The 54,804-nt window shown below is 70.9% G+C and carries 53 protein-coding genes and 2 pseudogenes (1 of these 55 only partly in view); 31 read left to right on the top strand and 24 right to left on the bottom strand.

What is annotated here, in order from left to right:
- The 4 genes from KLK06_RS57335 to KLK06_RS57320 all read left to right on the top strand — a co-directional run.
- Positions 1–1,058, top strand: the 3' portion of a protein-coding gene (locus KLK06_RS57335; protein WP_214644335.1) for an aspartate aminotransferase family protein. It extends 220 nt beyond the left edge of the window; only the last 1,058 of its 1,278 coding nucleotides appear in the window; the start codon falls outside the window, past its left edge; its stop codon occupies positions 1,056–1,058.
- Positions 1,055–2,560 carry a CoA-acylating methylmalonate-semialdehyde dehydrogenase gene (locus KLK06_RS57330; RefSeq protein ID WP_214644334.1) on the top strand — a complete coding sequence of 502 codons (1,506 nt, stop codon included), beginning with the start codon at positions 1,055–1,057 and terminating at the stop codon, positions 2,558–2,560. Before KLK06_RS57335 ends, KLK06_RS57330 begins: the two co-directional genes overlap by 4 nt.
- A gap of 93 nt (positions 2,561–2,653) precedes the next feature.
- Positions 2,654–3,781: an extracellular solute-binding protein gene (locus tag KLK06_RS57325; RefSeq protein WP_214644333.1), complete on the top strand. Its 1,128-nt coding sequence runs from the start codon at positions 2,654–2,656 to the stop codon at positions 3,779–3,781.
- 196 nt (positions 3,782–3,977) lie between these two features.
- Positions 3,978–5,186 (top strand): saccharopine dehydrogenase family protein, encoded by a 1,209-nt coding sequence (locus tag KLK06_RS57320; protein WP_214644332.1) that lies wholly within the window; start codon positions 3,978–3,980, stop codon positions 5,184–5,186.
- 48 nt (positions 5,187–5,234) lie between these two features.
- On the opposite strand, the gene KLK06_RS57315 is transcribed toward KLK06_RS57320, so the two are convergent.
- Both KLK06_RS57315 and gabT read right to left on the bottom strand, forming a co-directional pair.
- Positions 5,235–5,411 carry a hypothetical protein gene (locus tag KLK06_RS57315; protein ID WP_308169013.1) on the bottom strand — a complete coding sequence of 59 codons (177 nt, stop codon included), beginning with the start codon at positions 5,409–5,411 and terminating at the stop codon, positions 5,235–5,237.
- A gap of 233 nt (positions 5,412–5,644) precedes the next feature.
- Positions 5,645–6,973, bottom strand: a complete 1,329-nt coding sequence (gene gabT, locus KLK06_RS57310; RefSeq protein WP_214644330.1) for a 4-aminobutyrate--2-oxoglutarate transaminase — start codon at positions 6,971–6,973, stop codon at positions 5,645–5,647.
- Positions 6,974–7,084: 111 nt separating this feature from the next.
- Between gabT and KLK06_RS57305 the strand changes: the two genes are divergently transcribed.
- A complete protein-coding gene (locus KLK06_RS57305) occupies positions 7,085–8,698 on the top strand; it encodes a PucR family transcriptional regulator (RefSeq protein ID WP_374197211.1) in 1,614 nt (537 codons plus the stop codon).
- On the opposite strand, the gene KLK06_RS57300 is transcribed toward KLK06_RS57305, so the two are convergent.
- Positions 8,649–9,281 carry a TetR/AcrR family transcriptional regulator gene (locus tag KLK06_RS57300; RefSeq protein ID WP_214644328.1) on the bottom strand — a complete coding sequence of 211 codons (633 nt, stop codon included), beginning with the start codon at positions 9,279–9,281 and terminating at the stop codon, positions 8,649–8,651. The genes KLK06_RS57305 and KLK06_RS57300 overlap by 50 nt on opposite strands.
- A gap of 232 nt (positions 9,282–9,513) precedes the next feature.
- Between KLK06_RS57300 and KLK06_RS57295 the strand changes: the two genes are divergently transcribed.
- Positions 9,514–10,941: an aldehyde dehydrogenase family protein gene (locus KLK06_RS57295; protein WP_214644327.1), complete on the top strand. Its 1,428-nt coding sequence runs from the start codon at positions 9,514–9,516 to the stop codon at positions 10,939–10,941.
- Between the two features lie 2 nt (positions 10,942–10,943).
- Here the strand turns inward: KLK06_RS57295 and KLK06_RS57290 are convergent, their stop codons facing one another.
- Both KLK06_RS57290 and KLK06_RS57285 read right to left on the bottom strand, forming a co-directional pair.
- Positions 10,944–12,011, bottom strand: a complete 1,068-nt coding sequence (locus tag KLK06_RS57290; RefSeq protein ID WP_250907646.1) for a serine protease — start codon at positions 12,009–12,011, stop codon at positions 10,944–10,946.
- Between the two features lie 56 nt (positions 12,012–12,067).
- Positions 12,068–13,057: a serine protease gene (locus KLK06_RS57285; RefSeq protein ID WP_214644326.1), complete on the bottom strand. Its 990-nt coding sequence runs from the start codon at positions 13,055–13,057 to the stop codon at positions 12,068–12,070.
- A gap of 197 nt (positions 13,058–13,254) precedes the next feature.
- Here KLK06_RS57285 and dxr point away from each other — a divergent pair, with 197 nt between their 5' ends.
- The 5 genes from dxr to KLK06_RS57260 all read left to right on the top strand — a co-directional run bounded on the left by dxr (position 13,255) and on the right by KLK06_RS57260 (position 19,259).
- A complete protein-coding gene (dxr, locus tag KLK06_RS57280; RefSeq protein ID WP_214644325.1) occupies positions 13,255–14,448 on the top strand; it encodes a 1-deoxy-D-xylulose-5-phosphate reductoisomerase in 1,194 nt (397 codons plus the stop codon).
- A gap of 78 nt (positions 14,449–14,526) precedes the next feature.
- A complete protein-coding gene (gene ispG / locus KLK06_RS57275; RefSeq protein ID WP_214644324.1) occupies positions 14,527–15,678 on the top strand; it encodes a flavodoxin-dependent (E)-4-hydroxy-3-methylbut-2-enyl-diphosphate synthase in 1,152 nt (383 codons plus the stop codon).
- Positions 15,679–15,936: 258 nt separating this feature from the next.
- A complete protein-coding gene (locus tag KLK06_RS57270) occupies positions 15,937–17,559 on the top strand; it encodes an alpha/beta hydrolase (protein ID WP_308169012.1) in 1,623 nt (540 codons plus the stop codon).
- A gap of 36 nt (positions 17,560–17,595) precedes the next feature.
- Positions 17,596–18,438: a GNAT family N-acetyltransferase gene (locus KLK06_RS57265; RefSeq protein ID WP_214644347.1), complete on the top strand. Its 843-nt coding sequence runs from the start codon at positions 17,596–17,598 to the stop codon at positions 18,436–18,438.
- Positions 18,439–18,440: 2 nt separating this feature from the next.
- Complete coding sequence (locus KLK06_RS57260) at positions 18,441–19,259, top strand: NAD(P)H-binding protein (RefSeq protein ID WP_214644323.1); 819 nt, start codon at positions 18,441–18,443, stop codon at positions 19,257–19,259.
- Between the two features lie 87 nt (positions 19,260–19,346).
- Here the strand turns inward: KLK06_RS57260 and KLK06_RS57255 are convergent, their stop codons facing one another.
- The 3 genes from KLK06_RS57255 to KLK06_RS57245 all read right to left on the bottom strand — a co-directional run bounded on the left by KLK06_RS57255 (position 19,347) and on the right by KLK06_RS57245 (position 21,155).
- The gene (locus KLK06_RS57255; protein WP_214644322.1) at positions 19,347–19,724 is read right to left on the bottom strand and encodes a DUF3037 domain-containing protein; all 378 of its coding nucleotides are present in this window, start codon (positions 19,722–19,724) and stop codon (positions 19,347–19,349) included.
- Entirely contained in the window at positions 19,721–20,533 is an 813-nt protein-coding gene (locus KLK06_RS57250; RefSeq protein WP_214644321.1) for a HipA family kinase, read from the bottom strand. The genes KLK06_RS57255 and KLK06_RS57250 overlap by 4 nt, the downstream gene beginning before the upstream one ends.
- A 91-nt stretch (positions 20,534–20,624) precedes the next feature.
- On the bottom strand, positions 20,625–21,155 hold the full coding sequence (locus KLK06_RS57245) for a hypothetical protein (protein WP_214644320.1): 531 nt from the start codon (positions 21,153–21,155) through the stop codon (positions 20,625–20,627).
- Between the two features lie 351 nt (positions 21,156–21,506).
- Between KLK06_RS57245 and KLK06_RS62875 the strand changes: the two genes are divergently transcribed.
- Positions 21,507–22,064: a TetR/AcrR family transcriptional regulator gene (locus tag KLK06_RS62875; RefSeq protein WP_214644319.1), complete on the top strand. Its 558-nt coding sequence runs from the start codon at positions 21,507–21,509 to the stop codon at positions 22,062–22,064.
- An 87-nt stretch (positions 22,065–22,151) separates the two neighbouring features.
- Here the strand turns inward: KLK06_RS62875 and KLK06_RS57235 are convergent, their stop codons facing one another.
- Together KLK06_RS57235 and KLK06_RS57230 are read right to left on the bottom strand one after the other, a co-directional pair.
- Positions 22,152–23,021 (bottom strand): TIGR03619 family F420-dependent LLM class oxidoreductase, encoded by an 870-nt coding sequence (locus KLK06_RS57235; RefSeq protein ID WP_214644318.1) that lies wholly within the window; start codon positions 23,019–23,021, stop codon positions 22,152–22,154.
- Complete coding sequence (locus KLK06_RS57230; protein WP_214644317.1) at positions 23,018–24,265, bottom strand: LLM class flavin-dependent oxidoreductase; 1,248 nt, start codon at positions 24,263–24,265, stop codon at positions 23,018–23,020. Before KLK06_RS57230 ends, KLK06_RS57235 begins: the two co-directional genes overlap by 4 nt.
- Positions 24,266–24,360: 95 nt before the next feature.
- Between KLK06_RS57230 and KLK06_RS57225 the strand changes: the two genes are divergently transcribed.
- The 3 genes from KLK06_RS57225 to KLK06_RS57215 all read left to right on the top strand — a co-directional run bounded on the left by KLK06_RS57225 (position 24,361) and on the right by KLK06_RS57215 (position 27,772).
- On the top strand, positions 24,361–25,170 hold the full coding sequence (locus tag KLK06_RS57225; protein ID WP_214644316.1) for a TIGR03619 family F420-dependent LLM class oxidoreductase: 810 nt from the start codon (positions 24,361–24,363) through the stop codon (positions 25,168–25,170).
- A gap of 42 nt (positions 25,171–25,212) precedes the next feature.
- On the top strand, positions 25,213–25,635 hold the full coding sequence (locus KLK06_RS57220) for a hypothetical protein (protein ID WP_214644315.1): 423 nt from the start codon (positions 25,213–25,215) through the stop codon (positions 25,633–25,635).
- Between the two features lie 109 nt (positions 25,636–25,744).
- Positions 25,745–27,772 (top strand): PASTA domain-containing protein, encoded by a 2,028-nt coding sequence (locus KLK06_RS57215; RefSeq protein ID WP_308169011.1) that lies wholly within the window; start codon positions 25,745–25,747, stop codon positions 27,770–27,772.
- Between the two features lie 15 nt (positions 27,773–27,787).
- Here KLK06_RS57215 and KLK06_RS57210 read toward each other — a convergent pair whose 3' ends face one another.
- The gene (locus KLK06_RS57210) at positions 27,788–29,014 is read right to left on the bottom strand and encodes a Gfo/Idh/MocA family protein (protein WP_214644313.1); all 1,227 of its coding nucleotides are present in this window, start codon (positions 29,012–29,014) and stop codon (positions 27,788–27,790) included.
- Positions 29,015–29,115: 101 nt separating this feature from the next.
- On the opposite strand from KLK06_RS57210, the gene KLK06_RS57205 reads away from it, so the two are divergent.
- Positions 29,116–30,213: an ROK family transcriptional regulator gene (locus KLK06_RS57205; protein ID WP_214644312.1), complete on the top strand. Its 1,098-nt coding sequence runs from the start codon at positions 29,116–29,118 to the stop codon at positions 30,211–30,213.
- Here the strand turns inward: KLK06_RS57205 and KLK06_RS57200 are convergent.
- Positions 30,210–30,737 (bottom strand): TetR/AcrR family transcriptional regulator, encoded by a 528-nt coding sequence (locus tag KLK06_RS57200; RefSeq protein ID WP_250907644.1) that lies wholly within the window; start codon positions 30,735–30,737, stop codon positions 30,210–30,212. The genes KLK06_RS57205 and KLK06_RS57200 overlap by 4 nt on opposite strands.
- Positions 30,738–30,834: 97 nt before the next feature.
- Between KLK06_RS57200 and KLK06_RS57195 the strand changes: the two genes are divergently transcribed.
- Positions 30,835–33,045, top strand: coding sequence for an MMPL family transporter (locus KLK06_RS57195; RefSeq protein WP_214644311.1), 2,211 nt, complete (start codon positions 30,835–30,837; stop codon positions 33,043–33,045).
- On the opposite strand, the gene KLK06_RS57190 is transcribed toward KLK06_RS57195, so the two are convergent.
- From KLK06_RS57190 to KLK06_RS57180, 3 genes are read right to left on the bottom strand one after another with little or no spacing between them, the layout of a single operon-like run.
- Entirely contained in the window at positions 33,042–33,416 is a 375-nt protein-coding gene (locus KLK06_RS57190) for a VOC family protein (RefSeq protein ID WP_214644310.1), read from the bottom strand. The two genes, KLK06_RS57195 and KLK06_RS57190, sit on opposite strands and share 4 nt — an antisense overlap.
- Complete coding sequence (locus KLK06_RS57185; RefSeq protein WP_214644309.1) at positions 33,413–33,925, bottom strand: cupin domain-containing protein; 513 nt, start codon at positions 33,923–33,925, stop codon at positions 33,413–33,415. The genes KLK06_RS57190 and KLK06_RS57185 overlap by 4 nt, the downstream gene beginning before the upstream one ends.
- A 36-nt stretch (positions 33,926–33,961) precedes the next feature.
- A complete protein-coding gene (locus tag KLK06_RS57180) occupies positions 33,962–35,050 on the bottom strand; it encodes an alcohol dehydrogenase catalytic domain-containing protein (RefSeq protein ID WP_214644308.1) in 1,089 nt (362 codons plus the stop codon).
- A 146-nt stretch (positions 35,051–35,196) separates the two neighbouring features.
- Between KLK06_RS57180 and KLK06_RS57175 the strand changes: the two genes are divergently transcribed.
- The 3 genes from KLK06_RS57175 to KLK06_RS57165 are packed head-to-tail and all read left to right on the top strand — an operon-like array spanning position 35,197 to position 39,841.
- Positions 35,197–36,456 carry an ABC transporter substrate-binding protein gene (locus tag KLK06_RS57175; RefSeq protein ID WP_214644307.1) on the top strand — a complete coding sequence of 420 codons (1,260 nt, stop codon included), beginning with the start codon at positions 35,197–35,199 and terminating at the stop codon, positions 36,454–36,456.
- On the top strand, positions 36,453–39,101 hold the full coding sequence (locus KLK06_RS57170) for an ATP-binding cassette domain-containing protein (protein ID WP_214644306.1): 2,649 nt from the start codon (positions 36,453–36,455) through the stop codon (positions 39,099–39,101). The genes KLK06_RS57175 and KLK06_RS57170 overlap by 4 nt, the downstream gene beginning before the upstream one ends.
- Positions 39,101–39,841 carry an ABC transporter ATP-binding protein gene (locus KLK06_RS57165; RefSeq protein ID WP_214644305.1) on the top strand — a complete coding sequence of 247 codons (741 nt, stop codon included), beginning with the start codon at positions 39,101–39,103 and terminating at the stop codon, positions 39,839–39,841. The genes KLK06_RS57170 and KLK06_RS57165 overlap by 1 nt, the downstream gene beginning before the upstream one ends.
- A 58-nt stretch (positions 39,842–39,899) precedes the next feature.
- Here the strand turns inward: KLK06_RS57165 and KLK06_RS57160 are convergent, their stop codons facing one another.
- Positions 39,900–40,436, bottom strand: a complete 537-nt coding sequence (locus KLK06_RS57160) for a TetR family transcriptional regulator C-terminal domain-containing protein (RefSeq protein WP_308169010.1) — start codon at positions 40,434–40,436, stop codon at positions 39,900–39,902.
- Positions 40,437–40,568: 132 nt separating this feature from the next.
- Between KLK06_RS57160 and KLK06_RS57155 the strand changes: the two genes are divergently transcribed.
- The 3 genes from KLK06_RS57155 (at position 40,569) to KLK06_RS57145 (ending at position 42,270) form a co-directional block, all read left to right on the top strand.
- Positions 40,569–41,267 (top strand): MBL fold metallo-hydrolase, encoded by a 699-nt coding sequence (locus KLK06_RS57155; RefSeq protein ID WP_214644303.1) that lies wholly within the window; start codon positions 40,569–40,571, stop codon positions 41,265–41,267.
- Positions 41,224–41,364 carry a hypothetical protein gene (locus KLK06_RS57150; RefSeq protein WP_214644302.1) on the top strand — a complete coding sequence of 47 codons (141 nt, stop codon included), beginning with the start codon at positions 41,224–41,226 and terminating at the stop codon, positions 41,362–41,364. The genes KLK06_RS57155 and KLK06_RS57150 overlap by 44 nt, the downstream gene beginning before the upstream one ends.
- Before the next feature lie 378 nt (positions 41,365–41,742).
- Entirely contained in the window at positions 41,743–42,270 is a 528-nt protein-coding gene (locus tag KLK06_RS57145) for a pyridoxamine 5'-phosphate oxidase family protein (protein ID WP_214644301.1), read from the top strand.
- On the opposite strand, the gene KLK06_RS57140 is transcribed toward KLK06_RS57145, so the two are convergent.
- Together KLK06_RS57140 and KLK06_RS57135 are read right to left on the bottom strand one after the other, a co-directional pair.
- Positions 42,248–42,706: a dienelactone hydrolase family protein gene (locus KLK06_RS57140; protein ID WP_214644300.1), complete on the bottom strand. Its 459-nt coding sequence runs from the start codon at positions 42,704–42,706 to the stop codon at positions 42,248–42,250. The two genes, KLK06_RS57145 and KLK06_RS57140, sit on opposite strands and share 23 nt — an antisense overlap.
- An 87-nt stretch (positions 42,707–42,793) precedes the next feature.
- On the bottom strand, positions 42,794–43,660 hold the full coding sequence (locus tag KLK06_RS57135) for a LysR family transcriptional regulator (protein WP_214644299.1): 867 nt from the start codon (positions 43,658–43,660) through the stop codon (positions 42,794–42,796).
- 72 nt (positions 43,661–43,732) lie between these two features.
- On the opposite strand from KLK06_RS57135, the gene KLK06_RS57130 reads away from it, so the two are divergent.
- Positions 43,733–44,389, top strand: a complete 657-nt coding sequence (locus KLK06_RS57130) for a type 1 glutamine amidotransferase domain-containing protein (protein WP_250907643.1) — start codon at positions 43,733–43,735, stop codon at positions 44,387–44,389.
- Positions 44,390–44,500: 111 nt separating this feature from the next.
- Positions 44,501–45,460 (top strand): alpha/beta hydrolase, encoded by a 960-nt coding sequence (locus KLK06_RS57125; RefSeq protein ID WP_214644297.1) that lies wholly within the window; start codon positions 44,501–44,503, stop codon positions 45,458–45,460.
- Between the two features lie 8 nt (positions 45,461–45,468).
- Here KLK06_RS57125 and KLK06_RS57120 read toward each other — a convergent pair whose 3' ends face one another.
- On the bottom strand, positions 45,469–46,620 hold the full coding sequence (locus KLK06_RS57120; RefSeq protein WP_214644296.1) for a helix-turn-helix domain-containing protein: 1,152 nt from the start codon (positions 46,618–46,620) through the stop codon (positions 45,469–45,471).
- A gap of 65 nt (positions 46,621–46,685) precedes the next feature.
- Between KLK06_RS57120 and KLK06_RS57115 the strand changes: the two genes are divergently transcribed.
- From KLK06_RS57115 to KLK06_RS57105, 3 genes are read left to right on the top strand one after another with little or no spacing between them, the layout of a single operon-like run.
- Positions 46,686–47,789: an acyl-CoA dehydrogenase family protein gene (locus KLK06_RS57115; RefSeq protein ID WP_214644295.1), complete on the top strand. Its 1,104-nt coding sequence runs from the start codon at positions 46,686–46,688 to the stop codon at positions 47,787–47,789.
- Positions 47,786–48,748 carry an acyl-CoA dehydrogenase family protein gene (locus tag KLK06_RS57110; RefSeq protein WP_214644294.1) on the top strand — a complete coding sequence of 321 codons (963 nt, stop codon included), beginning with the start codon at positions 47,786–47,788 and terminating at the stop codon, positions 48,746–48,748. Before KLK06_RS57115 ends, KLK06_RS57110 begins: the two co-directional genes overlap by 4 nt.
- Positions 48,745–49,578 carry a TIGR03619 family F420-dependent LLM class oxidoreductase gene (locus KLK06_RS57105; RefSeq protein WP_214644293.1) on the top strand — a complete coding sequence of 278 codons (834 nt, stop codon included), beginning with the start codon at positions 48,745–48,747 and terminating at the stop codon, positions 49,576–49,578. Before KLK06_RS57110 ends, KLK06_RS57105 begins: the two co-directional genes overlap by 4 nt.
- A gap of 111 nt (positions 49,579–49,689) precedes the next feature.
- Here the strand turns inward: KLK06_RS57105 and KLK06_RS57100 are convergent, their stop codons facing one another.
- A complete protein-coding gene (locus tag KLK06_RS57100) occupies positions 49,690–50,589 on the bottom strand; it encodes a LysR family transcriptional regulator (RefSeq protein ID WP_214644292.1) in 900 nt (299 codons plus the stop codon).
- 95 nt (positions 50,590–50,684) lie between these two features.
- Here KLK06_RS57100 and KLK06_RS57095 point away from each other — a divergent pair, with 95 nt between their 5' ends.
- Complete coding sequence (locus tag KLK06_RS57095; RefSeq protein WP_214644291.1) at positions 50,685–51,647, top strand: DMT family transporter; 963 nt, start codon at positions 50,685–50,687, stop codon at positions 51,645–51,647.
- Here KLK06_RS57095 and KLK06_RS57090 read toward each other — a convergent pair.
- The 4 genes and pseudogenes from KLK06_RS57090 to KLK06_RS57080 form a co-directional block, all read right to left on the bottom strand.
- Entirely contained in the window at positions 51,642–51,929 is a 288-nt protein-coding gene (locus tag KLK06_RS57090; RefSeq protein WP_214644290.1) for a hypothetical protein, read from the bottom strand. The two genes, KLK06_RS57095 and KLK06_RS57090, sit on opposite strands and share 6 nt — an antisense overlap.
- A pseudogene (locus KLK06_RS61180) lies at positions 51,926–52,423 on the bottom strand (zinc-binding dehydrogenase); the annotation flags it as partial. The pseudogene KLK06_RS61180 and the gene KLK06_RS57090, both read right to left, overlap by 4 nt.
- Positions 52,424–52,440: 17 nt before the next feature.
- Positions 52,441–52,683, bottom strand: a pseudogene (locus tag KLK06_RS63420) (alcohol dehydrogenase catalytic domain-containing protein); the annotation flags it as partial.
- Positions 52,684–53,345: 662 nt separating this feature from the next.
- Positions 53,346–53,498, bottom strand: coding sequence for a hypothetical protein (locus KLK06_RS57080; RefSeq protein ID WP_214644288.1), 153 nt, complete (start codon positions 53,496–53,498; stop codon positions 53,346–53,348).
- Between KLK06_RS57080 and KLK06_RS57075 the strand changes: the two genes are divergently transcribed.
- On the top strand, positions 53,486–54,244 hold the full coding sequence (locus KLK06_RS57075) for a cell wall metabolism sensor histidine kinase WalK (protein WP_214644287.1): 759 nt from the start codon (positions 53,486–53,488) through the stop codon (positions 54,242–54,244). The two genes, KLK06_RS57080 and KLK06_RS57075, sit on opposite strands and share 13 nt — an antisense overlap.
- A gap of 17 nt (positions 54,245–54,261) precedes the next feature.
- A complete protein-coding gene (locus KLK06_RS57070; protein ID WP_214644286.1) occupies positions 54,262–54,468 on the top strand; it encodes a hypothetical protein in 207 nt (68 codons plus the stop codon).
- Positions 54,469–54,804: the final 336 nt, after the last annotated feature.

Below are 54,804 nucleotides of genomic sequence, written 5' to 3'. Positions count from 1 at the left end.
TCCACACCAGCACGGTCTACCTGCTGCGCGGCCAGATCGAGCTGGCCGAGAAGATCGCCAGGCTCTCCGGCATCCCCGATGCCAAGGTCTTCTTCACCAACTCCGGCACCGAGGCGAACGAGACCGCGCTGCTGCTGGCCACGTACGCGCGCAAGAGCGACCAGGTGCTCGCCATGCGGCAGAGCTACCACGGCCGCAGCTTCGGCGCGATGAGCGTCACGTCCAACCGGTCGTGGAAGAACAACTCGCTCTCCCCGCTGAACGTGCACTTCCTGCACGGCGCCGACCGGCAGCTCGCCCAGTTCAAGGGGCTTTCGGACGCCGACTACATCGCGGCCTGCGTCGACGACCTGCGCCACGTGCTGGCCACGGCCGTCTCCAACGACGTGGCGGCGCTGATCGCCGAGCCGATCCAGGGCGTGGGCGGGTTCACGATGGCCCCCGACGGGCTGTTCGCCGCCTACAAGGAGGTCCTCGACGAGCAGGGCATCCTGTTCATCTCCGACGAGGTGCAGACCGGCTGGGGCCGCACCGGCAGCGCGTTCTTCGGCATCCAGAACCACGGCGTGACGCCCGACATGATGACGTTCGCCAAGGGGCTGGGCAACGGGTTCGCGGTGGGCGGCGTCGTGGCCCGCGGCGACCTCATGGACAGCCTGCCCGCCGTGGGTCTGGCCACGTTCGGCGGCAACCCGATCTCCATGGCCGCCGCCAACGCCACGCTCGACTACGTGCTCGACCACGATCTCCAGGCCAACGCCGCCAGGACCGGCAAGATCATCATCGACGGCCTGCGCGCGGCGGCCGAACGGCTGCCGATCATGCGGGACGTACGCGGCAAGGGCCTGATGTTCGCCGTCGAGCTGGAGAGCCCCGCGCAGGCCGCGCGGTTCATGGAGGAGAGCAAGAAGGCGGGCCTGCTCGCGGGCAAGGGCGGCCTGTACGGCACCGCCATCCGCATGGCCCCGCCGCTCACCCTCACGGTGGACGAGGCCACTGAGGGCTTGGGCATCATCGTTCACGCACTCGAAGTCATCAACGCAGAGGCAACGCAGTGAAGTCTGTCAAGCACTGGATCAACGGAGCTCTCGCGGACGGCGACAGCCGGACACAGGAGATCTTCGACCCGGCGACCGGCGAGGTCAGCGGGCACGTCGCGCTGGCGTCGGCCGCCGACGTCGACGCGGCCGTGGCCGCCGCCGTGGCGGCCTTCCCCACCTGGCGTGACGCGTCGCTGACCAAGCGGGCGCAGGTGCTGTTCCGCTTCCGCGAGCTGATGTACGCCCACCGCGACGAGGTGGCCGCGCTCATCTCGGCCGAGCACGGCAAGGTGCACTCCGACGCGCTCGGGGAGGTCGCCCGCGGCCTGGAGGTCGTGGAGTTCGCCTGCGGGATCCCGCACCTGCTCAAGGGCGGCTACTCCGAGGGTGTCTCGACCCGGGTCGACTCCTACTCGCTGCGCCAGCCGCTCGGAGTGGTGGCCGGCATCACGCCGTTCAACTTCCCGGCCATGGTGCCGATGTGGATGTACCCGATCGCGATCGCCTGCGGCAACGCGTTCGTGCTCAAGCCGTCGGAGAAGGACCCGTCCGCGTCGCTGCTCATGGCGCGGCTCTGGCAGGAGGCCGGGCTGCCCGACGGCGTCTTCAACGTCGTACAGGGCGACAAGGTCGCCGTCGACCGGCTGCTGGAGCACCCCGACGTGCGCGGCGTCTCCTTCGTCGGCTCGACCCCCATCGCCAGGTACGTCTACGAGACCGGCACGAGCCACGGCAAGCGGGTGCAGGCGCTCGGCGGAGCCAAGAACCACATGCTCGTGCTGCCCGACGCCGACCTCGACCTGGTCGCCGACTCGGCCGTGTCGGCGGGCTTCGGCTCGGCCGGCGAGCGGTGCATGGCGATCTCCGTCGTGCTGGCCGTCGATCCGGTGGGCGACGAGCTCGTCCAGAAGATCGTCGAGCGCGTCGACAAACTGGTGATCGGCCCTGGTGACGACCCCAAGTCCGAGATGGGGCCGCTCGTCACCAAGGCGCACCGCGACAAGGTCGCCTCCTACCTCGACGTCGGCGTCGAGGAGGGCGCCAAGCTCGTCGTGGACGGGCGCGAGACGACCCTGCTCGGCGGCGGCAAGGCACTGGAGTCGCCCGGCTTCTGGCTCGGCCCGACCGTGCTCGACCACGTGCCCGCGGGCTCGCGGGTGCACACCGAGGAGATCTTCGGCCCGGTCCTGACGATCGTCCGCGTCGGCTCGTACGAGGAGGGCCTGGAGCTCATCAACGGCGGCGCGTACGGCAACGGCACCGCGATCTTCACCAACGACGGCGGCGCGGCCCGGCGCTTCCAGAACGAGGTCGAGGTCGGCATGATCGGCATCAACGTGCCGATCCCGGTGCCGATGGCGTTCTACAGCTTCGGCGGCTGGAAGGCGTCGCTGTTCGGCGACACGCACGTGCACGGCACCGAGGGCGTCCACTTCTACACCCGGGGCAAGGTCGTCACCTCACGCTGGCTCGACCCGTCGCACGGCGGCGTGAACCTGGGCTTCCCCACGAACGGGTAACCGATCTCCACCAGGGAGGGATGCGGGCGGCGGCCAGGCATCCCTCCCTCTGTGTGCCCGATAAACTCCAGCACACGGATGAGAGGTGGCATCGTGGATCGCCGTATACCTGCCATGGCGCTGGCCATGACGGCTCTGGTCGCCAGCATGGGCGCGGCGGGCCCGACACCGAAGAAGACACCCAGCCCGAGCCCTACTCCCACCCCTTCGGCGAGTCCGACGCAGGGCGACGGCACGCTGCAGATCCTCACCTACCGCGGCTACGCCGAATACGGCGGCACCAGCCCGAGGGTCAACTGGGTGGGCGACTTCGAGAAGACGACCGGCTGCCGCATCGCCCGCCTCGACACCGTGCAGACCGCCGACGACATGGCCCGCGCTGTCGCCGCGCGCCCCTACGACGTGGTCTCGGCGGGTCCGGTGCTGGCGGCCGCGATGATCAAGGCCAAGCAGGTGCAGCCCATCGACCCGGCCAAGGTCACCGGTTACGACGACCTCACCAAGCGCTTCCGCGACATGACCAAGGTGTCGGGCAAGGTCTACGGCGTGCCGTACCTCTGGGGGTTCCACGAGTTCCTCTACGACTCGACCAGGGTCAAGGGCGGTGACCTCAAGAAGGTCTTCGAGTCGGACCACGTGTCGCTCAAGGACAGCCCGCTGACCATCGCCGACGCGGCGCTCACCGACAGCAGCGTGGACGACCCCTTCGAGCTGACCGAGAGCCAGCTCGACCGGGCGGTGGCGCTGCTGGGCGAGCACAAGGACCGCACCTACTGGAAGAACCCGCTCGACCTGGTCAAGGGCTTCGCCACGGGCTCGCTCGACTACGCCCAGGCCACGCCCTACTATCGCCTGCTCCTGCAGAAGGCGGGCAAGCCGATCAAGGCGGTCACCACGCGCAAGACGACCGGGTGGCTCGACTCCTGGATGCTCGGCGCGAACATCCCCAACACCGACTGCGCCTACCGCTGGCTGAGCTGGATGGCGGCGGCGCCGGCCCAGCGTGACGCGGCCGCCTGGGTCGGGCTCGCGCCGGCCAACCTCAAGGCATGCAAGGGGCGGGCCAAGCAGATGTGCGAGGCGTACGGCGCCGACAAGTCGAAGTGGCTCGAGCGGGTCGCCTTCGCCGTCCGGCCGCCGGGGGATTGCGAGGGTTCTGAGGGGGAATGCACTGATTACGACCTCACATGGACCAAGCGGTGGGGTGCACTGGTGAGCTGAGCGGGGGATGTCAACCCATACGTGACCTTGTGCCGCGGGCGCGCCCCGTCCCCCCGCTGGGCCGCGCCTGCAGAGACGCCCCGGGCCTTCCCCCCGCTCCGGGGCGTCTCGCTGTTCCCGGCCGGTCGCGAGTTCGACTGAATGGCCAGTCAGCTTAAATTCGACTGAATGACCAGTCAGTGAGTATGTTCGGGCCATGAGAATCCTTCTGGTCGGGGCCGGCGGCGTCGGCTCCGCTGTCGTGTCCATCGCCGCGCGCCGAGATTTCTTCGAACACATCGTGGTCGCCGACTCCCAACAGAGCCGGGCGGCGCGGGCCGTCAACGGCGTGGACGATCCGCGGTTCAGCGCCATCAGGCTCGACGCCGCCGATCGGGCGGGGGTCGAGGCGGCGCTGCGGGAGCACCGGTGCGACGTGCTCTTCAACGCCGTGGATCCGCGGTTCACGATGCCGCTGTTCGAGGCGGCCCTGGCGGCCGGGGCCGACTACCTGGACATGGCGATGTCACTGTCCAGGCCGCACGCCAGCCGGCCGTACGAGCAGCCGGGGGTGAAGCTGGGCGACGAGCAGTTCGCGCGCGACGGCGACTGGCAGGCGCGGGACCGGCTCGCGCTCGTCGGGATGGGCGTGGAGCCGGGGCTGGCCGACGTCTTCGCCCGCTACGCCGCCGACCACCTGTTCGACGGCATCGACGAGATCGGCGTCAGGGACGGCTCGAACCTGGTCGTGGACGGCTACGACTTCGCGCCGACGTTCTCCATCTGGACGACGATCGAGGAGTGCCTGAACCCGCCCGTCGTCTGGGAGGACGGGGGGTGGCACACGACCGAGCCGTTCAGCGAGCCCGAGGTGTTCGACTTCCCCGAGGGCATCGGGCCCGTGGAGTGCGTGAACGTCGAGCACGAGGAGGTGCTGCTCGTGCCCCGCTGGATCTCGGCCAGGCGGGTGACGTTCAAGTACGGGCTCGGCGAGGAGTTCATCGGCGTGCTCAAGACCCTGCGCAAGCTCGGGCTGGACAGCGCCGACAAGATCAGGGTGGGCGGTGCCGACGTGTCGCCCCGGGACATGGTGGCGGCGAGCCTGCCCGACCCGGCCACCCTCGGCGACCGGATGCACGGCAAGACGTGCGCGGGCACGTGGGTGAAGGGCACCGGCAAGGACGGCGCTCCCCGCGAGGTCTACCTCTATCACGTGGTCGACAACGCCTGGTCGATGCGCGAGTACGGCTCGCAGGCCGTCGTCTGGCAGACCGCCGTGCACCCCGTCGTCGCGCTGGAGCTGCTGGCGAGCGGCGTCTGGAAGGGCACGGGCGTGCTCGGGCCCGAGGCGTTCGACGCGGTCCCGTTCCTCGACCTGCTGACCGAGTACGGCTCGCCCTGGCGGATCCGCGAGGCCGCCGCCTAGGACTAGCGGCCCCGCGCTTTAATCCGCGAGTGTTATATATGCGAGCGCTCAGCGCGCGGGGAAGGCAACCACCGTGGCCATGGGCGTGGGAGTGAGCGCTTCGGCGCAGTCGGCGCAGGCCATCACGGGCGCGTCGTCGGGGAAGCGCCCGACGCGCACCCGCGGCCTCGGCCACCTCTTGTGGCAGACGACGCACGCGTCACCGTCGAGCTGCGCGCAGCTCATGCCATCAGGGTCGAACGTCAACATGTCCCGTGCCGTTCTTGTCGGACCCCAGTTCATCACGCTCCCAGCTGCGGTGGGCCAGTCGTCTACCGGATCCGTTATAACCCCGGTCGCGCTCCTGATCGCCTAGTGGAGCGTCAAGCCCGGGTGAATTCTCTACCCGCTCCACGCCCCGTACACCTACAAAAACGGGCATCCAGCCGCAAGCTGGATGCCCGGTTCGTACGCTTTTCCTACAGGCTGGCGAACGCCTTCTCCAGGATGCCGAGACCTTCCTCAAGCAGGTGCTCGGGCATGACCAGCGGCGGCAGGAAACGCAGCACGTTGCCGTACGTGCCCGCGGTCAGCACCAGCAGGCCCTCCGCGTGACAGCGCCGGACGACCTCGGCGAGCGCGGCCGGGTTCGGCTCCTTCGTGCCCGGCAGGACCAGTTCGACGGCGATCATCGCGCCACGGCCGCGCACGTCGCCGATCACGTCGAAGCGCTCGCGCATCGCGTGGAGGCGGGGGAGCATGATCTCGCCGATGCGGCGGGCCTTGGCGACCAGGTCCTCCTCGGCGATGGTCTCCAGCACGCCCAGCGCGGCCGCGCAGGCGACCGGGTTGCCGCCGTACGTGCCGCCGAGGCCGCCGGGGTGCACCTTGTCCATGATCTCCGCGCGGCCGGTGACGGCGGCGAGCGGAAGGCCGCCCGCGATGCCCTTGGCGGTGGTGATGAGGTCGGGCACGACGCCCTCGTCCTCACAGGCGAACAGATGGCCGGTGCGGGCGAAACCGGTCTGCACCTCGTCGGCGACGAACACGATGCCGTTGTCCCGGCAGAACTCGGCGATCCTCGGCAGGAAGCCCTTGGCCGGCTCGATGAACCCGCCCTCGCCGGCGATCGGCTCGATCACCACGGCGGCGACGTTCTCCGCGCCGATTTGCTTGTTGATCATGTCGATGGCCTGTGCGGCGGCCTCCTCCGCGCAGTTCTCCGGGCCCGTCGGCCAGCGGTACGGGTAGGCCAGCGGCACCCGGTACACCTCCGGCGCGAACGGGCCGAAGCCCTGCTTGTAGGGCATGTTCTTGGCCGTCAGCGTCATGGTCAGCAACGTGCGGCCGTGGTAGCCGTGGTCGAACACGACGACCGCCGGGCGGCCCGTGGCGTGCCTGGCGATCTTGACGGCGTTCTCGACGGCCTCGGCGCCGGTGTTCAGCAAGACCGTGCGCTTCTCGTGGTCGCCGGGGGTCAGCTCGTTGAGCTTCTCGCAGACCTGCACGTACGACTCGTACGGGGCGACCATGAAACAGGTGTGGGTGAAGTCGGCGACCTGCTTCTGGACCCGCTCGACCACCTTGGGGGCGGCGTTGCCGACACTGGTCACGGCGATGCCGGAGCCGAAGTCGATCAGCGAGTTGCCGTCGGCGTCCTCGATGACGCCACCGCCGGCGCGGGTCACGAACACCGGCAGCACGGTGCCGATGCCCGGCGGCACGGCGGCCTGCTTACGGGCCAGCAACTCCTGCGATTTCGGGCCTGGGATCGCGGTGACGAGACGACGCTCCTGCGGAATGCTCATACCTCTGACGCTACGCCGGGCACCGACCTGGCCCGATGTGTCGATATGGCACACTGGGGGTGCCCATCTTTGCCGGAATGGACAACTCGTATGGCGCCTTCGCTGCGGACCGTGGTGCGACGGACAGGGCTGCGGCCGCTGGTCGGGACCTTGGACTCGGTCGTGCGCTGGGTGGCCGTCAGCGAGCTGGAGGATCCCACGCCCTATCTGGAGGGCGACGAGCTGCTGCTGACCACCGGTATGCGGCTGGAAGGCGACTTTTCCCAGTATGTCGCCCGCCTCGTGGCGCGTGGTGTGGCCGGGCTCGCCCTCGGCGTCGGGCTCTCGCACGAAGAGGTGCCGCCCGCCCTGCTGCAGGCGGCCGCCGCGGCCGGGCTGCCGCTGCTGGAGGTGCCGCGCGAGACGCCGTTCATCGCGGTCGGCAAGGCGGTCAGCGAGCTGCTCGCCGCCGAGCAGTACGAGGAGATCACCCGCGCCTTCGCCGCGCAGGGGCGCCTCACGCGGGCCGCGCTGCGGCCCGAGGGCCCGTACGCGGTCATCGACCGGCTGGCCAAGGAGGTCGGCGGCTGGGCCGCGCTGCTGGACGAGAACGCCGAGGTACGGCACGCCACCCACGGCTCCAAGGCCGAGGCGGCGGCCCGCGAGCTGACCCGCCTGCGCGGCGAGCACGGTGTCTGGCGGAAGGGCGCTTGGAGCGGGCGGCAGGGGGCTTCGAGTGGGCGGCTGCCCGCGAGCCTGGCGCTTTCCGGGCCGGACGAGCACGTCGTCGTGCAGCCGCTGGGTGGGGGGCCGCGGCCACGTGGGTTCTTCGCCGTCGGGGCGTCTCGGGCGTTCTCGCCCGTCACGCATACGGTCATCAACGCGGCCGGGTCGCTGCTCACGCTGGCCGTCGAGCAGGGCGGCGCCCAGCGGGAGGCCGAGCGACGGGTGCGCTCGGCCGTCCTGGGACTGCTGCTGGCCGGTGCGAAGGAGCCGGCAGGTGAGGAGCGGGCACGCGCGGTGCTGGCGCCGCTCGGCGAGCGGCTGCCGGAGGAGCCGGTGGTGGTGCTGGCGATGGCGGCCGACACGCTCGAATCGGTGGAGCCCCACGCCTTCACCGCCCGCCTCACCGAAGGCGGCCAGCACGCGTTGACCGCCCGCTTCGCCGAAGCCGACTCGCGCGGTCCCGCCGACTTGCGCAGCGGTGCCGACCGGCGGGGTGCCGCTGAGCGGTCGAAAGGGCCTGGAGCGGCCGTGGTGGTGCTTGTGGGTACGGAGGGGGCCGAAAAGGTGGCGGCGCTCGTCGGGGGGACCGTCGGGATGAGCTCGCCCGGTGCGTACGGCGAGCTGCCTGGCGCGCTCGACCAGGCCCGGCGGGCGTTCGAGAGCGGGCATGACGGCCTGGTCAGGTTCGCCGACCTCGCCGGGCAGGGGCTGCTGGGCCTGCTCGACCCGGCCACCGCCCAGGCGTTCGCGTCGGCGCTGCTCGCGCCCCTCACCAGGTACGGCTCGCGGGCCGACCTGATCGAGTCGCTGCGCGCCTATCTCGGCAGCAACGGCCACTGGGACGCGGCGGCCCAGCGGCTCGGCATCCACCGCCACACGCTCCGTTACCGCATGAAGCGGGTCACCGAGCTGCTGGGTCGTGATCTGGACGACCCCGGAGTGCGCGCCGAACTCTGGATCGCGCTGGCGGCTACGGCTTCGGCTTGTGCACCAGATAGCAGCAGATCGTCGCCATCGTGACCGCCTCGTAGGTGCGGCCGTCACGCAGGTGACCGGCCCGCTCCAGGCTGATCGCGCCCTGGGCGGCGGCCCACAGCGCGTCGGCGATCTTGCGGGGCTGGGTCGGGATGAGGTACCCGGCCGAGATGCAGTCGGCGATCACCCGGTCGAGGATGTTGAGCGCCGCGCGGGCCAAGGTCCTGGCCCGCTCGCTGGGTTCGAAACCGGGGATCGCCCGCTCGAACATCAAGCTGTAGTAGCCGGGCTCGGCCAGGCACGCCTGCCGGTAGGCGGGGCCGAGCGCGGTGAGGTTCTCGAGCGCGTCCCGCCGATGTGGCACCGCGTCCAGAAACCGCCGAAAGCGCTCGAATCCCTCCAGATAGAGGGCCTCCGCCAGCCCTTCCCGGTTGCCGAACATCGTGTAGATGACGGTGGTCGTGCAGCCGGCCTCCGTGGCGATTCTGCGCATGGTGAGGCTCTCTGGACCATCGCTGAGCAGGAGGTTCACCGCGACGTCGAGGAGCCGGGAACGCAGTTCGTCGTGGGTGGCCCGCTCACCGAGCAAGTAGGCCCCTTGGAGCCCGAGCGGCGCCGAGGAGGTCATGGGGCCACGCCTTTCTGCTCGGGGGCCCGCCGCGCTGAGGGACCCGCACACGATGACTTAGCCAGACGGGAGAATGTTCAAACCGCTCTGCATGGTAAACATCCCGAATTAGGTCTACTTCTGTTACATCCTGGGTAGGCAAGGGAGGTTGTACTTAACGGTGAGGTCTGGTGGGAGTCTTGTGCACGGTGGTGTACGTCCCCGATCTCCGCCGTGGCATAACGTCGTGAACATGGACGTGCGTACCTTCTGGCTCGCGGGCCGACCCGCCACCGGCGACTCCGAGCTCACCGTGACCAATCCCCACGACGGTCGCGAGGTCGGCCGCTGTTCCGTGCCGACCGACGGCCAGATCGAGGAGGCCGTCGCGGCCGCTCACACGGTCGCCGGGCAGGCCGCCGCGCTCCCCGTGCACGTGCGCGCCGAAGCGCTGGCCCACGTCTCGCGCCGCCTCTCGGAGCGGGCCGACGAGATCGCCCACCTGATCACCGCCGAGAACGGCAAGCCGATCTTCTGGGCGCGCGGTGAGGTCTCGCGGGCGATCGCCACGTTCCGCTTCGCCGCCGAGGAGACCCGCCGCTGGTCCGGCGACGTGCAGCGGCTGGACACCGAGCCCGCCGCCGCCGGCCGCCTGGCGTACGTCTCCCGCGTGCCGTACGGTCCGGTGCTCGCGATCACGCCGTTCAACTTCCCGCTGAACCTGGTGGCCCACAAGGTGGCGCCCGCCATCGCGGTGGGCGCGCCCGTCATCGTCAAGCCCGCGCCCGCCACGCCGCTCACCTCGCTCCTGCTCGGCGAGATCCTGGCCGAGACGGACCTGCCCGCCGGGATGTTCTCCGTGCTGCCGGTCGAGAACGAGCGCGCCTCCGGCCTGGTGCTCGACCCGAGGCTGCCGGTGGTGTCGTTCACCGGCTCCGCGCCGGTCGGCTACGCGATCGCCGACCAGATCCCGCGCAAGCACGTGACGCTGGAGCTGGGCGGCAACGCCGCGGCGGTGGTGCTGGCCGACGCCGATCTCGACTGGGCGGCCAAGAGGGTGGCCCTGTTCGCCAACTACCAGGCCGGTCAGAGCTGCATCGCCGTGCAGCGGGTGATCGTCGAGCGGCCCGTCTACGACGCGTTCGTCGAGCGCCTGCTCCCGGCCGTCGACGGGCTCGTGACCGGGGACCCGGCCGACGAGAAGACGCAGGTCGGGCCGCTGGTCTCGGTGCACGCCGCCGAACGCGTCGAGCAGTGGGTCCGGGAGGCGGTGGACGCGGGCGCCCGCGTGCTGACGGGCGGCACCCGCGAGGGCGCCACGGTCGCGCCGACCGTGCTGGCCGACGTGCCCCACGACGCGAAGGTCCTCCGCGAGGAGGTCTTCGGGCCCGTCGTGGTCCTGCAGCCCGCCGCGTCGATCGACGAGGCGTACGCGATGGTCAACGACTCCAAGTACGGGCTGCAGGCCGGGGTGTTCACGCGGTCACTGGACGCGGCCTTCCGGGCCAACCGGGAACTGGAGGTGGGCGGCGTGATCATCGGCGACGTCCCGTCGTACCGGGCCGACCAGATGCCGTACGGCGGCGTCAAGGACTCCGGCATCGGCCGCGAGGGTCTTCACTCGGCGATGACGGACTTCACGTACGAGAAGGTCATGGTGTTGACCGGACTGTCGCTCTAGCTCTATGCCCGCTGGGCGGTGTCGAAGAGGGCCTTGGCGGCGTCACCGAAGTACGGGCCGTACATGGTGCGCTGGTCGTCGCTGTACTTGAAGCTGCTCAACGACGTGATCTCGCCGATGCCCGTGGCCGGGTCGAAGCCGGACAGCCACGGGCCGCCGCTGGAGCCCGCCGTCATGTCGCAGCCCAGGCCCTGGTCGCGGGTCTGCTTGTAGGGGTCGCCGTGCAGGCGGCCCGCGCAGTAGACCAGGTGCTCGCCGTTGTACGGCGGGTCGGCCGGGTAGCCGAAGCCGAACGTCTGGCCGCCACGCGGGGCGTTGAAGGCGATCCGTTGCGCGCCCACCACATCGGTGACGTGCTGGCTGTCCGCGGTCGTCAGGGCCACCATGCCCATGTCGTAGCTGTCGTCGGCGGCGTGCGCCCACGGGCCGGTGACGAACATGCGGCGGGCCGCGTACTGGCCGTACGGGTGCCCGCCGCCCGTGCGATAGCCGGGCACGAACTGCCAGTTGGCCGCCCACTCGCCGGTGCCGTCCTTGACGCAGTGGCCGGCCGTGACCACGAGGTCCCTGCTGGCGCTCTGCACCGTGCTCGCGGAGCAGACGAAGTCGATCCCGCCGACGGTCAGGAAGACGCGGCCGGTGGTGCGGGTCACCGCGCCGCCGGTCAGCCAGCGGGAGCCGGACGTGGTGGTCTGGGGCCTGGCCGACTGGAGGCGCGGGGTGGGGATCTTGGCCTTGCCGCCGGTCAGGCCGGGTGCCGCGGTGATCCCCGTCTTGTCGGCGAGCTTGTTCAGCAGGCCGTTGCCCTTGGTGACGATGCCGAGCATGTCGATCGGCAGGGCGTCGGCCATCCGGGCCGGTGTCCAGTAGTCGAGCACGCGCCGCTGCTCGGCGGGGGTGCGGGCGGCCACGTGCTCGACCACCTCCATCCGCTTGGCCGTGTGCACGACCGGCTTGGTGATGGCAGGGGCAGAGTGGTGGTGCTGGACGGGCATGGCGCCGATGAGCGCGGGGCCCATCAGTCCCGCGACGAGCGGCACACCTGTCAGCAAGGGGGTGCTCAGGGTCATGACCCCCGAGTGTGCACCACAAGATGTGTCCTTGTGACTACTTTCGGTGAATACCCTCAGAGGGCGTTGGTGCTCTGGGCGGCTTGGTAGACGGCTTGGGCCTCTGACCCGAAATAGGGGCCGAACATCAAGTTCGGGGCGAAGTTGTATTTAAAACTGTTGACGGAGTTCTGGATACCGAGGCCGGTCGACTCGGTGAAATTCTGGAACCATGGACCACCACTCGAACCACCGGTCATATCGCAGGTCAGACCCTGGTCTTCGGACAACAGGAAATCGTCGAACGTACGGCCGCTGCAATAGATCAGCTTGGCGCCGTCGTACGGGGCCGCCGCCGGGTAGCCGAACGCGTACATCCGCTGCCGCCTGGCCTGGTTGAACGCCACGCCCTGGCCGCCCACGGCGTCGGTCAGCGTCTTGCCCTGCAGCGGCGCCACGACGGCGGCGGCGACGTCGAAGTCGATGTCCTCGCTCGCGTTCCACTGCGGGGTGGTCAGCAGCCTGGTGGCCGCCCAGGTGCCGCTCGGGCGGTTGCCGTTCTCGTAGCCGGGGACGAACACCCAGTTCGTGTGGAAGGTGCCGCCCAGTTTGACGCAGTGGCCCGCGGTGAGGACCACGCTCTTGTTGGCGCTGGTCACGGCCGAGCCCGAGCAGGAGGCGTTGCGCCCCTGGTAGGTGAAGAAGACGCGGCCCGTCGTCTTCGTGATCGCGCCGCCGCCGGTCCAGGGGGCGCCGCCGCTGCCGGCGAGCTGCTGCTGCGCTCCGCTGGTGGGCGGGGCCGTCCAGGGGGTGCCGGTGGTGGGCTCGCCGGGGCTGCTCATGGCCGGCTTGGCCCCTTTCTTGGGCGCGGGGGCGGTGAGCGGCTGGGCGGTCTCCATCTTCTGCGGGGTCCAGTACCGCAGGACGGCCTGCTGTTCGGAGGTGGAGTCGGCGGCCGCCTTCTGGGCGGGCTTGGGCCCCGGCCGCGCCTGCGCCGGCCCCGCCGGGAACAGGGCGCCCCCGGCGGCGAGGGTGAGGATGGAAAGCAGAACGACTCTGCGGTGCATTACGTACCTCCCGAAATCCCGGATCTGAGCCTGGAAGGTAGCGGCCTCAATATCCCCATTTCTCAGGATTTGCGAATACGGATATGGTGATATTTGGGCATTGATGTACTCGAATAGCTGGCGTCACATTCGTTGCCGTATTTAGGGACGGCGGAGCCGCGTGCCCGGTCGCTTCCCGCAGCGGGGACAATGGACGGGTGCATGCAGACACCCTCCGCTCCGTCGTCGTCCTCGGCTCCACCGGCTCGATCGGCACCCAGGCGCTCGACGTCATCGGCGCCGACCCGGGCAGGTTCAGGGTCGCCGGGCTCGCGGCCGGTGGCGGGAAGGCCGAGCTGCTGGCCGAGCAGGCGGCCTCCTACGGCGCCGAGGTGGTGGCCGTGGCCGATGCCGCCGCCGTACCCACGCTGAAAGAGGCGCTCGCGGCGCGCGGCGCGAGCCCGGTGGTGCTCGCGGGCCCCGAAGGGGTCGCGGAGGTGGCGGCGTGGCCGTGCGACACGGTGCTCAACGGCATCACCGGCGCGCTCGGCCTGACCTCCACGCTGGTCGCGCTGGAGGCGGGCAGGACGCTCGCCCTGGCCAACAAGGAGTCGCTGATCATCGGCGGGCCGCTGGTCAAGCGGCTGGCCGCGCCGGGGCAGATCCTGCCCGTCGACTCCGAGCACTCGGCCGTGCAGCAGTGCCTGTGGGCCGCCGGGCCAGACGGGCACCGTCCCGAGGCGGTCAGGCGGCTGGTCATCACCGCGAGCGGCGGGCCGTTCAGGGGGCGCAAGCGCGCCGACCTGCTGGACGTCACGCCCGAGATGGCCCTGGCGCACCCCACCTGGTCGATGGGGCCCATGATCACCATCAACTCGGCCACCCTGGTCAACAAGGGGCTGGAGGTGATCGAGGCGCACCTGCTGTTCGACATCGGCTTCGACAGGATCGAGGTCGTGGTGCATCCTCAGTCGATCATCCACTCCATGGTCGAGTACATCGACGGCTCCACCATCGCCCAGGCCAGCCCGCCCGACATGCGGCTGCCCATCGCGCTCGCGCTCGGCCACCCCGGGCGGATCGCGGGCGCCGCCCGTGCCATCGACTGGACGCGGGCCCACACCTGGACCTTCGAGCCGCTCGACGACGAGGCGTTCCCCTCCGTCGCGCTGGCCAGGCACGTCGGCACCGAGGGCGGCACCGCGCCGGCCGTCTACAACGCGGCCAACGAGGCGTGCCTGGAGGCGTTCATCGGGGGCAGGCTGCGGTTCCCCGCGATCGTCGACACGGTCGCCAAGGTCGTCGAGGAGCACCGGGTGACCCCCGCGGACTCGGTCGAGGAGGTGCTGGCCGCCGACGCCTGGGCACGTGCCCGCGCGACGGAGCTCGTACGGAGCGTGGCCGCCGGATGAGACCTGGGACGGAGCTCACAGCCCGGCAGTCCCACGGGCTACCTACACTGGATACCGTTACCAAACTCAAGGGTTGAAATGTCTCCTGTAGCACTCGGCATCCCCGCGGTCCGCCCCAAGCCCCTCGCCGAACGCCGACACTCCCGCCAGATCATGGTCGGCAGTGTCCCGGTCGGCGGCGACGCGCCGGTCTCCGTGCAGTCGATGACCACCACGGTGACCGCCGACATCAACTCCACCTTGCAGCAGATCGCCGAGCTGACCGCCGCCGGGTGCCAGATCGTCCGGGTGGCCGTGCCGTCTCAGGACGACGCCGACGCGCTGCCGGCGATCGCCCGCAAGTCGCAGATCCCGGTCATCGCCGACATTCACTTCCAGCCGAAGTACGTGTTCGCCGCCATCGAGGCGGGCTGCGCGGCCGTGCGCGTCAACCCCGGCAACATCAAGAAATTTGATGACAAGGTGGGCGAGATCGCGCGGGCCGCGGCCGATCACGGCGTGCCGATCCGCATCGGCGTCAACGCCGGCTCGCTCGACCCCCGGCTGCTGCAGAAGTACGGCAAGGCGACCCCCGAAGCGCTGGCGGAGTCGGCGCTGTGGGAGTGCTCGCTGTTCGAGGAGCACGGCTTCCGCGACATCAAGATCTCGGTCAAGCACAACGACCCGGTCGTCATGATCAACGCCTACCGGCTGCTGGCCGGAAAGTGCGACTACCCGCTGCACCTGGGCGTCACCGAGGCCGGGCCGGCCTTCCAGGGCACGATCAAGTCGGCGGTCGCGTTCGGGGCACTGCTGGCGGAGGGCATCGGCGACACCATCCGCGTCTCGCTGTCGGCGCCGCCGGTCGAGGAGGTCAAGGTCGGCACGCAGATCCTGGAGTCGCTGGGGCTGCGGGAGCGGGGGCTGGAGATCGTCTCGTGCCCGTCGTGCGGCCGGGCGCAGGTGGACGTCTACACGCTGGCGGAGCAGGTGCAGGCGGGCCTCGAAGGGCTGAAGGTGCCGCTGCGGGTGGCCGTGATGGGCTGCGTGGTGAACGGCCCCGGCGAGGCTCGCGAGGCGGACCTGGGCGTCGCGTCGGGCAACGGCAAGGGGCAGATCTTCGTGAAGGGGGAGGTCGTGAAGACGGTCCCCGAGTCACAGATCGTCGAGACACTGATCGACGAGGCCCTGCGCATCGCCGACGAGATGGGCATCGCCCTCGACGGCGATCCTGAGGTCGTCGTCGGCTAATTTACGGGCATATTTTATGGCTCAGCCCGGTTGGCCCCAGACGCCGACCGGGCTGAGCCCTGTCCAGGGACACGCTCCTCTGGTGGAGGTGGTGCGGCGCCGTGACGTGCGCATGCTTGGCCAGTGGCGTGGAAAACCTCGGTCGTGCGTTACGGCGTGCAATTGGGTGATTACATAATGGTAAGCATTTAGCCATACCCAGCGTCACGACTCGGTTACGTGCGGGAGCATCGGTCCTCCTACTGAAGGGGAGGCCGTGTGAAGCGGGTCGTAAGGGTTGTCGTCGGGTTGGCGATGCTGGTGCCGGCGCTGGGAGCCGGTGGGGCCATGGCCGGGACCGCCGGAGCCACCGGGAGTTCGGTCGGGTCGCCGTTGGACTGGGGAGCCTGCCCGGTGTCGGCGAAGGCGGAGGCGGCCGGTTCCGGGGCGGTCATCAGCAGGTCCGCGCCCGCGGTGAGCGGCGTCGAGTGCGCCACCGTACGGGTGCCGCTCGACTACCATGAGCCGTTGGGGCAGTCGATCACGCTGGCGCTCAACCGGATCAAGGCCAAGGTGCCGCGCGACGGCAACCACCTGGGCAGCCTGCTGGTGAACCCGGGCGGCCCGGGCGCCTCTGGGCGGTCGCTGGCCGAGTACGTGTCGGCGGCGCTCTCGCAGAAGGTCGCCGACCGCTACGACATCATCGGCTTCGACCCGCGCGGCGTGGGCAACAGCGAGCCCTCGATGCACTGCGTCGACGCCGCCACCTACTACGCCCCGCCCAGGCCCGACGCGGTGCCGCGCGGCCAGGAAGACGAGAAGGTGCTGCTCGGCCGGGCCACCGACTACGCCAACCGGTGCGGTGACCTGTGGGCGTGGCTGCTGCCCCACCTGACCACCGAGAACACCGCCAGGGACATGGACGCCATCCGCGCGGCACTCGGCGAGCCGCAGATCAGCTTCCTCGGCTACTCCTACGGCACCTACATCGGCGCCGTCTACGCCACGCTCTTCCCCGACCGGGTCAAGCACCTCGTCATGGACAGCACGGTCGACCCGGAGGGCGTCTGGTACAAAGCCAACCTGGCCCAGGACAAGGCCTTCGAGCGCAGGCACCACGAGTTCCTCGCCTGGACCGCCAAGAACAACAACGTCTACAAGCTCGGCGGCTCGGCCACACAGACCACGTTCGCCTGGTACGCGATGCGCTCCCGGCTGCACGACCGCCCGGCCGGCGGGGTGGTCGGCCCGAGCGAGCTCGACGACACCTTCACCGTGGGCGGCTACACCGACCGGATCTGGCCCGACCTCGCCGCCGCCTGGTCGAAGTACGTGCGGCAGGGCGACGCGAAAGGGCTGGTCGACGTCTTCAACAAGTACGGCAAGCAGGACGCCGACGACGAGAACGGCTACGCCATCTACCTGAGCGTGCAGTGCCGCGACGTCCAATGGCCAAAGTCCTGGACCAAGTGGCGGACGGACATGACGCGCATGCACAAGCAGGCGCCGTTCCTGACCTGGCCCAACGCCTGGTACAACGCGCCGTGCGCGTTCTGGAGCGTGCCCGGCGGTACCCCGGTCAAGATCCATGCGTCCCGGCGGCTGCCCTCGATCCTGATGATCCAGTCGAAGGACGACGCCGCGACGCCGTACCAAGGCGCCCTGAACATGCGCAAACTGTTCCCGAGCGCCCGCATGATCGTCGACGGGGGCGGCAACCACGGCGCCTCGCTGGCCGGGAACCAGTGCGTGGACCGCCACCTGGTCGCCTACCTGCTCGATGGCACGGTGCCGCGGCACGGAGCCGAGTGTCAGAGACTGCCGGCGCCCAAGCCCATGGCCCATATGGCGGCCTCTGGTCCACTAGGTCACGAAAGGCTCACCGAGCTCCTGTCCAGATGAGCTATTCGGTGGTCGTTCGCGTAGTCTGACCATGTGATGCTGCGTACATCGGCGTCGCGTGTGCTCGATGACAGCGACCGGGACGAGGCTCTCGCCTTGCTCGACCTCGACCCGGTCGCCAACGTCTTCGTCTCCTCCCGGGTGCGGACCGTCGGACTCAATCCGGCGCGCCTGGGCGGGCAGATGTGGGGGTTCGGACCGCGCGGCGGGCTCGTCTCGCTCTGCTACGCCGGGGCAAACATGGTGCCGGTCAACGCCGGTCCCGAAGCCGTGCACGCGTTCGCCGACCGCGCTCGCAAGCAGGGCCGCCGCTGCTCGTCCATCGTGGGTCCCGCCGACGCGGTCTCGCTGCTGTGGGAGCGGCTGGAGCCGTACTGGGGCCGGGCGCGGACGATCCGCTGGGCACAGCCGGTCATGGCCACCTCGCGCAGGTCGCCCGTCCCCGCCGATCCGCTGGTCCGGCGGGTGCGCCCGGACCAGTTCGAGACCCTGCTGCCGGCCTGCGTCGCGATGTTCACCGAGGAGGTGGGGGTCTCGCCCAACCTCGGCGACGGCGGCGCCCTCTACCGGACCAGGGTGGCCGAGCTGATCCGCATCGGCAGGTCGTACGCGCGCATCGACAACGGGCGCGTGGTGTTCAAGGCGGAGGTCGGCGCGGTCACCCCGCACGCCTGCCAGATCCAGGGCGTATGGGTCGATCCCGCGCTGCGCGGACAGGGGCACGCGGTGGCCGGCATGGCCGCGGTCGTGGACGCCGCCCTGGACTGCTTCGCTCCCGTGGTCTCGCTGTACGTCAACGACTTCAACCAGTCGGCGCGGGCGGTCTACCGGAAGGTGGGTTTCCACGAGGTCGACACGTTCATGTCTGTACTGTTCTAGCCATGATCTTGGTGACTGGAGCCACGGGCAACGCCGGTGGGGCGCTGGTGCGCACGCTGGCAGAGCAGGGCGCCGAGGTGCGGGCGCTGGTGCGGCACGAGGTCGAGCTGCCCGCCGAACTGGCTCTCGGCGATCTCAACGATCCTGAGTCGGTGGCGGCGGCGCTGTCCGGGGTGCGCGGGGTGTTCCTGCTCAGCGGTTACGACCGCATGGACGAGACGCTCGCCGCCCTCAAGGCGGCCGGAGTGGAGCACGTGGTGCTGCTGTCGGCCAGCGCCGCGGAGGCCCGCGACCTGGACAACCCGATCTCGGGCTACCACGTACGGTCCGAGGCGCTGGTGCGCGAGTCGGGCGTGCCGTGGACGGTGCTGCGGCCGCGTACGTTCATGTCCAACACGCTGCAGTGGGCCGATCAGGTCCGGTCCGGGGACGTCGTGCGGGCCGCCTTCCCCGAGGTGGCGGTCGCGACCGTGGATCCGCTCGACATCGCGGCCGTGGCCGCCGCCGCGCTGCTCGGCGAGGGGCACGACCAGCGGGTCTACCCGCTGACCGGGCCCGAGTCCCTGCGGCCCGCCGACCGGGTGCGGATCCTGGGCGAGGCGCTGGGCCGGGAGCTGCGCTTCGAGGGGCTGACGGATGAGCAGGCGCGGGCCGAGATGAGCGCGGGCATGCCTGAGGCGTACGTGGACGCGTTCTTCGGGTTCTTCGTGCGGGGCGAGCTGGACGAGTCGGCCGTGCTGCCCACGGTGGCCGAGGTCACCGGGCGCCCGCCGCGCGGCTTCGCGGACTGGGCGGCGGCCAACGCGGACGCGTTCCGCTAAAGCCGGGTTGGCGGCGGCTGCCGTTCGCGCGTCCGACTGGCGGTGACCTAGTGACGGCCGCTGTCGGCTGGTGGCCGGTGCCTTCGGTTAGAGCAGGACCAGTTTGTCGAACAGTCTGGCCAGCTCGGTGCCGGGGTCGGCGGTGAGACCGGCGTGGACCGGGCCGGTCTGCACGATCGTGCTGCGCGGCGCCGTCAGCCAGCGGAACCTGCCGCCGAGCGACTCCCCGGTCAGCGGTCCCGCCTCGTCGCCGCAGGCCAGTTCGTACGCGCCGAGCGCCTGTCGTACACCGTCGACGTCCGCGGCCGGGTCGAGCGCGCGCAGCCGGGCCGCGTCGAGGGCGACCCGTGCGCAGAGGTAGCCGCGCGGCTGGCAGTAGAGCAGCACGCCCACGTTGATCAGCTCGCCGCGCTCGACCCGTGGCACCACGCGGATCACCGCGTACTCGTAGACATCCCGGCTCATCGGTCGCCTCCGCGCCAGAACTCGCCGACGGACCCAGGCCCCGAGGGTCTGCCGGTCGGTGCTTCGGGCCGTTTCAGCCACTCGTGCGGTCCCTGCGCGCGCCTGAGCAGGTGGTCGACATAGGCATCGCGTACGGCCTGCGCCGAGTCGAAGCCCGGCTCGTCGTCGAGCCATTCGTCGGGCACCAGGGCGGTCACGGTTTCGAGGAGCTCAGGAGTGATCTTCGCGGACAGATCTGCCGCCGCGCCTTCGAGGTCGGTGGCGAACGGCGCCAGCACATGATCCCCCACGTCGAACGGCCGTCGCGGGTCCGCCGTCGGCCAGTTGTGGTGGAACCAGAGCGCCGCGCCGTGGTCGATCAGCCACATCTCGCGGTGCCAGATGAGCAGGTTGGGGTTGCGCCAACTGCGGTCGACGTTGTGGATCAGGCCGTCGAACCAGACCACCCGCGAGGCGAACATCCAGTCGGGCGTCCACGCCAGCGGCTCGAACCCCAGGGCGCCGGGCAGGAAGTCGATCGCCAGATTGAGGCCGGTGCTGGCCTTGAGCAGGTCCTGCACCTCTTCGTCAGGCTCCCGGATGCCGATCTGCGGGTCGAGGTCGATCAGCTTGAGCTCGGGAGTGCGGAGTCCGAGCCGCCTGGCCAGCTCACCCGAGATGATCTCCGCCACCAGGACCCTGCGGCCCTGGCCCGCGCCCCGGAACTTCACCACGTACGTGCCGAGATCATCAGCCTCGACGACGCCCGGTAGTGATCCGCCTTCGCGCAGCGGCGTCACATAGCGGGTCGCCGCGATCTCATCCAGCACCACACGAGGTTATCGCCCGTTGAGAGCACTTTCGCTCCCGCCGCCGCCCCGACCGGCGCGAACAGCGTTGCGCGGGTCCTCGGAGGATGGGTCAGGAGCGGGCCCGGACGGCGGCCAGGATGATGCGCCGGATCAGGCCGCTGCCCAGGCGGATGAAGATCCAGTAGCGACGGAAGGCGCGGCGGGCGTCGGGGCTGGTGGCGAGCACCCTGGTCTCGGTGACCAGGCGGATGCGCCCCGGCCCCGCGTCGTCCAGCAGGAAGCTGAACGTCCCCTTCGCGTAACCGGGCCGGTCGAAGGCTCGAAAGTCGTCCGCGTCGCCGATCGCCGGGGTGTGCTCGGCGCGGCCCAGACGCCACCACTGCCCGATCGTGCCCAGGACGATCTCCCGCATCGGGTCTACGGCCAGCGGCGTGAAGGTGGGTGCGTCCTGCTTCTGCCGATCGCCGGAGGAGCGGGAGAACAGGCGCCGGACGGCGAACAGCGGCTTGGCCAGGCGGATGTCCTGCGGGTTGAGGTGGGTGAGCGCCTGCCAGACGCGGTCGCGGGAGGCGTTGATCACGATCGAGTGCCGCTCCGCCGCATGCGGGCGGGGGATGAAGTCGTCGACCAGCGTCGGCATGGGGGGCTCCTCGGTCTCTCGTCGGCCTCTTCGCGGCTTCCATACGGCTGCGTATGGAAGCGACTATACGCCGCCGTATGGCAGGCTGTTGGTGCGGGGCGAAGTTCCGTGCGGGGCGAAGTTCCGTGCGGGGCGAAGTTCCGTGCGGGGCGGAGGTTTCGTGCGGGCGGAGGTTTCGTGCGGGGCAAGGGTCTTGCGGGGCGAAGGCCCCGTGCAGGGCAAGGGGTCGTGCGGGCAAGGGGTCGTGCGGGCAAGGGGTCGTGCGGGCAAGGGGTCGCGCGAGGCAAGGGGTGTGCGGCGCGGTGCACGGCCGGCCTGGGTGGGGCGCGGTCGGGTGAGGGAGGGTGTGGGGTGGTGGAGCGGTTGGGGCCGGACGACTGGGCGCGGGCCGCGTTGAAGGCGCTCGCGGAGGGTGGGCTGGGCGCCGTGGCGGTGGAGCCGGTCGCGGTGCGGCTCGGCGTCTCCAAGGGCAGCTTCTACTGGCACTTCGCCAACCGCCGGTCGCTGGTCGAGGCGGCGCTGGCGCGCTGGGAGGACGAGACCGAGCAGGTCATCGCCCGGCTGGAGGTGCTCGACGACCCGGTGGCGCGGATGCGGGCCCTGCTGGACCTGGCCTTCGGTGACGAGCAGGATGCGGCGATCTCGTTCCGGCTGATCAGCGAGGCGGACGATCCGCTGGTCGGCGAGGTGGTGCGGCGGGTGAGCGACCGCCGCTTGAGGTACATGCAGAACGTCCTGCACGAGCTCGGCCAGCCGGAGGAGGAAGCGCGCAGGCGAGTGCTGGCGGCCTACGGCACCTACCTCGGCCTGGCCGCCCTGATGCGCATCGGAGCGGTGGCCGAGATGCCGGGCGCCCTGGTCGACCTGGCGATGGCCGAGCTGGGCCTACCCGCGACCGCCCCCTCATGACGACGGCGCCTCATGACGACGGCGCCTCTCCCAGAGGCCGGCCTCGCCTGTGGCGATCGCGGCCCCGACCCCTCGTCGCGGCCGGGGTCACATCTTCGCGATGACCTCCCCCGCGAACCGTTCCATGGTGGCGACCTTGAGTTCCAGGCTGCCTTCGCCGTACCGCGCCTTCTCCTCGGCGCTGGCGAGCCACCACGGGGCGGCCATCGTCCCGGTGACGCCCTTGGCGGCGAAGCGCCGGAAGGTGTCGGCGTCCGGCAGCACGGCCAGTGGAGCGATGATCTCGAACGGCCCCGTCCTGCCGTACTCGTCCAGCAACTGCCGCAACGAGCCGAGGACGGTGTCGAGCTGCTCCTCCGTGTAGATGCGGTTGCCGATCCAGCCGTCACCCAGCCGGGCCGCCCGGCGCAGCGCCGCCTCGCTGTCGCCGCCCACCAGGACCGGGATCGGCTCGGCAGGCGTGGGCGAGATGGACAGCTCGGGCAGCCCGTCGATCGTGACGGTCCGCCCGCTCCAGAGGTCGCGTAGCGCCGGGATCATCTCGTTGAGCCGCCGCCCGCGGGTGTGGAAGTCCTGGCCGGTGGCCGCGAACTCCTCCGCGCACCACCCGACGCCCACCCCGAACGTGACGCGGTCCCGCGACAGCACCGCCGCCGTGGACACCTGCTTGGCCACGGTGAACAGATCGCGGGCCGGGGCGATGTAGACGTTCGGGGCGAAGCGCAGCGTGTTGGTCACCGCGGACATCGCGCCGATCGTCACCCACACGTCCGGCCAGTGCGTTTCGGCGGTCCAGCGTGGCTTGCCCGACTTCGAATAGGGGTAGGGCGTCGCGAAGTCGGCGTAGAAGAGGTGGTCCGACAGCGTGAGCGTGTCGAACCCGCACTTCTCAGCCGCCCTGGCCAGATCGACGAACTGATCGGTGTCCGCGAACGAGGCCCCCAGCCAGAATTTCACTGGAACTCCGGGATGACCTTGGTGGCGAACAGTTCCAGGTTCCGCTTGACCGTGTCGAGCGGCAGCACGCCCTGCTGTCCCTGCATGTAGAGGCCGAACCACTCCAGGTCGGGCATTCGGTCGAGCATCCGCTGGATGCCGCGCTTGACGTCGTCGGGGGTGCCGAACAGCGCCATCTCCACGTCGTTCATCCGCTTGGCGTCGCCCTTCTCGGGGGAGATGGGCTTGTGTTTCTCGTCTTCCTTCTTCCGCAGCACTTCCAGGTAGCCGAACGGGCCGAAGAAGGCGGCGAAGTCCTTGGGGATGCTGCGGCCGAAGGTGTTGATCGCCTCCTCGGTCGTCTCCGCGATGCCGACGATCTTGAGGATGCCGGTGTGCTCGCCCAGCTTGTAGTCGCGGCCCTGCCTGGCGGACTCCTCCTGGTAGAGCTTGGCCTTGGCGGCGTGGTCGTCGGGGTTCGGGGTGAACATCCACGGCAGGATGTTCTCCTGCGCGGCCCTGATGACCGAGCGGTCGGAGATCGTGAACGGCTGCCACAGCTCCGGATGCGGGTTCTGGTACGGCCTCGGGCAGACCGAGATGGCCTGCACCTTGTCGTCGTCCGAGATCTCACCGGGGGCGCCGAACGTCTTCGTCCACTCCAGGGCCGGCCAGCCCTCGATGCCGTCGAACGGGTAGGGGATCTCGTAGTCCAGTACGTCGGACTTGTAGCGGAGCGTCTCCTGGGTCCAGGCCATCTTCATGATCTTCAGGACCTCGCCGAAGACGTCGAAGTTCCGGGTGTCGGAGGCCGAGCCGTCGGAGCGGGCGGCCGCCGCGTGCCAGCGCTGGCCCAGCACGTTCATCCACCGGTTCTGGTAGCCCCTGGCCACGCCCAGCCGGAGCCGCCCCTTGCAGAACTGGTCGAGGAGCGCCACGTCCTCCGCCGCCCGGATGGGGTCCCAGGCGGGCAGCACCATGCCGAGCGGCGCGAGCAGGATGCGTTCGGTCCTGGCCGCGAGGTCGGTGAGGAACATCAGTGGGTTGACCGAGAACTCCATGCCTTCCGAGTGGAAGTGGTGCTCGGTCATCATCAGCGCGTCGAAGCCGATCTGGTCGGCGTGGACGGCGATCTCCCGCACCTCGTGCAGCAGCTTCTGGTACGACTCCGTGTCACGCCCGATGGGACGCTTGGCCTTGGCGTTCTCCTCGGCCGCGTATCCGGAGCCTGGAATCTGCGGATTCAGGAAGATGGAAAACTTCACCAGGAGACCTCTTTCCGCGGGGCGCTTCTCTGTCCGGCAAGCTACTCTAGAAATCTTAGCCGAGCAATCGCTTGGTTGACGTCAAGGAGAGTCGTATGCGGCTTGGTGTCACCATGTTCACCACGGATCTGGGCATGCCGGTCGTGGACCTGGCCAAGGCTGCCGAGGAGCGCGGATTCCACTCCCTCTACGTGCCGGAGCACACCCACATCCCGGTCTCGCGGCGCACGCCGCACCCGATGGGGCTGGGCGAGCTGCCCGAGGAGTACAAACGGACGCTGGACCCGCTCGTCGCGCTCTCGTTCGCCGCCGCCGTCACCGAGCGGCTGGTCGTCGGCACCGGCATCCTGCTCCCCGCCCAGCGCGACCCCATCGTGACCGCCAAGGCGATCGCCACCCTCGACCACCTCTCCGGCGGGCGCGTGGTGGTCGGCGTCGGCTTCGGCTGGAACGTGGAGGAGATCGAGAACCACGGCGTGGAGTACGGCAGGCGGCGCGCGGTCGCGCGGGCCAACGTCCTGGCCATGCGGAAGTTATGGCGGGACGAGGTGGCCGGTTTCGAGGGGTTCGAGCCGTCATGGTCGTGGCCCAAGCCGATCTCCGCACCGCCCGTCTACATCGGCGGCGCGGCGGGCCCGAAGCTGTTCGCGCACGTCGCCGAGTACGCCGACGGCTGGATCCCGATCGGCGGCAAAGGCATCAAGGCCGCGCTGCCCGCCCTGCGCGAAGCCTGCGAGAAGGCGGAGCGGCCGATGGCGAAGGTCATCCCGTTCGGGACGCTGCCGACCAGGGAGAAGCTCGACTACTACGCCGAGCTGGGCATCGAGGAGTCGGTGGCCAACCTGCCCAGCGGCTCGGCCGACGAGATCCTGCCGCTGCTCGACGAGTACGCCCGGCTCATCTGAGACTGCCGTAATCTCGGAGGCCTCCCAGGCAAGGTCGAGGCGATGCGGCGGGCGCGGGTGTGGCAGGTGGTCGTGGCCGGTGCCGGGCTGGTCATGGGGGTGGCCGGGTTCGTGCTCTGGCTGCGTGGGGCGCAGAGCCCCGGGCTGGCGGGTGAGTGGACGGGGTCGGTCGGCACGTCAGTCCGCGCGGGGACGGCCGGGACGGGGCCGGTCTTCCCGGTGGTGATGGAGCTGGCCGACGGTGGCTCGGCCCTGCGGTGGGATGTGGGGCTGCGTTGTTCGGGGCGGCTCAAGCCGACCAGGAGCCGGCTCGTGTTCACGCTCGACCGGGTCAAGGGCGAGGGGTGCGTTCCGGGGATGCTGCGGGTGTTCCCGACGCCGGAGCTCGACCAAGTAGCCATCAAGATGACACGTCAGGGTGACACGGACATCACCTATTCAGGCACGCTCTCGCGACATTCTTGACGGGATGTGTCACGGTCAGGCGGCATTGCGCCGATCACCGTTGACTCTCCAGCGTCCGTTCCCTTCAGTGGATGGGGAAAGGCGGGTGGCGGCGAGGGGAGGCAACCCCGTGCCAACGGCACAGCCACTCAGAACGGGGGATCCGCGGCGGCTCGGCGCCTACGAGCTGTCCGGGCGTCTGGGTGAGGGCGGCCAGGGCGTGGTGTACCTCGGGACGAGGGACGAGGACGTCTACGCGGTCAAGCTGCTGCACGGACCCGTGGGGGACGAGAAGCTGGCGTTCCTGCGGGAGGTGGAGCTGGCCAAGCATGTGGCGCGGTTCTGCACGGCCCAGGTGATGGACGCCGGGTTCGACGAGGGCCGGCCGTACATCGTGAGCGAGTACGTCGACGGGCCGTCGCTGCAGCGCGAGGTGGCGATCACCGGGCCGCGCCGGGGCGCGGCGCTCGAACGGCTCGCCGTGAGCACGGTCACCGCGCTGGCGGCGATCCACCGCGCGGGCATCGTGCACCGCGACTTCAAGCCGCAGAACGTGCTGCTCGGCCCGGACGGGCCACGGGTGATCGACTTCGGGCTGGCCAGGGCGCTGGACGCGGCGGCCACGGTGAGCGGGCGAGGAGTCGGCACGCCCGCGTACATGGCGCCGGAGCAGATCACCGCGTCGGCTCTCACGGGGGCGGCGGACGTCTTCTCGTGGGGCGCCACGATGTGCTTCGCGGCCAACGCGTCGGCGCCGTTCGGGCAGGACTCGGTGGCGCCGGTGCTGCACCGCATCCTGACCGCGCCGCCGGAGCTGGGACGGCTGGACGGGCGGTTGCGGGAGCTGGTGATCGCGTGCCTGGACAAGGACGCCAGGAACCGGCCCGCCAGCCGGGAGTTGCTGCTCGCGTTGCTGGGCGACTCCGACTTCGTGCCGCCGGAGGTGCTGCGCTCGCCGCCGCCGCACATCCTGCGGGTGATGCCGGCTCCGTCGGTGGCGCACGGGGGGTCGAACCGCCCTCCGGCGTACCCGATGGCCGAGCCCGAGGCGACGGGGGCGCCGGCCGGTTACCGGCTGCGCGGCGCCTCGTCGGACGACGGCACGTCCTGGCCGCCGATGGTCCCGCCGCAGGGCTCCGGGGAGCCGGGCGTGCGACAGGACGTCGGGCCGCCAAACGATGGCGGCGGCTCCTCTGACGGCGGCGCTCCGGGGCTCTCGGGTGAGCCGGGGAAGCGCACGCGCCAGGCCGTGGGCCGGGCGGCTCTCGCGGTCACCGCCGCGCTTCTGGTGAGTGGCACCGTGCTGGTCGCCGTACTGCTGCCGACGGTCAGGGACGGCGCTCAGGTGCGTCCGCAGGCGATCGAGCGGCCGTCCGTCGTGACGACCGGGCCGCCCTCGACCGCGACCGCGCCCGAACTCGGCCGGCCGGCGACCAGGCGGGGAGAGCGGGCGCTGGGCAGCCATCCGCCGACCACGCAGTCTCCGCCGGCCGGGCTCGCGGGGGTGCGGGTGCCGGTGGTGGCCGGGATGGACCGGTCGACGGCGATCAAGGCGATCAAGCGGGCCGGGTTCGCGGTGGGGGCGGTCACGCAGGTCGACTCGCGGCAGAAGATCGGTCAGGTGTTGAGCAGCAGTCCCGCCGGTGGGGTCACGGTGGCGCGGGGGAGTACGATCTCGCTTCAGGTGTCGGCGGGGCTGGCCGTTCCGGCGGTCGTCGGGCGGGGGAGTAAGCAGGCGGAGGCGGCGCTGGTCGGTGCCGGGCTGGTGGTGGGCGAGACCACGAGCACCTGTTCCGATCGGCCGGACGGACAGGTGATGTCCAGCCGGCCGGGGGCGGGCAGCCGGGTCTCCGGTGGTACGAAAGTGGCGCTGGTCGTCGCCCGCCACGGGGCCGCGGTGCCAGCCGTCGTCGGGGAGTCCAAGGCGGCGGCTCGGGCCGCGCTCCAGGCGGCCGGGATGGCCGTGAGTTTCAAGACGCAGGTGGTCACGGACGAGGCGCAGGTGGACGTGGTGCTGGCGCAGGGTGTGGCGGCCGGGAGCTGCGCCAAGCCGGGCGCCACCGTGGTCGTGACCGTCGGCGTCGCGGGCCAGGGCGACCCCGATCCCACCGAGCCCACACCGACGCCCACCTCGGAAACCCCTCCGGCCCCGGAGTGACAGCCCCCGGAGTGGCTAGCTCTCTCCAGCGGGGGTGACGATCACGCCCTCCAGGCGGGATCTCTCGGCCGCCCAGGCGATGAGATGGCTGTGCAGGCTCTCGCTCGGCGAGGAGAGGATCGGCGCGCGGTCGCGGGTGCGTACCGCGGTCAGGAAGGCGTCGACCAGCGCCTTGTCGCCGCCCCCGTGCCCGCCGGCGGCCGTCCCGTCACCGGTCGGCCGGGTGTCGACGGTCTCCTGCCCGCCGGTGCGGAAGTCGGTGACGTCGAGCCGCTCGCCGTCGCCCTCGATCGAGCCGTGGGTGCCGAAGATCCGGGTCTGCCGGCGCAGGGCGGGGGTGAAGGCGGTCATGGTGAAGGAGACGGTGACGCCGCCCTCGAACTCCAGGTTCACCACCTGGTGGTCGACCACGTCGTTGTCGCAGGCGTACACGCACCTGCCGTACGGGCCGGTCCGGAGCGCTTCGAGGATGCCGCGCTCGGAGAGGTCGTCGGTGACCACGTTCAGCGGCCACACGTCCCTGCCGGCCAGCGGCAGGTAGACGCGCTTGGCCGAGTAGGGGCAGGTGTCCTCGACGGCGCAGTCGAGGCAGCGGTCGGCCGCGCCCTCGGGCCGGTGCTCCGGCCTGAAGTGCTTGAGGCCGCCGAACGACGACACCTTGGCGACCCGCCTGCCGGTGAGGTGCACGAGCCAGTCGAGGTCGTGGCAGGACTTGGCGAGCAGCATGAACGTCGACTCGTCGGACCTGCGCCAGTTGCCGCGTACGTAGGAGTGCGCCTGGTGCCACCAGCCGACCGGCTCCAGGTGCTGGATGCTGACGATCTCGCCGATCCGGCCGGAGTCGAGCAGCGCCTTCAGCGTGCGGGTGTACGGGGTGTAGCGCAGCACGTGGCAGACGGCGAAGATCGCGTCGGAGCGCTCGGCGGCGGCCACGATCGTCCGGCAGTCGTCCTCGGAGACGGCCATCGGCTTCTCCAGCAGGATGTCGTAGCCCAGCTCGGCGAACCGCACCGCGGGCTCGACGTGATCGGCGTCCTGCGTCGCGATGATCACGGCGTCCGCCTGCCGGGGGAGCGCCGCCAGCTCGCGCCAGTCCGCGTATTGGGCCGCGCCGGGATGCCTGGACCTGCGGCTTTCGACCGGATCGGCCACCGCCACCACCCGCGCCCCGCCGGACTCGACGGCATGGCGAGCGTAGGAGGTCCCCCGAGAACCCGCGCCGACGACGGCCAGCGTCACCATTCCGCCTCCACTTATGTAACCAGATACCGTATGTCCGGGCCGATGCTAGGATCCGGGCAGTTGGTCGTCAATAGCGAAGTTATGGGAAAGGGTCGCGAAAGTTGACCGAGCTCCGGCCGGGCGACGCTTCACTGTTGCGCAAGGTGAACACCCAGGCCACGCTCAGGGCCCTGCGGCGCGAGGGCGTGTCCACGCTGACCCGGCTCGGCCGGATCACCGGGCTGTCCAGGCAGACCGTCGAGACGGTGCTCGACGAGCTGAAGGACCGGGGCTGGGTCAGGGAGGTCCCTCCTGACGAGGGTGTCATGGGACGGCCCGCCCGGCGGTTCGGGTTCCGGGCGGACGCCGGATACGTGGTGGGCGCCGAGGTGGGCGGCGAGAAGATCGTCGTGTCGGTGGCCGACCTCAACGGTGAGGTCGTGGCCCGCGAACGGGTCGCCGTCTCCGAGGACGCCGCCGCGCCCGAGCGGCTGGAGGCCGCCCGCAGCGCCGCGCTGGCCTGCGTCGACGGCGCGGGCCTCTCGCGGGCGCGGGTGCTGGCCGTGTCGGCGGGCACCCCGGGCATCGTCGACCGCTCGGGACGGGTGTCGCTGTCGCTCACGCTGCCGGGGTGGACGGGCGTGGACCTGGCGGGGCTGGCCGGACGGTGGTTCGACTGCCCGGCGCTGGCCGCCAACGACGCGAACCTCGCGGCGCTCGCCGAGCACTGGCGGGGCAGCGCCCAGCACGCCTCCGACGTCGTCTACATCCTGGTCGGCCACCGGCCGGGCGCCGGCATCCTCATCGGCGGGCGCCTGCACGCCGGGCGGTCGGGAGCGGCGGGCGAGATCGGCACGCTGCGCCAGGTCGGCTGGGAGGACGCCGCGAAGGAGCTGGTCAAGGAGGGCGGCGCGGCCGAGGTGTTCGCGGCGGCGGAGGCGGGTGACGCGCTCGCCTCGCGCCGGGTGGACCACTACGCCGAGAACCTGGCGATCGGCGCCTCGGCTCTGGTGCTGAGCCTCGACCCCGAGCTGCTGGTGATCGGCGGCGGCTACTCGCGGGCGGGCGACGTGCTGCTCGGCCCGTTCCGCCGCCACCTGGCCGAGCTCTGCGTGAGCGCGCCGGAGGTGGTCGCGTCCACGTTCGGTGCGGAGTCGGTCGCCTTGGGCGGGGTACGGCTGGCGCTCGACCACGTCGAACGCGAGGTGCTCGGCCTCTAGACGGCCAGGGCGGTGCGGACCAGCAGCTCGCGCACCGTCTCCTCCGGCAGGTCCATCGTCTGCACGACGCCCCACTGCAGCGCGCCGAGCACGGCCCAGCCGCGGACGCGGGCCGCGGCGTCGGGGTCCGGTCCGGCGAGCCTGGCGAAGATCTCGTCCCTGAAGGGCCTGATGGCCTCGCCCGGCGAGCCCGGCAGCGCGTCGTCGGCGCCGACGATCTCCTCCATCAGCAGGCGGATGACCATGCGGTGGCGTACCACGAAGGTCGCCAGCGCCTCGACGAACGCCTGCCGGTCGCCCGCGAAGTCGGTGTCCAGCAGGACGCACATGTCGTCGCCGGCGGGCGCGGTGAGCTCGGCGGCCAGCCGGTCCTTGGGATGGAAGTGGTAGGCCACAGCCGTCTTGGTCAGGCCCACGGCGGCGGCGATGTCGGCCAGCGAGGTGGCCGCGTAGCCGTGGACCGCGAACAGCTCCCTGGCGGCGGCCAGGATCCGGGAGCGGGTGTCGTCGGCTGTGTTCATCATCTCATTTCCCTGTGATCTACAGCCTTCCGGATATTTCCTGTCTTAACGTATGCCTGTACGACCGTACAGGACGGCCGTCGAGTTGGGGGAGCTGGCGATGACGCGCTTTCTGGGACGACTGGGCGGCTGGTGCGCGCGGCATGGGCGGATCGTGCTCGCGTTATGGGTGATCGCGGCGGTCGGACTGATGGGCGGCAGCCTGGCGCTCGGCCGTCCGGTGAGCAACGACGTGACGATTCCCAACACCGACGCGCAGCGGGCGCACGACCTGATGCTCACGGGCTTCGGCCCCGGGCTCGCCGCGGGCGGGACCGTGCAGCTCGTCGTCTACGCGGACAAGGGCCTGCTCATCGACAAGGCCATGAAGGCGGCCGTGGAGCGGGCCGTGGACCGCATCCGCACGGTGCCGCACGTCGTGGACGCCGAGACGCCGTACCGGCGCGGCGGCATCGCCGCGAACCTGCGCATCGGGCTCATCACCGTGCGCATGGAGGGGCAGGACAACACCAAGCTCGCCGAGACCACGCAGGCGCTGTCGAAGGCCGCGGACCCGGCGCGGGCCGCCGGGCTGGAGGTCGTGGCCGCGGACGCCTCGACCCCGGCCGACAAGGAGATCAAGACCGGGCCCAGCGAGATCATCGGCGTGGTGTGCGCGCTGCTGGTGCTGGTGTTCGCGTTCGGGACGCTGGCGGCGGCGCTGGTGCCGATCTTCACGGCGCTGGTCAGCGTCACCACGGGGCTGGGCGTGATCGGCCTGCTCGGGTACGTCATGGACGTGCCGAAGCAGGCGGGCATCATGGCCACGATGATCGGGCTGGGCGTGGGCATCGACTACGCGCTGTTCCTGCTGTCGCGGCATCGCCGGCTGCTGGAGTCCGGGGTGCCGGTCGAGGAGTCGGTCCGGCGTACCGTGGCCAGCTCGGGCGGCGCGGTCGTGTTCGCGGGCGGCACGGTGATCATCGCGCTGAGCGCGCTGATGTTCGCCGGCTTCCCGTTGCTGAGCACGATCGGCTGGATCACCGGCATCTCCGTCGTCACCGCCGTCCTCACCTCCGTCACGCTGGTGCCCGCCCTGCTGGGGCTGCTCGGGCACCGCATCAACGCGCTGCGGATCCCGTTCCTCGGCCGGAAGCGAGCCGAGGGATCCGGGTGGGGCGGACTGGGCTCGGCGGTGGCGCGGCGGCCGTGGACGGCGCTGCTGTCCAGCGTGCTCGTGCTCGCCGCCCTCGCCGCGCCCGCCCTCGCGCTGCGGCTCGGGCCCCTCGACGCGGGGTACGGCGTGAAGGAGTCGGACTCGCGGCGCGCGTACGAGCTCATGGCCACCGGGTTCGGGCCCGGCAGCAACGGCCCCCTGGTCGTCGTCGCCACGCTGCCCGGCAAAGTAACGAAGGCCACCGATCCCATCGTGGACCGGCTCTCGCGGGAGATCGACGCGGTGGGCGGAACCGCGTACGTGGCCCCGGCGAAGGTGAACACCTCTGGCCGATCGGTGATGATCCAGGTCATTCCCGACTACTCGCCGAGCGACACCCGCTCCGCCGAGGTGGTGCGGGACGTCCGGGCCATCTCCGTGCCGGGCGTCGGGGTGCACGTGGGCGGCAAGGTGGCCGCCATGGTGGACGCGGGCGACCGCATGGCCGAGCGGACGCCGCTGGTCGTCGGCGTGGTCGTGCTGCTCAGCGCGCTGTTGCTGCTGCTGGCCTTCCGCTCGCCGGTGGTCGCGATCAAGGCGGCGCTGATGAACCTGGTCTCCCTGGGCGCCGCCTTCGGTGCACTGGCGCTGGTCTTCTCCATCGGCCTGGGCAGCGGGCTGGTCGGCATGGACGCCCCGTCGAGCGCCTCGTACCTCCAGACGATCTTCTTCACCGTGCCGATCGAGAGTTATGTGCCGCTGATGCTGTTCGCGGTGCTGTTCGGGCTGTCGATGGACTACGAGGTCTTCCTGCTGACCTCCGTACGGCAGGCCTACCTCAAGCACGGCGACAACAGCCGCGCGGTCGCCGAGGGGCTCGGCGCGACGGGCCGGGTGATCACCTCGGCGGCGCTCATCATGGTGGCGGTGTTCGTCGCCTTCATCGCCTATCCGGATCCGCTGGTCAAGACGTTCGGCGTGGGACTGGCTGTGGCCATCGCCGTGGACGCCACGATCATCCGTGGTTTCCTGGTCCCGGCCACCATGGTGCTGCTCGGCCGTCTCAACTGGTGGTGCCCCCGCTGGCTGGACCGTCTCCTGCCCAACCTGTCGGTCGAGGGGCACGAGGAGGAGCCCGCCGCGCCTCCGGCCAGGGACCTGGTCACCACCGCCTAGCGGATCCACAGGCAGAAGGGATGCCCGGCCGGGTCGAAATAGACCCGGACGTCGTCCTGCGGCTGGTACTCGGCGAGGGTCGCGCCCGCCGCCACCGCGTGGGCGCCCGCGGCGTCGAGGTCGTCCACCTCGATGTCGAGGTGCATCATCATCTGCTGGTCGCCGGGGCCGGCGGGCCAGACGGGCGGGACGTGGGCCGGGTCGGTGCTGAACGACAGCCCGGCGCCACCGCCGTGCGGGGGACGGAGCGTCACCCAGCCCGGCTCGTCATCGTTGATCTGCCAGCCGAGGAGCCGCTGGTAGAAGATCGCCAGAGCCTTGGCGTCCGTGGATTCGAGCACGGTGGCGGAGAGCGCGAAATGTGGCGTCATGGGACCATGTACTGGTCGTGGCGCAGGTACAGGTCCGTCCACTCCTCGTCGGTGAGCTTACGGCCGGTGCTCACGATCTCGGCGAGCTCCTCGAAGTACGCCTCGCGCGGCGCGCCCGGGGTGAACAGGATGAGCATCGAGACGGGCGCGCCGGACTCGTTGCGGAACCCGTGCACGCCGCCCTCCGGCACGTGCAGGAAGTCGCCCGGGTTGCCGTCCGCCCACTGCTTGCCGTTGTAGAGCTGGACGGTGCCGGACAGGACGTAGAAGGACTCGGTGATCGTCCGGTGGAAGTGCGCTCCGGCGCCGCCGGGGCGGGGTCCCATCTCCCAGCGGTACAGGCCGAACGCGCCGTTGGTCGAGCCGCCGGTGCTCAGGTAGTGGACGTCGGTGCCGCGGGGGTCGGCGCCGGGCGCGTACATCCGGAGGTCGGGAGGCGTGTCGGCCGCGCGCAGGATGCCGCTGGCCTCGCCGGCGTCGCCGAAGTAGCGGGCATCGGGGTAGGACATTTCATGACTCCTCGCTGTTCCTTATGGAATGCGAGATTAGAAGACGACCACCGTTCTTGCCACCGTGCCCTGCCGTACCTGCTCGACGGCCTCGTTGATCTGCTCCAACGCCACCCGTTCGGTGATCAGGCCGTTGAGGTCGAGGCGGCCGCGCAGGAACTGGCCGGCCAGCATCGGGAGGTCCCGGTGCGGGGCGGCGTCGCCCCCCTGGGTGCCCATGAGGCGGCGTGAGGAGAACAGCAGGGCCGGGTCGAGCTCGACGGGGTGACCCGCGGGCGGGCTGCCGACCATGACCGTGGTGCCGCCCGGCGCGGTCGCCGCGAACGCGCTCGCCAGCACGCCGGGGACGCCCGTGACGTCGAAGGCGTAGTCGACGCCGCCCCTGACCAGCTCGCCGACCTGGGCGGGGAGGTCGGCGGGGACCAGGGTGTGGGTGGCGCCGAACCGTTCGGCCAGCTTGAGCTTCTGGTCGGCCACGTCGGCGGCGACGATCGTGGTCGCGCCCGCCAGCACCGCGCCCTGGATGACGTTGAGTCCGACGCCGCCGCAGCCCACCACGAGGACGCTGGAGCCGGGCGTGACCTGGGCGACGTTCAGGACGGCGCCGACGCCGGTGATGACGCCGCAGGCCAGCAGGCACATCGCGGCGAAGGGCGCGTCCTCGGAGATCTTCACGCACGTGGCCTCGCGGACCACGGCGTACTCGGCGAACGCGCCGATGCCGATGAAGCGCCGGGTCTCCTGGCCGTCGAGCGTGATCCGTGGCTCGCCGCCCATGATCGCGGTCATCCTGGCCGGGCCGGAGCACAGGTGGAAGCGGCCGGCGCCGCAGTTGCGGCACTTGCCGCAGGGTCCGCTCATGGAGATGATCACGTGGTCGCCCGGCTTGACGGCGGTCACCCCGGCGCCGACGCTCTCGACGATGCCGGCGCTCTCGTGGCCGAGGATGAACGGCAGCTTGTGGACGACCGGGCTCTTGCCGTCGATGGCCTTGAGGTCGGAGCCGCAGACGCCGGACGCCTTGATCTGTACGCGCACCTCTCCGGGGCCAGGGTCGGCGATCTCCACGTCGCGGATCTCCATGGGCTGGTGGAAACCGGTCAATACGGCCGCGCGCATCAGCATGGGCCTCACGCTAGCCGGGCGGGTGATTGTGAGCAAGCGATTGCTCGGCACCGTTGACACCCCTGGCGGGCAAATTTACGCTGACCAAAAACCAAGCGAGCGCTAGGCCAAAGTGCCGTGCGCCTTGCCGTACAAAGGTGAGAACGATGGTGCGACGACATCAGCGGCGGAGTGCGGCGATCCTGGCGGCGGCGGCAGTGCTGTTTACTGGGCTGCTAGCAGGATGCGCGGCCCAGCAGAAGAGCGCGGGCGGTGGTACGGCGGGTGTGACCGACACGACCGTGAAGGTCGGCGGGGTGCTGACGAAGACCAGTGCCAGCGGCTACTCCACCAAGGACGCCGAGATCGGGGCGAAGGCCAGGTTCGAGCGGGCCAACGCCGAAGGCGGCGTCAACGGGCGGAAGATCGAGTTCGTCGGCGCGGAGGACGACGGGCAGGACGCGGCCAAGGGCGACGCCGCGGCCAAGAAGCTCGTGCAGAAGGACCAGGTGTTCGCGCTGGTGCCGGTGCATGCGCCCAACTTCGGCGGCGCCGCCTTCCTGGAGCAGCAGGGCGTGCCGTGGTTCGGCTGGGCGACCGGGCCGCAGTGGTGCGGCACCAAGACCGGGTTCGGCTACAGCGGCTGCCTGGCGCCCAAGAAGGGCGCGGGCTCGCAGACCTGGTGGGGCAGCCAGATGGCCGACCTGCTCGGCGGCGCGAGCGGCAAGACCGTGTACGTGCAGACCACCGACTCCAGCGGCAGCAAGTACGGCGGCACCACGATCTCGCAGTCGTTCCAGGCGGCGGGGTTCAAGCTGGTCGGGCTCAACTCCGGCCTGCCCGCCGCGGCGCCGCCGCCCGACTGGCTGCCGTACGTCAACAAGATCATGACGGCTGACGGCGGCAAGGCGCCCGACGTGCTGGTGTCGATCATCGCCGGCACCAAGTTCAACGTGGGCCTCTACTCGGCGCTGAAACGGGCCGGGTACAAGGGCGTGCTGACCGACGCCACCAGCTATGACCCGGCCATACTCAAGGATCCGGCGATCGCGCAGGCGCTGGAGGGCGTGGTGGCCGCGCCGATGTTCGAGCCGTTCGAGTCGAACGCGCCGGAGATCGCCGCGTTCAAGGCCGACGTCGAGAAGGTGTCGCCCGGCGCCACGCTGACCCAGCACATGGCCATCGGCTACTGGGCCGCCGACATCTTCCTCGACATGCTGAAGAAGACCGGCAAGGACCTGACCAGGGAGAAGTTCCTGGCCACCGGCAACGGCTCCTACACCTACGAGAACGCCGGCTTCGGCCGGGTCGAGTACCCCAAGGACCACAGCGAGCCGAACGGCTGTGGCGCCCTGGTCAGGCTGGAAGGCGGCGCCTTCCGGGTGGCCAAGAGCATGAAGTGCTTCGACAACGTGCCGCTCAAATGATCCTTGGCTACCTGCTCAGCGGCCTGGTCACCGGGGCGATCTTCGCCGTCATGGGGTCGGGCCTGACCCTGTCGTACGCGGCGACCGGGGTGTTCAACTTCGCCCACGGCGCCGTCGGGTTCCTGACCGCGCTGCTGTTCTACCAGCTCAACCTGGCCGCGGGGGTGCCCGCCTGGCTGGCGGCGCTGCTGGCCGCCGGGGTGTTCGCGCCCGCGCTGGGCTACCTGCTGCACCTGGTCATGTTCAGGGGGCTCGCCCAGGCGGGGGAGACCGCGCAGATCGTCGGCACGATCGGCCTGACCATCGCGCTGCCCGCGCTCGGCCTGCTCGTCGTGGACCTGCTCGGGCTGCCGAGGGCCGACGGCACCACCCTGCCGCGCGGTATCGGGCCGCACCCGGTGCTCGGTTTCGAGGTGCTCGGCGCGCGGCTGGACACCGACCAGCTCATCACGTTCTGCTTCTCGGCGGTGGCCGCCCTCGGGCTGTGGGCGTTCATGAGGCACACGCCGTACGGGCTGCGCATGCGGGCCTCGGTCGACCGGCGGCGGCTGGCCACGCTGCGCGGCATCGACGTGGACGCCACCTCGGCTCTGGCCTGGATGCTCGGGTCGGGGCTGGCGGGGCTCGCCGGGGTGCTGGCCGTACCGGTGCTCGGGCTCGACGCCACCGCCTACACCGTGCTGCTGTTCGCCTCGGCGACGGCCGCGGTGTTCGGGCGGCTGCGGTCGATCCCGTGGACGTTCGCCGCGGGGCTGGCGCTCGGCGTGGTGCAGAACCTGGTCGCCGGGTACACCGACTTCCTCGAGGAGATCACCGGGCTGCGGACGGCGGTCCCGGTCATCCTGCTGTTCGCCGGGCTGGTGCTGCTGAACAGGTCGCGAGATCGGGTGGCCGGGAGCGCGGCCGAGGACGCGCCGCCGCCCGACCACCTGGCCGGGGTGCCTGCCTGGCGACGGCGGCTACCGTGGGTGCTCGGATCGGTGGCGCTGCTCGTCTTCACCTTCGCCGGTCCCGAGTACTACGTGGACCGCGCCGCCCAGGGGCTCGTGCTGGCGCTGATCTTCTGCTCGTTCGTGGTGGTGACCGGGATCGGCGGCATGGTGAACCTGGCGCAGGCCGCCTTCGCCTCGATGGCCGCGCTGACCTGCGGGTGGGCGTTCTCGGCCGGGTGGCCGCTGTTCGCGGCGATCGTGGTGGGGGTGCTGGCGGCCAGTGCGGTGGGCATGCTGGTGGCGCTGCCCGCGCTGCGGCTCGGCGGGCGGGTGCTCACGCTCGCCACGCTGGCGCTGGCCCTGCTGGCGGACCAGGTGCTGTTCCAGGTGGACGCGTTCAGCAACGGGACGATCGGCTGGGCGCTGCCCGCGCTCGGCTTCGGGTTCGCCGACACCTCCGATCCGCGGGTGCGGGTGGTGCTGCTGCTCGCGCTGATCGGGCTGGTCGGGCTGTTGGTGCGCAACCTCGAAAGGTCGGCGTCCGGGCGGGCGATCCTGGCGGTCCGGTCGGCTCCCGCCGCGGCCACCACCTCGGGGCTGTCGGGGCCGCGGGCCAAGATCGTGCTGTTCGCGCTGGCCTCGGCCATCGCGGGGCTGGGCGGGGTGCTGTTCGCCGTGTCCAAGGGGTCGATCACCGCTACCGATCTGCCGGCGTTCTCCGGGTTCGTCTGGCTGGCCGTGGTGGTGCTGCAGGGGGTACGGCGGATCGGCGGGGCCGTGCTGGGCGGGCTCGTGGCCGTGGCGGTGCCGGAGCTGTTGGAGACGTGGGGGGTGTCGGCGCAGGTGGGGGCGATCCTGTTCGGGGCCGGGGGGATGATCCTGGCCAAGCATCCGGACGGGGTGCTGGCCCAGCTCGCCGAGTCCCGCCACCGGCGACGCCAGGCGAGGGCCACCGCCGCCCCAGCGGAGGCCGTGTCCGCTCCGGTGCAGCCCGCATCCGCCTCGCCAAGCGGAGTGGCGGGCGTGGGCCCGGAGCCGCTGTTCCGGCTCGACGGGGTCGTGGCGGGGTACGCCGACTGCACGGTTCTGCGGGGGGTGGATCTCGAGGTGCGGCCCGGCGAGGTGGTGGCGTTGCTGGGTGCCAACGGTGCGGGCAAGTCCACCACCTGTGCCGTCGCGGCCGGAGACCTGCCGGTGGCCGCCGGACGGGTGCTGCTCGACGGCGTCGACGTCACCGCCTGGCCCGCCCACCGACGGGCTCGGGCGGGGGTGCTGCTGGCTCCCGAGGGGCGGGGCGTGTTCCCCGGTCTCACCGTGGAGGAGAACCTGCGTACCTGGCTGGCCGAGCCCGACGCCGTCTACGAGCGGCTGCCCCAGCTGGCCGCTCGCCGTACCGTGCTGGCCGGCGCGCTGTCCGGCGGCGAGCAGCAACTGCTCACGCTCGCCCCCGCGCTGGCCCGGCCGCCCAAGGTGCTGATCGCCGACGAGCCGTCGCTTGGCCTGGCGCCGCTCGTGGTGCGGCAGGTGTTCGAGGTGTTCGCCGAGCTGCGCGAGCGCGGGGTGGCGCTGCTGCTCGTGGAGGAGAAGGCCACCGAGGCGCTGGCGATCGCCGACCGGGTGGCGTTCATGCGGCTCGGCCGCGTCGTGTGGACCGGGCCGCGCGCCGAGGTGGACGGCGACCGCCTGACCGCTGCCTACCTAGGAGTGACGTGATGCTGGCCGTACAAGAGGTGTCGGTGGCGTTCGGCGGGGTGACGGCGCTGGACGCGGTGTCGTTCGAGGTGCCCGAGGGGCAGGTCTGCGGGGTGATCGGGCCGAACGGGGCGGGCAAGACGACGCTGTTCGACGTGGTGTCGGGCCTGCGCCGGCCGAGCGGTGGCTGGGTGCGCGTGGCGGGCGAGGACGTGACCGGGGTGTCGCCGGTCAAGCGGGCCCGCGCGGGCCTTCGCCGTACCTTCCAGCGGACGCAGGTCTTCGGGCGGCTCACCGTGGCCGACAACGTGCTGGCGGCGCTCGACTGGCACGGCGGCGGGGGCGGCCTGATGGCCGACCTGGCCGGTCTGCCCGCGCGGCGGCGGCTGGACCGCGAGCGGCGGGTGCGCGTGGCCGAGGTGCTGGAGCTGTGCGGGCTGGCCGAGTCGCGCGACGCCTACGCCGCCGCGCTGCCCGTCGGTCAGCGCAGGCTGGTCGAGCTGGCCCGCGCCATCGCCGACCGGCCGCGCCTGCTGCTGCTCGACGAGCCCACCTCGGGCCTGGACGCGGACCAGACGGTACGCCTGCGCGCGGTCGTCCACGCGCTGGACACCACGGTGCTGCTGGTCGAGCACGACATGGGCTTCGTCATGGACACCTGCGACCGGCTCGTCGTCCTGGACCTGGGCCGGGTCATCGCCTCCGGCACCCCGGCGGAGATCCGCGACGACCCGGTGGTGCGAGCCGCCTACCTGGGCTGAAGGAAGATCGTGAGACCATGGCCGGCTTCGGAGCGCTAGACCGGCACTAGACCGCGAGTCACCGGGTGATGGCGGCCAGCATGAGACGCCGTGCGCGCGCCGGTGCGGTGGCGTCGGCGAGTAGCTGAATCTCCTGGTTGGCCGACATCGCGATCCCTGTCAGGGCCGTCACGAGGTCGTCGGCGTCCAGCGTCGTGGCGATGTCGCCCGCAGTCTGCGCGATCACGATCTGCTCGCGCAGGAAGGCCCGCCATCGGGTCACGGTGGCGAGGAGAAGGTTCCGCAACTCGCCTGGTCGGCCATCCAGCTCGCAGGAGGCGGCGGTAACGAAGCAACCGTTGGGAAACGGGCTGCTATCCAGGTAGCCGCACCACAGATCGATCGTCACGCGCAGGCGCGGCAGACCCGACTCCACCTGCATGCTCGGCGCAACGACGGCGGCGATGAACATATCGGCTGCCTTGGTCAGAACGGCGAACTGCAGTCCGGCGCGGGAGCCGAAGGGGCCGACGACGCCCGCCTTGCTCATGCCGAGGGCATCGGCCAGGGAGCCGATGGTCAGCGCGTAGAGGCCGTCGGTGGAGGTCTTCGTCACGCCGGTGGCGACGATTCGGTCGCGGGTCAGCTGGGCCGCCTCGGCGGATCTTCTCATGGTTGACGAGCTTAGCAAACGATCGTACGCTAACCGCTCGATAGTGAACGATCGTACGCTAAAGGAGTCCGGAAGATGCGCATTCGGTGGCTGGGCTGGGCCGGGGTAGAACTGGAAGCGCAGGGTCACAGCGTGGTGATCGACCTGCTCGGCCGCCCGGAGGGAGTGCTGGAGGGCACCCCGCTGTCGGCGCCTATGCCGAAGGTCGTCCGGCCGCACACCGAGGGGGACGTGATCGCCGGGCTGTGCACGCACCTGCACCGAGACCACACCGATGCCGTGGCACTGGCCGAAGCGCTCCGCCCCGACGGCCGGGTGCTGCATCCCGTGTCCTTCGGCGGCGACGACCACGAGAACCTGTGGACACTCAAGGCCGACCGTGAGCTCGACGAACGGAACCTGTCCCGGCACCCGATGGGTCTGTGGGAGACCATCACGATCGGCCCCTTCACGATCGCGGCCGTTCCAGCCGTCGACACTCTGGGTGATCCGCAGGTGTCCTGGGCCATCGAAGCCGGCGGAAAGCGCGTGCTCCACCTGGGCGACAGCATGTTTCATGGCTACTGGTGGCGCGCCGCCCACCGGTTCGGGCCGTTCGACGCGGTGCTCACTCCCATCAACGGGCCGACCGTGTGCTTCCCGCACTGTCAGCCCCCCGAGCCCCTATCCGGCCTCGCTCGACGCCGGCCAGGCGGCCGTGGCTATGCGCCTGCTGGGAGCGAGGATCGCGGTGCCGATCCACTACGACGGATTCCACATCGACGGCTTCTATGACACGCAGCCCGACGAGCTTTCCCGATTCCTGGACGCGACCTCGGCCGAGGCCTATGAGGTCGCCGCCCTCAAGCAGGGCGAGGACATCACCCTCTAGGGGCGCAGGACTGGTGTCCGGTCTGGCTCCTCAGCCGAGGCGGGCGGCGATGCCATCGAGGACGTGTTCCAGCCCGGTCTCGGCCAGTGCACGCAGGGTCTCCTGCCAGCCGACACCGTCCGGGACATCGACCTCGCCGTAAGGTCGACCATCAGCTCCAGGACCGCAGGCGGCATGAGGTCGCGAGCAACATGTTCCGCCTTGCTTGCCGGCGGTCCAGCATCTCATCGGCGCGCTGATCGCTACGGTCCCGTGCGGTCCGCCAGACAGGTGAAAAAATACGACACAAGGTGTCGGGTTTTGGGTCGAGCATGGTGCCACCGGTCGGCGTCGATGGCGGACGTGGACCAGGGCCTACGGATATAGACAAGGACCTCAATGCGCGAAACGCCAGAAGAGCTCAAAGAGCTCCAGGCCCTCCTTGAAGCCTCCCTCTCCCGCTCCACCTCGCACCTCCGCTCGATCGTCACCGAGCGCACCCTGACCGCGGAGCAACTCACCCAGATCCTGGCCGGCATGTGTACTCTCGCCCTGTCCACCGTGACGGCGAAGGGCGAGCCGCGGATCAGCGGTGCGGACGGGCACTTCCTGCACGGAAAGTGGTACTTCGGCACGGCGCGTAGCGCCGCCAAGGCCCGCCACCTCGCCACCCGCCCCGCGGCCAGCGCCGCGCACATGCGAGGAGAAGACCTGGGCGTGTTCACACACGGCGTGGTGGAGATCCTCAACCCCCAAGACGGCGAGTCGGCCCCAGACTGGCCCGACCTGCTCGCGTACTTCAAGGACTTCTACGGCGACGACGTCTTCGACTGGGACAACGACGTGGTCTACTACCGGCTGCATCCGCACTGGATGACCGTCTACGCCCCCGATGTCGCGAAGCTCACTGCGGTGTCCCAGCCCTGATCGCCGGCACAGACCCTCGCGGGACCGTTCGGGGCGGCCGCGCCGGTGCAGTCCCTGCCGCGCCCACAGGACGCCGAGTCGCCAGTCCTGCGGAACGATCAGGCCGCCTGCTCGTCTGTAGTGCCGCCAGGTGCCGCCAGCCACGGCATCCGGTGGACGAGGCAGTCGCGCACGCCGCCGCCCACTCGGTGGACGTCCGGTCGAAGTAGTCGATGGCGACGGCCCGGAACCCCGCCTCGGCGAACCGGACCGCCGGCTCGCGGTAGAACGGGTGCAGCCCGCGCGCGTCCGGCAGGATGACCACGCCGCGCCCGTTCGGCACCGCGGGCTCGGCCCGGTGGGCGAGGAAGGTGTTGCCGTCGGCGGCGGTCAGCTTGAGCGGCTCCTGAGAGGCGGCCCGGCCGTGGATCGGTGGGGCGGGCGCGGAGTGGCACATGATCAGAGCATATTGACGGACGTGCCGCGGAACGCGGACCACGGGCCGCGCGTCCCTCGGAAGCCGTGGTCAGTACAGCTGGGCGAGCTAGTACGACGGCGCGGCCCTGAGTGCCGCCAGCAGGTGCGCGTGCACCCTGGCGACGGGCGCCCTGGCCAGCCCGCCCGAGCGGACCGCGAGGTAGCCGGTGTTGATCGGCGCCAGCTCCGGCTCCGCGAGCGCGACCAGGCGGCCAGCCGCCAGATCGGTCCCGCACAGGTACGCGGGCAGGACGGAGACGCCCATCCCGGCCCGCACCGCGTTCAGCACGCCACGCAGGTCGGGGATCACCACCTGCGCGGCCATCGACGGCCGCCGCCCGAAGACCGTCCGCCAGTAGCGGCGCACGATGGGCAGCTCCTCGGCATAGGCGATCAGCGGCATGGCCGCGAGATCCGCCGCCGCGGCCAGCTCGGGACTGGCCACCAGCAGGAACTCCTCGTCGTACGCCGGCTCCGCCTGGACGCCCCGTACGCGCGGCCGGATCGTGGACACCACCAGGTCGAGCCGCCCGGCCGCCAGGTCGGCGAGCAGGCCGTCGGACAGCCCGAACGTGGTGCGCAGCCGCAGCCCGTCGCGCACCAGCGGCGCGAGCAGCGGGATCACCTGCTCGCAGACGAACTCGGCCGGGCCGCCCAGATGGATCGCCTGCTCCGACGGCAGCTCCGCGTCCACCACCGCGTCCAGCGCGTCGAGCGAGCCGGCCACCCGGCGGGCCAGCTCGTCCGCGGCGGCCGTGGGGGCGACGCCGCGCGGCAGCCGGTCGAACAACGGCCGGTCCAGCGCCGCCTCCAGCGTCTTGACCTGCGCGGTCACCGCGGGCTGCGACAGGCCGAGCGTCTGCGCGGCGGCCGTGATGGAGCCCGTCCGGTGAACCTCGAGGAACGTCCTGAGCAGGTCCAGTGAAAGCGACATATCAGTATTCTGATGGCTGGCTGTCGGATTTACTATTTGTGGCTGATGGGTCGGCGGGGCGATGCTCAGGACATGACCAAGCGCATCCTGATCGCACTGACCAGCCATGACGACCTCGGCGGAGTACGGAAGACCGGCTACTACGTGCCCGAGGCGGCCCATCCCTGGGAGATATTCCAGGGGGCCGGGTTCGAGGTCGAGGTGGCGAGTGTGGGCGGCGGCCGGACGCCCGAGGACGGCTACGACCCGGCCGACCCCGTCCAGACCGCCTTCCTGGCCGACCTCGAAGAGCGGGCCGTCCCGCGGCTGGCCGACCTCGACGCCGCGTCGTACGACGCGGTGTTCTACGCCGGAGGGCACGGCACCATGTGGGACTTCCCAGACGACCCGGACGTGGCCCGGCTCGGGCGGGAGGTGTACGAGCGCGGCGGCGTGGTCGCGGCGGTCTGCCACGGCCCGGCGGCGCTGGTGAACCTCACGCTCTCCGACGGCTCGCACCTCGTGTCGGGCAAGCGGGTGGCGGCGTTCACCAACAGCGAGGAGAAGGCGGCGGGCGTGGCGGATGTGGTGCCGTTCCTGCTGGCCGACGCGCTGGGGGAGCGCGGCGCGCGGCACGAGGGCGTGGGTGACTTCGAGCCGCACGTCGTCGTGGACGGCCGCCTCGCCACCGGCCAGAACCCGGCCAGCGCCGCCCCGCTCGCCCAACGCGTCGTCGAGCTGCTGAGCTGACGGGTTGGCGGGTGAACGGGGGACAAACGCCGCCGGATGTCGGTTGCCCCGAGGCGGCCGGGATCTGATCATCGAGGGGTAGGTCAAGCGCCTCGTGGAAGAAGAAGCGACATGGCAACACACCCCAATCTGGACCCGGAGCTCCGTGCCGGGCTCGGTCAGATGATGACGATGCCCAACCTCGAGCTTTCTCGAGAGAACCTTGACGGGCAGCGGGCCCAGATCAACGCCATGTTGGCGGCCGCGCCTCCGCCGGAGACCGACGTCACGATCGAGAATCGCCACGTGCCGGGGCCCGAGGGCGCGCCCGACGTCCGGCTACGGATCTACCGCCCGGCCGGCGCCGAGACGGACCGGCCGGGGCTGTACTGGATCCACGGCGGCGGCATGATCATCGGCATCCCGGAGATCGACGACGCCATGATGATCGAGTACGCCGAGCAGCTCGGCGCCGTGATCGTCTCCGTGGACTACCGGCTCGCCCCCGATCACCCGCACCCCGCGCCGGTCGAGGACTGCTACGCCGGACTGGTGTGGACCGCCAAGAACGCCGGTGAGCTCGGCCTCGACCCCACCAGGCTGGCCGTGGGCGGCGCGAGCGCGGGCGGCGGGCTGGCGGCGGCGACCGTGCTGCTCGCCCGCGACAGGGGCGGGCCCGAGGTCTCCTTCCAGCTGCTCGTCTGCCCGATGCTCGACGACCGCAACATCACCCCGTCCAGCCACGAGTTCGCCGAGGCCGTCATCTGGGACCGGGCCGCGAACCTGTTCGGCTGGACGGCCCTGCTCGGCGACCAGATCGGCGGCGACGACGTCTCGCCGTACGCCGCGCCGGCCCGGGCCACCGACCTGGCGAGGCTGCCTCCGTCGTTCATCGATGTGGGGGAGCTGGAGGTGTTCAGGGATGAGTGCATCGAGTACGCGCAGCGGCTCGCGCAGGCGGGGGTGTCGACCGAGTTCCATCTTTATCCCGGGGCCTTCCACGGGTTCGACGGGCTGGTTCCCGACACCGAGCTGAGCCGCAGGGCCAGGGCGAACCGGCTGGCGGGGCTCAAGCGGGCGTTCCGCGTCTGACGCGGGGGTCAGGCGGGGCTTCCGCCGTTGGCGCGCAGGCGTACCAGGGCCAGGGCCAGGTGGGCGCGGAGCCGGCCGGCGGAGTCGGCGAGCGAGAAGCCCAGGACCGACTCCGCCCGCGCGATCCGCGCGGCCATCGAGCTGTGGTGCAGGTGCAGGACGGTGGCGGACCGGCGCACCGAACCCTCGGCGCAGAGCGCCCGCACGGCCGCCTGGGCCTCGCCGCCGAGCCGCTCCATCGACCGCACGTCGGCCAGCTCGGCGATCGCCGCGTCGGGCACGTCGGCGTAGAGGGCCAGCGCGCCCAGCTCGGTCCAGCGCACCACGCGGTCGTGCGGCCCGGTGAAGCGCAGCGCGGTACGCGCGCCCGCCCACGACTCGGCCACCCGCGAACCAGGCAGCTCGGGGCCGATACCGATCCGTGCGGAGACGGGTAGCTCGGGGCCGATGCCGATCCGTGCGGAGTCTGGCAGCTCAGGGCCGATACCGATCCGTGCGGAGTCTGGCAGCTCAGGGCCGATGCCGACTCGCGCGGAGTCGGGCAGCCGGGGGAGCGCGGTGGCCACCAGCGCCGCCTCCGTGTCACCGATCCGGGCCGCGCGGACGTGGTGCCCCAGCGTCCGCACCCCGGGCACCAGGGCGAAGCCTTCGTCCGCGGGGATCGCGATGGCCAGCGCCTGGAGCGGCGTCGCGGGGTCGAACCCCAGCAACCGCAGCGCCCGCGCCCGCTCCGCCTCGCCGGTCTCCGCCGACAGCGCCAGCTCCACCAGCGCCGGGTCCCGGCCCTCGCGGGCCAGTGCTACGGCGCGTTCCAGCGTGACCTCCGCCGCGGCCGCGAGCCGTTCGAGGACGATCTCGTCCAGCCCGTGCGGGATGCCGTCGCGCTCCATCCAGACCGCGCCGAGCCCGGACGCCAGCTCTCTGACGGCCGGCTGGTCGGTGCCCGGGTGGTCGACGTGGCCGTTGGGGAACGTGCGGGTGCGCCGGCCGGTGGTCGCGTCGAGCAGGCCCACCGGGCACTGGGTCAGCCGCGCGGCCGCCGAGAGCAGCACCGGGACGCTCACGTGGTCGCGTACCAGCGAGTCGAAGTAGGCGATGACGCGCACCGCGCTCTCCGCGTCGGTGTCCAGCGTCGACAGTCGGAGCAGCAGTCCTCGCACCGCTTCAGCGTATGTCTGAAAACGGCCACCTGGCGAGGCGACCAAGCGTACGCTAGGTTGGTCGTGTGGATCTCGACTTCTCCGCGGCCGAGCAGGACTTCCGTGCCGAGGTCCGGGACTGGCTCGCCCGTCACGTACCCGATGGGCTGCCGTCGATGGACACTCTCGAGGGCTTCGCGGCGCACCGCGCGTGGGAGGCGCGGCTCGCCTCCGCGCGGCTGTCCGCCGTCTCCTGGCCGCAGGAGTACGGCGGGCGGAACGCCTCACTGATCGAGTGGCTGATCTTCGAGGAGGAGTACTGGGCCGCGGGCGCCCCCGGCCGGGTCACCCAGAACGGCGTCTTCCTCCTGGCCCCGACCCTGATGGCGTACGGCACGGAAGAGCAGCGGCGGCGCTGGCTGCCCGGGATGGCCAAGGCCGATCAGGTATGGGCGCAGGCGTGGTCGGAGCCGGAGGCGGGCAGCGACCTGGCCGCGCTGAAGTCCCGGGCGACCCGGGTGGAGGGCGGCTGGCGGCTGTACGGGCAGAAGACGTGGAGCTCCCGCGCCGCCTACGCCTCGCACGGGTTCGGCCTCTTCCGTACCTCGGATGAGGGCAGGCACCGGGGGCTGACGTACTTCATGTTCCCGCTCGACGAGGTGACGGTCCGGCCGATCGCGCAGCTCGACGGGCTGCCCGGGTTCGCCGAGCTGTTCTTCGACGGCGTCTTCGTGTCCGACTCGATGGTGCTCGGCGCCCCCGGCGAGGGCTGGCGGATCGCGATGGCCACCACCTCCTCCGAACGCGGCCTGGCCCTGCGCAGCCCCGGCCGCTTCCTGGCCACCGCCGACCGGCTCGTCCACCTGGCCCGCGACGCGAGCCCCGAACTCGCCGACCGGGCGGCCCGCTGCTGGACCGACGCCGAGGCGTACCGCCTGCACACCTTCGCCACCGCCCACCGGCTCATGTCGGGCGCCGAGATCGGCTCGGCGTCCAGCATGGGCAAGGTCTTCTGGTCCGAGCTGGACCTGCGGATGCACACCCTGGCCATGGAACTGCTCGGCGAACGGGCGGGGGAGACGCCGTGGCTCGACGGGTTCCTGTTCGCGCTGGCGGGGCCCATCTACGCGGGCACGAACGAGATCCAGCGCAACATCATCGCCGAGCGAGTCCTGGGGCTGCCCCGATGACCTTCGCCTTCACCGACGAGCAACTGGCCCTCGCGCAGACCGTACGGGATGTGCTGCGCGCCCACTGCCCACCCGCCGCGCTGCGCTCCGAACGCCGCCCGGCCTGGGAACAACTGGCCGGGATCGGGTTCTTCGGGCTGCTCCTGCCGCCGGACGCCGACGGGCTCGGGCTCCGCCTGGTGGACGCGGTGGCCGCTCTGGAGGAGACCGGGCTGGCCTGCCTGCCCGGCCCGGTCGTGGAGACCGCCGTGGCGGCGCCGTACCTGCTGGACGATGTCGCCAAGCTCGCCTCCGGGTCGGTCTGCGTGAGCGTGCTGCTTCCCGGCCAGGCGTACGCGCCCGACGCCGACCTGGCCGACCTGCTCGTGGTCGCGCGCGCCGACGGCCTGCACCTGGTCTCCAGGGAGTCCGTACGACTGGCGCCCCGGCCCGGCGCCGACCCGTGCCGGAGGCTGTTCGACGTCTCTTTCGACGAGTCCGTACTGCTGGACCGCTCGTACGTCCCCGCTCTGCGGCGGGCCACCGTGGCGACGGCGGCGCAGCTCATCGGGGTGGCCAGGCACCTGCTGTCGGTCACCGTGGCGTATGCCGGGGTCAGGTCCCAGTTCGGGGCGGCCATCGGGTCGTTCCAGGCGGTCAAGCACCAGTTGGCCGACGTGGCCATCGCGCTGGACTTCGCCGCTCCCCTCGTCTACCGGGCGGCCCTGTCGGTGGACCGGCCGGTGCCCGAGGCGGATCGGGATGTCAGTGCCGCCAAGGCCGCCGCCGGTGAGGCGGCCGCGCTGGCGGCCCGGGTGGCGTTGCAGGTTCACGGCGCGATCGGCTACACCGACGAGCTGGACCTGCGGTTCTGGCTGGGGCGGGTCTGGTCGCTGTCGGCCGCGTACGGTGGCTCCGCCGTACACCGGGCCCGGGTCCGGGCGTCGGTGATCGGCGGCGATCTGAGGCGGTACCCGTGAGGTTCGGCGTCCCGCTCGGCCTCATTCACCCGGCCGCGTGGAAGGACGTGGCGGTGGCCGCCGACGAGCTGGGCTTCGAGTCCGTGTGGCTGCCCGAGCACCTCGTGTTCAGCACCGACCTGTCGCTGGCCCTCTACCCGGGCACCTCCGAGCCGGGCATCAAGCCGTCCACGCCGCTGTTCGACGCGCCCGCGTACCTGTGCTGGCTGGCCGCGCTGACCTCCAAGATCAGACTCGGTACGGCCGTGCACCTCTTCGCACTGCGCCACCCGTTCGTGTCGGCCCGCGCCTTCGCCACGCTCGACGTGGTGTCATCGGGCCGGGCCATCTGCGGGGTAGGAGCGGGCTGGTACCGGGGGGAGTGGGACGCGGCCGGCATCCCCTTCGCCTCGCGCGGCGCACGGCTGGACGAGGCCATCGAGGTGGCCAGACTGCTGTGGAGCTCGCCGGTGGTCACCCATTCCGGGCAGTTCTACTCATTTCCCGAGGTGGCGTTCGAGCCCAAGCCCGTACAGCACCGGCTGCCGATCCTCTGCGGCGGCGAATCACCCGCCGCCCTGCGCCGGGCCGCGTCGCTGTGTGACGGCTGGATCAGCATGCCGCACACGCTGGAGTCGATCAGACCGCAACTGGGCCGGCTGGCGGCGCTGCGGGGGGAGAGACGCTGCTCGGTGACGGCCCACGCGTACTCGCTCGCGTCGCCGGACGAGGTGGCGGACTGGGCGGCGCTGGGCGTGGACCGGCTGATCGTCCGACCGTGGACGCGCAGCCGCGACGCCGTCTCCTGCCTGGCGGCCTTCGCCGCGGACTACGGGGTTACTTCGCGTTAGCTTCGGGAGTGTGTGACGGTCGGGTCCTGCGGGCATCGGAGGCGGCAACCTATAAAGGCACACGGTCCCCGTCCAGCCCTGAGTCGGACCGGAGCGGGCACCGGACATACGTCAGTGCCCGCTCCGCGACCGGTCGCTGACCAGCGCGGACGACGCGCGCACGATGGCTTCCCGCAGTCGCGCGAGGCCGGGGTCCGCCGCCGAGGCGGCGCGTGCGGCGAGGAACAGGTGCCGGTCGACGGGGCGGTCGAGCGGCATCAGTCGCACGCTGGCCGGGAGTCGGTCGATGGCGAGATCAGGAACCAGCGCGACTCCCGCGCCGACGTTCACCAGCGCCAGCAGCACCGCGAAGTCGATGGCCTCGGCGGTCACCCGCGGCGTGAAGCCCGCTGCGCCGCAGGCCCGGACCACCATGTCGTGACAGCTCCGCTCTCGTCGCGGGACGAGCCAGTCATCGGTGGCGAACTGCTGCAGGTCGACGGGCCCGGTCACTTGGCGACCGCTCGGGACCGCCAACCACACGGGCTCGGTGCGCAGCGGCCAGATCGAGAGATTGCGGGAGTCGACCGGCTCCAACGACGAATAGGTGTGCGTGATGGCGATATCGGCGTCGCCGGAGCGCAACGCGCTCAGGGACTCGTCCGGTTCCATCTCGACGAGCTCGATACGGAGCGAGTTCTGACCCGAGGCGCGGAGGTCGGACCACGTTGCCGCGACGATGGTCCGGGCCGCGGACGGAAAGGCCGCGACACGGTAGGTGCCCGCCGCTCCGTCACGCAGCGCGCTGACCTCCATCTCGGCCAGGGTCAGTCGCTCCACGATGTCAACGCCGTGCTGGGCGAGCAGGCGGCCGGCCGGGGTGAGACGTACGTTCCGGCCACTCTTCTCGGTCAGGGTGACGCCGACTTCCCGTTCAAGGGCCGCCAGCTGCATCGAGACGCCCGGCGCGGTCTGCCGAAGGTGCTCGGCCACGGCGGAGATCGTCCCCAGCCGCTCGAGTTCTGCGAGCATGCGCAGTTTCCGAGCATCCAACATATCAATGAATCTTACTTATTCCCTCAGAACAAGTAAATGGTGCTTTGTGGATGTTGCGCGCAAACTGAGGCATGACCTGCTTTCGGACACCCCGTATCCCGAGTAACGCCCTGACAGCGCTCGCGGGCGCCGTGGTCGTGGTGTCGTGGGCCAGCGCCTTCCCGGCGATTCGGCTGGCCGCCCCCGAGCTGGGTGTGGCCGGGCTGTCACTGGTGCGACTTCTCGTCGCCGCTGTCGTTCTCCTGGCCCTCGCGCCCGTGACCGGGCTCCGGCTGCCGGCCCGACGTGACCTCCCGCTGGTCATCGCGTGCGGCGTCTTCGGCATGGCCGCCTACCAGGGCCTGCTCAACTGGGGCGAGCTCCACGTCCCCGCCGGCACGGCGAGCATCATCGTCGCCGGCACGCCGCTGGTCAGCATCGCCATCGCCGCAGGCGCCTTCGGCGAACGGCTGACCATCGTCAAGATCGCCGGAAGCGCCGTCGCGATCGCAGGTATCGCCCTCGTGTCCACCGCACGATCGGACGTCTCCGTGACCACCACCAGCTGGATCGTCATCGCGGCCGCGGTCGTCCAGGGGATCTATCACCCGCTGACCAAACCCCTGCTGCGCCGCTACACCGGCCTCGAGGTGGCGACCTACGGCATGGTCGTCGGTGCGGCCCTCACCGTCCCCTTCGTCGGCTTCGCCTGGAACGACATGACCACCGCCGACGGAAGCGCGTGGTGGTCCGCCGTCTACCTCGGCGTGGTGCCGTCCGCCCTGGGCTTCGTGATGTGGGGATACACCGTGGCCAGGGTCCCGGTGGCCACCTCCACCTCGCTTCTGTACCTCGTGCCGGCGTTTGCCATCCTGATCGCCTACGTCTGGTTGGGCGAGACCCCGAAGCTCGTCGAGCTCTTCGGCGGCATCGTGGTGATCGCCGGCGTCGGGTCGGTGACCCTTGGCGACCGGCTCCTTTCACGGGTCCGGCGCCCCCAGATGGCCGTCCCCGAGCAGGTGCCGATCCTCAGTCATTCGGAAGATCGCTCATGACCACGCCACACCTGGTGGGCCGTGACGAGGCCGCCACCCGGTTGCGTGGATGCCGCCAAGGACGGTGGCGCCCGTCTTGCCGTCGGGGATCCCGGCGTCGGCAAGACGGCGCTGCTCGGCGTCGCGGAGTCCGTCCTGGATCTGTCGCTGCGATCTGAAGGGGCAGTATTCGCCGTAGCCCAGCATGCCGTTCGAGTGCCGCTCAAGGCGGTTCCAGCCGGTGGGACCGGACCCGGCCGGGCCGCCGCGGCACACGTCGGCTTCCGCGGGACCTGTCCTCACTCGGCGATGTCGATCACGGCCTTGCCCGTTGTCGTGCCCTTTTCCACCGCGTCGTGGGCATCGCCGACCGAGGACAGGGTGAAGCGCCGGGGGTCGACGAGTGGCTTGAGCGCTCCGGCGTCGGCGAGGGCTGCCGCGTCGCGCAGGATCTCGCCGTGGTGGGTCCGGCCTTCGCCGGTGAGCATCGGGAGCAGGACGAAGATGCCGGAGTAGGTGGCACCGCGGAAGGACAGCGGCGCGATGCTGTGGGTACCCCAGCCCAGCGCGCTCACCACGTGCCCGGTGTGGACGCGGACCGCGGCGAAGGAGGCGTCGAGGGTGGCTCCGCCGACGGTGTCGAAGACGATGTCGAAGCCCTCGCCGCCGGTGTGCTGGGCGATGTAGTCGTCGGCCGCAGTGGTGGTGTAGTCGATCGCCGTCGCGCCCAGCCGTTCGATGGTCTCCAGACTCCGGGGCGATCCGGTGGCGAACACCTCCGCGCCACGCGCCAGCGCGAGTTGGACGGCCGGTCGCCCGGAGCGAAGCCGGTGACGCCCGCGCCGACCTGTTCGGCGACGCCCGCCAGATCCATGCCGAGCACGGCGGGCAGCCGGCTCCGGGCGTGGGCGGCATTCCCTGCCCGGATCTTGGTGTCGAGCGGGTTCACGCCGCTCGCCTTGACCCGCACCAGGACCTGGCCCGGACCGGCGACCGGTGTCCCGATCGTGGTCAAGACCAGGGGGCCGCCGAACTGCTCCAGTACTACCGCACGCATGGGATCGCCTTGTCGATGACCCGGTCGCCTTGGTGGCCGGTGTTGTGCAGGATCAGTGCCATACCGTCGCGCCCGCCGGGCGACATGTTCGATGTGGATGTCGACGCCGTAGCGGGCCATGGCGGCGAACCGCTCGAAGTCCACCCGCAGGCCCCGATGCCCGGGGGCGCAGGCTCCTGAGCCCGCATAGCCACCCTGTACTGCGGCTTCTTCACCGACCAGCACCTGGAAAACCTCGACGACCCGGCACCCCGCGGCCTCTGCTCAGCGCCGACGCACGGGACAACCCGCGGCCCCATCCCACCCCGCCCGAACCCTGTCCTTGACCGACAGCCTCCCCCGTGCTGCCAGATCGCTCTATTTCATGACCTTTTGATGACCTTGGGCTCTGTAAGTTGGCGATGTGGCTCCGGCTGCGTGGGTGGAGGGTCAACTAAGCAGGCGGCCTGCATGCGCTCCGCGATCGGTGGGACCGTGATCAGCCGAACCGAAGGTCCGGCGCCATAACCAATCCGGACGTGAAACGGAGAAGCCATGTCCCAAATAGATCATCGAGGTAAAGGGGGCGTCACACTTGGTAATGGCCTCTCATCCGGAAGCGGTCGCGAAGATCATCGGTAACACGCCACCGTCCTGATGCGTCGCGCCGAGATGCGGCGCCGCTAACCGAACGGGCGGGACACTCGCGGGCGCCAGCCCGGCCTGGTCATCGCCCGCAGCCCGCGGATGACGAGCTCCAGGTGCCACCAGGCGAAGGCGTGCTTCTCGTCCGCGTCGAGCGGTCCCGGGAGGAAGTCCGAACATGGAATGCCCAACCCATCTTCACGATTGCCTGTACGAGCTGGACAGGGTGGTAGCCCTCCTGAAAAGCACGCGTAGCGAGCTGGAACAAGCCCGCGATCAGCAACGGCAGTTCGCCGCAGACGCCTCACACGAGCTTCGCACGCCCGTCACCGGGCTGCGCACCCAACTGGAGGAAGCTCAACTGCATCCAGGCGAGACGGCCCTACCCGAGCTGCTGGACCACGCACTCGCCGACATCAACCGCCTGCAGCAGATCATCAATGACCTTCTTCTCCTGGTCCACCTGGAAAGCGGCGTGACGACCGAAGAGGAGCCGCTGGACCTGGCCGAGCTGGTCCGGACCCAGGTTGACCAGCGCCAGGATGCGATCGAGGTGAAACTGAGGCTGGACCGCGGGGTGACCGTCAACGCCGTCCATAGCCTGATCGCCCGGCTGTCCACGAATCTGCTGGACAACGCGCAGCGGCACGCGACACACACCGTCGAAGCCGAGGTGTGCCACCACGATGGGAGCGCTCAGATGGCCATAACCGATGACGGGCAGGGGGTCGCCGCCCCGGATCGAGAACGGATCTTTGAAATGTTCTCCAGGCTGGACACGGCCCGAGACCGCGACCGCGGCGGCATCGGACTTGGCCTGGCCATTGCCCGTGACATCGCAGTCGCCCATGGCGGAACGCTCGTGGTGGACCAGGCACCGTGCGGTGGGGCACGGTTCGTGCTCCGACTCCCGCTGGCCGACCCCGGACCCGCCTAAGCGGCATCCCCAGAAGTGTGACGGCACCCAGCCCGGCGACCCCGCCCGGCGCCGCCAAGATCATCATCGACGTCATCCACCCCGACGACTCCTCCTCGGCAGTGACGCCGTTGCCTCCGCCCAAAAAGCCGCCGAGATCCGCGCCGCCGAAACCCTTCGGTCCGTCGATGGTCACCATCGCGTTCGACGGCTTCAGGTCACGGTGGATGAGCCCTGCGGCGTAGATGTCGCCCAGCGCCCGGCACAACCCGGAGGCCAAACCGCGCACCGAGTTCTCATCCGATTTGCCGCGGGACGAACTATGGCGTCGCTGGAGACGCACCGCCGGCTTCGCACAGGCTACGGCGTCACACCGCTCCGGCTTCGTGGTCGGCGGCCACGAGGCCCCAGATGCGCTCGCGCCGGTTGGGCACCCGCAGGAGCTCTGCGAAAGTCGGGTGTTGGGATCAGGCGCGGTGGCGGCCTCTGCGTGATCCTCCGTGGGTCGTGCGCGGCTGGGGATGCACCGGGGCGAAGGCTTGCGTTCGTGGGGCCACGAGCAGGTCGCCATCCCCGGCTCG

The sequence above is a fragment of the Nonomuraea sp. NEAU-A123 genome (assembly GCF_018603905.1).
Lineage (GTDB): Bacteria > Actinomycetota > Actinomycetes > Streptosporangiales > Streptosporangiaceae > Nonomuraea.
This window is presented reverse-complemented; position numbering and strand designations above follow the sequence as displayed.

Bases quoted from the DNA above. Each gene is read 5' to 3' on its own strand.
- KLK06_RS57140 (WP_214644300.1), bottom strand. From the start codon at position 42,706: ATGTGCCACTCCGCGCCCGCCCCACCGATCCACGGCCGGGCCGCCTCT.
- KLK06_RS57145 (WP_214644301.1), top strand. From the start codon at position 41,743: ATGCGCGAAACGCCAGAAGAGCTCAAAGAGCTCCAGGCCCTCCTTGAA.
- KLK06_RS57175 (WP_214644307.1), top strand. From the start codon at position 35,197: ATGGTGCGACGACATCAGCGGCGGAGTGCGGCGATCCTGGCGGCGGCG.
- KLK06_RS57245 (WP_214644320.1), bottom strand. From the start codon at position 21,155: ATGCCGACGCTGGTCGACGACTTCATCCCCCGCCCGCATGCGGCGGAG.
- KLK06_RS57180 (WP_214644308.1), bottom strand. From the start codon at position 35,050: ATGCTGATGCGCGCGGCCGTATTGACCGGTTTCCACCAGCCCATGGAG.
- KLK06_RS57170 (WP_214644306.1), top strand. From the start codon at position 36,453: ATGATCCTTGGCTACCTGCTCAGCGGCCTGGTCACCGGGGCGATCTTC.
- KLK06_RS57255 (WP_214644322.1), bottom strand. From the start codon at position 19,724: ATGAGCCGGGATGTCTACGAGTACGCGGTGATCCGCGTGGTGCCACGG.
- KLK06_RS57315 (WP_308169013.1), bottom strand. From the start codon at position 5,411: ATGAGCTGCGCGCAGCTCGACGGTGACGCGTGCGTCGTCTGCCACAAG.
- KLK06_RS57135 (WP_214644299.1), bottom strand. From the start codon at position 43,660: ATGTCGCTTTCACTGGACCTGCTCAGGACGTTCCTCGAGGTTCACCGG.
- KLK06_RS57190 (WP_214644310.1), bottom strand. From the start codon at position 33,416: ATGACGCCACATTTCGCGCTCTCCGCCACCGTGCTCGAATCCACGGAC.
- KLK06_RS57185 (WP_214644309.1), bottom strand. From the start codon at position 33,925: ATGTCCTACCCCGATGCCCGCTACTTCGGCGACGCCGGCGAGGCCAGC.
- gabT (WP_214644330.1), bottom strand. From the start codon at position 6,973: ATGAGCATTCCGCAGGAGCGTCGTCTCGTCACCGCGATCCCAGGCCCG.
- KLK06_RS57200 (WP_250907644.1), bottom strand. From the start codon at position 30,737: ATGATGAACACAGCCGACGACACCCGCTCCCGGATCCTGGCCGCCGCC.
- KLK06_RS57165 (WP_214644305.1), top strand. From the start codon at position 39,101: ATGCTGGCCGTACAAGAGGTGTCGGTGGCGTTCGGCGGGGTGACGGCG.
- KLK06_RS57110 (WP_214644294.1), top strand. From the start codon at position 47,786: ATGACCTTCGCCTTCACCGACGAGCAACTGGCCCTCGCGCAGACCGTA.
- KLK06_RS57285 (WP_214644326.1), bottom strand. From the start codon at position 13,057: ATGCACCGCAGAGTCGTTCTGCTTTCCATCCTCACCCTCGCCGCCGGG.
- ispG (WP_214644324.1), top strand. From the start codon at position 14,527: ATGTCTCCTGTAGCACTCGGCATCCCCGCGGTCCGCCCCAAGCCCCTC.
- KLK06_RS57300 (WP_214644328.1), bottom strand. From the start codon at position 9,281: ATGACCTCCTCGGCGCCGCTCGGGCTCCAAGGGGCCTACTTGCTCGGT.
- KLK06_RS57130 (WP_250907643.1), top strand. From the start codon at position 43,733: ATGACCAAGCGCATCCTGATCGCACTGACCAGCCATGACGACCTCGGC.
- KLK06_RS57100 (WP_214644292.1), bottom strand. From the start codon at position 50,589: ATGCTCGCAGAACTCGAGCGGCTGGGGACGATCTCCGCCGTGGCCGAG.
- KLK06_RS57225 (WP_214644316.1), top strand. From the start codon at position 24,361: ATGCGGCTTGGTGTCACCATGTTCACCACGGATCTGGGCATGCCGGTC.
- KLK06_RS57195 (WP_214644311.1), top strand. From the start codon at position 30,835: ATGACGCGCTTTCTGGGACGACTGGGCGGCTGGTGCGCGCGGCATGGG.
- KLK06_RS57320 (WP_214644332.1), top strand. From the start codon at position 3,978: ATGAGAATCCTTCTGGTCGGGGCCGGCGGCGTCGGCTCCGCTGTCGTG.
- KLK06_RS57095 (WP_214644291.1), top strand. From the start codon at position 50,685: ATGACCTGCTTTCGGACACCCCGTATCCCGAGTAACGCCCTGACAGCG.
- KLK06_RS57265 (WP_214644347.1), top strand. From the start codon at position 17,596: ATGCTGCGTACATCGGCGTCGCGTGTGCTCGATGACAGCGACCGGGAC.
- KLK06_RS57290 (WP_250907646.1), bottom strand. From the start codon at position 12,011: ATGACCCTGAGCACCCCCTTGCTGACAGGTGTGCCGCTCGTCGCGGGA.
- KLK06_RS57260 (WP_214644323.1), top strand. From the start codon at position 18,441: ATGATCTTGGTGACTGGAGCCACGGGCAACGCCGGTGGGGCGCTGGTG.
- KLK06_RS57295 (WP_214644327.1), top strand. From the start codon at position 9,514: ATGGACGTGCGTACCTTCTGGCTCGCGGGCCGACCCGCCACCGGCGAC.
- KLK06_RS57155 (WP_214644303.1), top strand. From the start codon at position 40,569: ATGCGCATTCGGTGGCTGGGCTGGGCCGGGGTAGAACTGGAAGCGCAG.
- KLK06_RS57210 (WP_214644313.1), bottom strand. From the start codon at position 29,014: ATGGTGACGCTGGCCGTCGTCGGCGCGGGTTCTCGGGGGACCTCCTAC.
- KLK06_RS57125 (WP_214644297.1), top strand. From the start codon at position 44,501: ATGGCAACACACCCCAATCTGGACCCGGAGCTCCGTGCCGGGCTCGGT.
- KLK06_RS57075 (WP_214644287.1), top strand. From the start codon at position 53,486: ATGGAATGCCCAACCCATCTTCACGATTGCCTGTACGAGCTGGACAGG.
- KLK06_RS57220 (WP_214644315.1), top strand. From the start codon at position 25,213: ATGCGGCGGGCGCGGGTGTGGCAGGTGGTCGTGGCCGGTGCCGGGCTG.